The sequence below is a fragment of the Neomicrococcus aestuarii genome, assembly GCF_014201135.1.
Lineage (GTDB): Bacteria > Actinomycetota > Actinomycetes > Actinomycetales > Micrococcaceae > Neomicrococcus > Neomicrococcus aestuarii.
Genome location: NZ_JACHDR010000001.1, coordinates 865,072 through 922,742, shown reverse-complemented (window position 1 = coordinate 922,742; position 57,671 = coordinate 865,072). Strand labels below are relative to the sequence as shown.

Annotated in this window: 50 protein-coding genes, 2 tRNA genes and 1 other RNA gene (2 of these 53 only partly in view); 29 read left to right on the top strand and 24 right to left on the bottom strand. The window is 59.1% G+C overall.

The window, feature by feature from the left end; translation table 11 throughout:
* The 4 genes from HD598_RS04080 to wecB form a co-directional block, all read right to left on the bottom strand.
* Nucleotides 1–2,059, bottom strand: the 5' portion of a protein-coding gene (locus HD598_RS04080) for a glycosyltransferase (protein ID WP_183664001.1). 533 nt of this gene lie to the left of the window's left edge; the window shows 2,059 of its 2,592 coding nt (coding positions 1–2,059); it begins with the start codon at nucleotides 2,057–2,059; its stop codon lies off the left edge, out of view.
* Nucleotides 2,049–4,763 carry a glycosyltransferase gene (locus HD598_RS04075; RefSeq protein ID WP_183663999.1) on the bottom strand — a complete coding sequence of 905 codons (2,715 nt, stop codon included), beginning with the start codon at nucleotides 4,761–4,763 and terminating at the stop codon, nucleotides 2,049–2,051. The genes HD598_RS04080 and HD598_RS04075 overlap by 11 nt, the downstream gene beginning before the upstream one ends.
* 5 nt (nucleotides 4,764–4,768) lie before the next feature.
* Entirely contained in the window at nucleotides 4,769–5,131 is a 363-nt protein-coding gene (locus tag HD598_RS04070) for a hypothetical protein (RefSeq protein WP_183663997.1), read from the bottom strand.
* 64 nt (nucleotides 5,132–5,195) lie between these two features.
* Entirely contained in the window at nucleotides 5,196–6,341 is a 1,146-nt protein-coding gene (gene wecB, locus HD598_RS04065; RefSeq protein ID WP_071893423.1) for a non-hydrolyzing UDP-N-acetylglucosamine 2-epimerase, read from the bottom strand.
* Nucleotides 6,342–6,499: 158 nt separating this feature from the next.
* On the opposite strand from wecB, the gene HD598_RS04060 reads away from it, so the two are divergent.
* The gene (locus HD598_RS04060; protein WP_183663996.1) at nucleotides 6,500–7,393 is read left to right on the top strand and encodes an ABC transporter permease; all 894 of its coding nucleotides are present in this window, start codon (nucleotides 6,500–6,502) and stop codon (nucleotides 7,391–7,393) included.
* A gap of 199 nt (nucleotides 7,394–7,592) precedes the next feature.
* The gene (locus HD598_RS04055; protein WP_409366196.1) at nucleotides 7,593–8,303 is read left to right on the top strand and encodes an ABC transporter ATP-binding protein; all 711 of its coding nucleotides are present in this window, start codon (nucleotides 7,593–7,595) and stop codon (nucleotides 8,301–8,303) included.
* On the opposite strand, the gene HD598_RS04050 is transcribed toward HD598_RS04055, so the two are convergent.
* From HD598_RS04050 to HD598_RS04035, 4 genes are read right to left on the bottom strand one after another with little or no spacing between them, the layout of a single operon-like run.
* Nucleotides 8,281–9,111: a serine hydrolase domain-containing protein gene (locus tag HD598_RS04050; protein ID WP_183663994.1), complete on the bottom strand. Its 831-nt coding sequence runs from the start codon at nucleotides 9,109–9,111 to the stop codon at nucleotides 8,281–8,283. The genes HD598_RS04055 and HD598_RS04050 overlap by 23 nt on opposite strands.
* A gap of 9 nt (nucleotides 9,112–9,120) precedes the next feature.
* Nucleotides 9,121–10,107: an NAD-dependent epimerase/dehydratase family protein gene (locus tag HD598_RS04045; RefSeq protein ID WP_311538947.1), complete on the bottom strand. Its 987-nt coding sequence runs from the start codon at nucleotides 10,105–10,107 to the stop codon at nucleotides 9,121–9,123.
* A complete protein-coding gene (locus HD598_RS04040; protein ID WP_311538946.1) occupies nucleotides 10,104–12,794 on the bottom strand; it encodes an alpha/beta fold hydrolase in 2,691 nt (896 codons plus the stop codon). The genes HD598_RS04045 and HD598_RS04040 overlap by 4 nt, the downstream gene beginning before the upstream one ends.
* Nucleotides 12,788–13,813, bottom strand: coding sequence for a 3-oxoacyl-ACP synthase III (locus HD598_RS04035; RefSeq protein WP_183663990.1), 1,026 nt, complete (start codon nucleotides 13,811–13,813; stop codon nucleotides 12,788–12,790). The genes HD598_RS04040 and HD598_RS04035 overlap by 7 nt, the downstream gene beginning before the upstream one ends.
* A 178-nt stretch (nucleotides 13,814–13,991) precedes the next feature.
* On the opposite strand from HD598_RS04035, the gene smc reads away from it, so the two are divergent.
* Nucleotides 13,992–17,531, top strand: a complete 3,540-nt coding sequence (gene smc / locus HD598_RS04030; RefSeq protein WP_260170484.1) for a chromosome segregation protein SMC — start codon at nucleotides 13,992–13,994, stop codon at nucleotides 17,529–17,531.
* Between the two features lie 40 nt (nucleotides 17,532–17,571).
* Here the strand turns inward: smc and HD598_RS04025 are convergent, their stop codons facing one another.
* Nucleotides 17,572–18,783 carry an MFS transporter gene (locus tag HD598_RS04025; RefSeq protein ID WP_311538945.1) on the bottom strand — a complete coding sequence of 404 codons (1,212 nt, stop codon included), beginning with the start codon at nucleotides 18,781–18,783 and terminating at the stop codon, nucleotides 17,572–17,574.
* Nucleotides 18,784–18,852: 69 nt separating this feature from the next.
* Here HD598_RS04025 and ftsY point away from each other — a divergent pair, with 69 nt between their 5' ends.
* The 4 genes from ftsY (at nucleotide 18,853) to HD598_RS04005 (ending at nucleotide 23,696) form a co-directional block, all read left to right on the top strand.
* Nucleotides 18,853–20,049 carry a signal recognition particle-docking protein FtsY gene (gene ftsY, locus HD598_RS04020; RefSeq protein ID WP_183666571.1) on the top strand — a complete coding sequence of 399 codons (1,197 nt, stop codon included), beginning with the start codon at nucleotides 18,853–18,855 and terminating at the stop codon, nucleotides 20,047–20,049.
* A gap of 176 nt (nucleotides 20,050–20,225) precedes the next feature.
* Nucleotides 20,226–21,530, top strand: a complete 1,305-nt coding sequence (locus HD598_RS04015; RefSeq protein ID WP_071893432.1) for an ammonium transporter — start codon at nucleotides 20,226–20,228, stop codon at nucleotides 21,528–21,530.
* Nucleotides 21,527–21,865, top strand: a complete 339-nt coding sequence (locus HD598_RS04010) for a P-II family nitrogen regulator (RefSeq protein WP_071893433.1) — start codon at nucleotides 21,527–21,529, stop codon at nucleotides 21,863–21,865. The genes HD598_RS04015 and HD598_RS04010 overlap by 4 nt, the downstream gene beginning before the upstream one ends.
* Nucleotides 21,866–22,076: 211 nt before the next feature.
* Nucleotides 22,077–23,696: an FG-GAP-like repeat-containing protein gene (locus HD598_RS04005; RefSeq protein WP_183663986.1), complete on the top strand. Its 1,620-nt coding sequence runs from the start codon at nucleotides 22,077–22,079 to the stop codon at nucleotides 23,694–23,696.
* Between the two features lie 81 nt (nucleotides 23,697–23,777).
* Here HD598_RS04005 and HD598_RS04000 read toward each other — a convergent pair whose 3' ends face one another.
* Complete coding sequence (locus HD598_RS04000) at nucleotides 23,778–25,193, bottom strand: glucose-6-phosphate dehydrogenase (RefSeq protein WP_183663984.1); 1,416 nt, start codon at nucleotides 25,191–25,193, stop codon at nucleotides 23,778–23,780.
* 126 nt (nucleotides 25,194–25,319) lie between these two features.
* Here HD598_RS04000 and ffh point away from each other — a divergent pair, with 126 nt between their 5' ends.
* The 15 genes from ffh (at nucleotide 25,320) to HD598_RS03925 (ending at nucleotide 37,547) form a co-directional block, all read left to right on the top strand.
* A complete protein-coding gene (gene ffh / locus HD598_RS03995) occupies nucleotides 25,320–26,882 on the top strand; it encodes a signal recognition particle protein (RefSeq protein WP_183663982.1) in 1,563 nt (520 codons plus the stop codon).
* Nucleotides 26,883–27,132: 250 nt separating this feature from the next.
* Entirely contained in the window at nucleotides 27,133–27,573 is a 441-nt protein-coding gene (gene rpsP / locus HD598_RS03990; protein ID WP_183666569.1) for a 30S ribosomal protein S16, read from the top strand.
* The gene (locus HD598_RS03985; protein WP_071893436.1) at nucleotides 27,573–27,818 is read left to right on the top strand and encodes an RNA-binding protein; all 246 of its coding nucleotides are present in this window, start codon (nucleotides 27,573–27,575) and stop codon (nucleotides 27,816–27,818) included. The genes rpsP and HD598_RS03985 overlap by 1 nt, the downstream gene beginning before the upstream one ends.
* A gap of 122 nt (nucleotides 27,819–27,940) precedes the next feature.
* Nucleotides 27,941–28,486: a ribosome maturation factor RimM gene (gene rimM, locus HD598_RS03980; protein WP_183663980.1), complete on the top strand. Its 546-nt coding sequence runs from the start codon at nucleotides 27,941–27,943 to the stop codon at nucleotides 28,484–28,486.
* A complete protein-coding gene (gene trmD, locus HD598_RS03975; RefSeq protein ID WP_183663978.1) occupies nucleotides 28,486–29,304 on the top strand; it encodes a tRNA (guanosine(37)-N1)-methyltransferase TrmD in 819 nt (272 codons plus the stop codon). The genes rimM and trmD overlap by 1 nt, the downstream gene beginning before the upstream one ends.
* A gap of 208 nt (nucleotides 29,305–29,512) precedes the next feature.
* Complete coding sequence (rplS, locus tag HD598_RS03970) at nucleotides 29,513–29,875, top strand: 50S ribosomal protein L19 (protein WP_071893439.1); 363 nt, start codon at nucleotides 29,513–29,515, stop codon at nucleotides 29,873–29,875.
* A 15-nt stretch (nucleotides 29,876–29,890) separates the two neighbouring features.
* Nucleotides 29,891–30,583, top strand: a complete 693-nt coding sequence (gene lepB / locus HD598_RS03965) for a signal peptidase I (protein WP_183663976.1) — start codon at nucleotides 29,891–29,893, stop codon at nucleotides 30,581–30,583.
* Complete coding sequence (lepB, locus tag HD598_RS03960) at nucleotides 30,564–31,256, top strand: signal peptidase I (protein ID WP_260170483.1); 693 nt, start codon at nucleotides 30,564–30,566, stop codon at nucleotides 31,254–31,256. Before lepB (HD598_RS03965) ends, lepB (HD598_RS03960) begins: the two co-directional genes overlap by 20 nt.
* A complete protein-coding gene (locus HD598_RS03955) occupies nucleotides 31,253–32,020 on the top strand; it encodes a ribonuclease HII (protein ID WP_183663974.1) in 768 nt (255 codons plus the stop codon). Before lepB (HD598_RS03960) ends, HD598_RS03955 begins: the two co-directional genes overlap by 4 nt.
* Entirely contained in the window at nucleotides 32,017–32,343 is a 327-nt protein-coding gene (locus HD598_RS03950; protein ID WP_071893443.1) for a DUF2469 domain-containing protein, read from the top strand. The genes HD598_RS03955 and HD598_RS03950 overlap by 4 nt, the downstream gene beginning before the upstream one ends.
* A gap of 146 nt (nucleotides 32,344–32,489) precedes the next feature.
* On the top strand, nucleotides 32,490–32,849 hold the full coding sequence (locus HD598_RS03945; protein WP_183663972.1) for a YraN family protein: 360 nt from the start codon (nucleotides 32,490–32,492) through the stop codon (nucleotides 32,847–32,849).
* Entirely contained in the window at nucleotides 32,846–34,414 is a 1,569-nt protein-coding gene (locus HD598_RS03940) for a YifB family Mg chelatase-like AAA ATPase (protein WP_183663970.1), read from the top strand. Before HD598_RS03945 ends, HD598_RS03940 begins: the two co-directional genes overlap by 4 nt.
* Entirely contained in the window at nucleotides 34,411–35,811 is a 1,401-nt protein-coding gene (gene dprA, locus HD598_RS03935) for a DNA-processing protein DprA (RefSeq protein ID WP_183663968.1), read from the top strand. The genes HD598_RS03940 and dprA overlap by 4 nt, the downstream gene beginning before the upstream one ends.
* A gap of 51 nt (nucleotides 35,812–35,862) precedes the next feature.
* Entirely contained in the window at nucleotides 35,863–36,852 is a 990-nt protein-coding gene (locus HD598_RS03930; protein ID WP_183663966.1) for a tyrosine recombinase XerC, read from the top strand.
* Between the two features lie 191 nt (nucleotides 36,853–37,043).
* The gene (locus tag HD598_RS03925) at nucleotides 37,044–37,547 is read left to right on the top strand and encodes a DUF3145 domain-containing protein (protein WP_071893447.1); all 504 of its coding nucleotides are present in this window, start codon (nucleotides 37,044–37,046) and stop codon (nucleotides 37,545–37,547) included.
* A gap of 200 nt (nucleotides 37,548–37,747) precedes the next feature.
* Here HD598_RS03925 and fabF read toward each other — a convergent pair whose 3' ends face one another.
* From fabF to aceE, 6 genes are all read right to left on the bottom strand, one after another.
* A complete protein-coding gene (gene fabF / locus HD598_RS03920; protein ID WP_183663963.1) occupies nucleotides 37,748–38,995 on the bottom strand; it encodes a beta-ketoacyl-ACP synthase II in 1,248 nt (415 codons plus the stop codon).
* Nucleotides 38,996–39,165: 170 nt separating this feature from the next.
* Nucleotides 39,166–39,414, bottom strand: coding sequence for an acyl carrier protein (locus HD598_RS03915; RefSeq protein ID WP_071893449.1), 249 nt, complete (start codon nucleotides 39,412–39,414; stop codon nucleotides 39,166–39,168).
* A gap of 121 nt (nucleotides 39,415–39,535) precedes the next feature.
* Nucleotides 39,536–40,591 (bottom strand): beta-ketoacyl-ACP synthase III, encoded by a 1,056-nt coding sequence (locus HD598_RS03910; protein ID WP_183663961.1) that lies wholly within the window; start codon nucleotides 40,589–40,591, stop codon nucleotides 39,536–39,538.
* Nucleotide 40,592: 1 nt separating this feature from the next.
* Nucleotides 40,593–41,537 carry an ACP S-malonyltransferase gene (locus tag HD598_RS03905; protein WP_183666564.1) on the bottom strand — a complete coding sequence of 315 codons (945 nt, stop codon included), beginning with the start codon at nucleotides 41,535–41,537 and terminating at the stop codon, nucleotides 40,593–40,595.
* Between the two features lie 112 nt (nucleotides 41,538–41,649).
* Nucleotides 41,650–42,864, bottom strand: coding sequence for a PucR family transcriptional regulator (locus HD598_RS03900; RefSeq protein ID WP_183663959.1), 1,215 nt, complete (start codon nucleotides 42,862–42,864; stop codon nucleotides 41,650–41,652).
* Nucleotides 42,865–43,001: 137 nt separating this feature from the next.
* A complete protein-coding gene (gene aceE, locus HD598_RS03895) occupies nucleotides 43,002–45,743 on the bottom strand; it encodes a pyruvate dehydrogenase (acetyl-transferring), homodimeric type (RefSeq protein ID WP_183663956.1) in 2,742 nt (913 codons plus the stop codon).
* Between the two features lie 245 nt (nucleotides 45,744–45,988).
* Between aceE and HD598_RS03890 the strand changes: the two genes are divergently transcribed.
* The gene (locus tag HD598_RS03890) at nucleotides 45,989–46,405 is read left to right on the top strand and encodes a DUF3052 domain-containing protein (RefSeq protein ID WP_071893453.1); all 417 of its coding nucleotides are present in this window, start codon (nucleotides 45,989–45,991) and stop codon (nucleotides 46,403–46,405) included.
* 40 nt (nucleotides 46,406–46,445) lie between these two features.
* On the opposite strand, the gene HD598_RS03885 is transcribed toward HD598_RS03890, so the two are convergent.
* Nucleotides 46,446–46,518 (bottom strand) — tRNA-Val (locus tag HD598_RS03885).
* A gap of 61 nt (nucleotides 46,519–46,579) precedes the next feature.
* Between HD598_RS03885 and gndA the strand changes: the two genes are divergently transcribed.
* Nucleotides 46,580–48,019 (top strand): NADP-dependent phosphogluconate dehydrogenase, encoded by a 1,440-nt coding sequence (gene gndA / locus HD598_RS03880; RefSeq protein WP_183663955.1) that lies wholly within the window; start codon nucleotides 46,580–46,582, stop codon nucleotides 48,017–48,019.
* An 81-nt stretch (nucleotides 48,020–48,100) separates the two neighbouring features.
* Here the strand turns inward: gndA and epsC are convergent, their stop codons facing one another.
* The 3 genes from epsC to msrA all read right to left on the bottom strand — a co-directional run bounded on the left by epsC (nucleotide 48,101) and on the right by msrA (nucleotide 50,377).
* Nucleotides 48,101–48,685, bottom strand: coding sequence for a serine O-acetyltransferase EpsC (epsC, locus tag HD598_RS03875; protein WP_071893455.1), 585 nt, complete (start codon nucleotides 48,683–48,685; stop codon nucleotides 48,101–48,103).
* Nucleotides 48,686–48,706: 21 nt separating this feature from the next.
* On the bottom strand, nucleotides 48,707–49,642 hold the full coding sequence (gene cysK, locus HD598_RS03870) for a cysteine synthase A (protein ID WP_071893456.1): 936 nt from the start codon (nucleotides 49,640–49,642) through the stop codon (nucleotides 48,707–48,709).
* 162 nt (nucleotides 49,643–49,804) lie between these two features.
* Nucleotides 49,805–50,377, bottom strand: coding sequence for a peptide-methionine (S)-S-oxide reductase MsrA (gene msrA / locus HD598_RS03865; RefSeq protein WP_311538942.1), 573 nt, complete (start codon nucleotides 50,375–50,377; stop codon nucleotides 49,805–49,807).
* Nucleotides 50,378–50,437: 60 nt separating this feature from the next.
* Here msrA and HD598_RS03860 point away from each other — a divergent pair, with 60 nt between their 5' ends.
* Both HD598_RS03860 and HD598_RS03855 read left to right on the top strand, forming a co-directional pair.
* Nucleotides 50,438–51,289 (top strand): Nif3-like dinuclear metal center hexameric protein, encoded by an 852-nt coding sequence (locus tag HD598_RS03860; RefSeq protein ID WP_183663953.1) that lies wholly within the window; start codon nucleotides 50,438–50,440, stop codon nucleotides 51,287–51,289.
* A gap of 86 nt (nucleotides 51,290–51,375) precedes the next feature.
* Nucleotides 51,376–52,116: a zinc ribbon domain-containing protein gene (locus HD598_RS03855; protein WP_183663946.1), complete on the top strand. Its 741-nt coding sequence runs from the start codon at nucleotides 51,376–51,378 to the stop codon at nucleotides 52,114–52,116.
* Here the strand turns inward: HD598_RS03855 and HD598_RS03850 are convergent.
* A complete protein-coding gene (locus tag HD598_RS03850) occupies nucleotides 52,113–52,901 on the bottom strand; it encodes a YaaA family protein (RefSeq protein WP_183663944.1) in 789 nt (262 codons plus the stop codon). The genes HD598_RS03855 and HD598_RS03850 overlap by 4 nt on opposite strands.
* Before the next feature lie 43 nt (nucleotides 52,902–52,944).
* Here HD598_RS03850 and rnpB point away from each other — a divergent pair.
* Both rnpB and HD598_RS03840 read left to right on the top strand, forming a co-directional pair.
* Nucleotides 52,945–53,292: RNase P RNA component class A (gene rnpB / locus HD598_RS03845), an RNA gene on the top strand.
* A gap of 195 nt (nucleotides 53,293–53,487) precedes the next feature.
* On the top strand, nucleotides 53,488–54,924 hold the full coding sequence (locus tag HD598_RS03840) for a glyceraldehyde-3-phosphate dehydrogenase (RefSeq protein WP_183663942.1): 1,437 nt from the start codon (nucleotides 53,488–53,490) through the stop codon (nucleotides 54,922–54,924).
* 115 nt (nucleotides 54,925–55,039) lie between these two features.
* Here the strand turns inward: HD598_RS03840 and def are convergent, their stop codons facing one another.
* The 3 genes from def to orn form a co-directional block, all read right to left on the bottom strand.
* Nucleotides 55,040–55,612, bottom strand: a complete 573-nt coding sequence (def, locus tag HD598_RS03835; RefSeq protein WP_183663941.1) for a peptide deformylase — start codon at nucleotides 55,610–55,612, stop codon at nucleotides 55,040–55,042.
* A gap of 88 nt (nucleotides 55,613–55,700) precedes the next feature.
* A tRNA-His gene (locus HD598_RS03830) sits at nucleotides 55,701–55,776 on the bottom strand.
* Nucleotides 55,777–55,943: 167 nt separating this feature from the next.
* On the bottom strand, nucleotides 55,944–56,498 hold the full coding sequence (gene orn / locus HD598_RS03825; RefSeq protein WP_183663939.1) for an oligoribonuclease: 555 nt from the start codon (nucleotides 56,496–56,498) through the stop codon (nucleotides 55,944–55,946).
* 94 nt (nucleotides 56,499–56,592) lie between these two features.
* Between orn and mptB the strand changes: the two genes are divergently transcribed.
* A protein-coding gene (gene mptB / locus HD598_RS03820) for a polyprenol phosphomannose-dependent alpha 1,6 mannosyltransferase MptB (RefSeq protein ID WP_260170482.1) crosses the window boundary here: on the top strand, nucleotides 56,593–57,671 show its 5' portion. 475 nt of this gene lie beyond the right edge of the window; the window shows 1,079 of its 1,554 coding nt (coding positions 1–1,079); the start codon lies at nucleotides 56,593–56,595; its stop codon lies beyond the right edge, outside the window.

The following is a 57,671-nucleotide window of genomic DNA, read 5'->3' as shown; positions in this document are numbered from 1 at the left end:
AATCCACCACAGAACCGATATACCCGAGCGTCGTCTTCTCCGGAACCGCCGGATCAGTGCCCACTGAATCTGTCGCAGCCGAAACTGCAGCCGCAGAATCCGCAGGGTTGCCGGAATCGCTAGCAGGCGTCGTCGTACTTTGGAACTGAGAAATATCTACGGCGTTCGGGGCCAAGCGCATCTTGGAACGATCCCCGCCGCGGCTCTCAAGCACATCCATCATGGAGTAATTCATGGTGATGACCAGATCAGCGAAATCAACCGCAGTCTTTTCAAAGAACGTCGCGAAGTTCGTGCGGCCATTCAGGGCGCCTTCACGTTCGCGGGCCTCATACACGAGTTCCCACAAACCGGAGACTTCATACACCGTTCGTAGCCCCAGCTCGCGCGCTGCAATGATGGCAGGAACGGCAATGAGGAAGGTCGAACGCACGTGCAGAGCAGACGCGTTTGCCTCAACCAGTACCTCTTTGTAGCGCTCGATGCACGCCCGCATGTACTGAGCCTCGCCCAGCTCACGTGGGACAACGGGAGCGAGACGGTGATACGTGATCTCGTCCAGAGTGTCCGCGGGGGGAACCGGCAGATCAGCATCGAGCGTCCGAGCATCCTCTGGGAAACCAGGGCGCGTCACAGGATAAACGTCCTCACCCTGACGCTTGAGCGCCTTGAAGATTCCGTGGGCGCGAATCGCGTAGCCGCCAGACTGCTGCGGCGAGGACGCATGCAAGACGCACACCACGGGGGAGGAGGATCCGTCTCCGGCTGGCTTAGCGGCGTTCTGGGCCACCGTTTTGGACGCGTGAAGCCGCTCGAGAAGCTCAATCGAGGCCACCGACTCGTCACGAATCCACGTGGAGTTCAGATCAAGCGGTTCGGTAGCAAGGCGCTGAACTTCCTCAAAGTAGTTGGCCTGGAACAAGCGACGCAGACGAATCTGGTCTTCAAACTGCCGATGCTGATGGAAACGAGCGCTTTCCAAGACAGGGCCAAGCTCACTATGCGGGTTCTCGCACACATATGACTCGAGCTGAGCCGCAGCCAAGCGCGCACGGAAGCCTCGCGGCGAATGCCACAAGCGTTCCAGAATGGTGGCACAGAGATTCAACGGTTCCTGAGTGCGCTTGATATCGCGTCGGATCCAGTCCGCAATGGGACGTGACGTCTGCGGGAAATCAGGATTGGACTGCGCGTAGATTTCCAGGTCCCTGCCCACCACAGCAGCCGCGCCAAAATGACGCAGAGCTGCCGGGAAATCGGTGAAGCTTTGACGGAAATGCTTACCGCTCACCAGATCTGTCGCTGAGACACGGCGTCCAGCGTCCTCGACAGAGACCAGCGTTGAAGGGAAAAGCTTCCACAGGCTCGAGCCCACGGCGTCTGTCAGGCGATCCGGAGAAACGGCATACGTGGAGCGAGGGTTTGCCACCACATCAAGAAGTAGCGAAGGAAGCCCTAGGGCTCCGGCCAGCCAGAGAGCGTCCGATTCCGTCTGCCCGTCCACCTGAGTAATCACCACAGTGTTGGGCTGAACCTCAACCTGCTTGAGAGCTGCGTCCAACAGCGATTCGCGGTCACTCGACGTGGCGCTGGAGCGGAACTTAACGCTCGCGTGGTCCTGATGCGCCGACTCATTCATGAAGCGGGACAGGACGCTCGGCTGGCCCTGAGGCTCCACCACAAGCCAATGCACGTTCGTGGAGAGCCCAAAGTTATTGGTGCCAGGCTTCCGCTGGGCAAGCTTTCGGGTTTTTTCGAAAGCGGAACGAGTGTCGCTGGGGAGCGAATCCAGACGTACCCGGCTGATCAGGCGAGTTGCCTCGCGGTAATCCTTCAACGACGTGGCCAAATCCGCGAACTCCGGGAACTGGTCATCCTCAGCGATGGCACTGGCTAGCCGCAAGCGTGCAGATTTTTCCGCCAGTGAGACACCGCTGGTGCTGGCGCCGCCGACGGCGACACCGTCCACGAAGGATTCCACAAGGTTGGGATTTTGAAGCGATTCAAAGTTTTCGTGAGCCAGCGAATTGACCAATCCAGCCAGTGATTTAGTGCTCATCGGTTGACTCCTCTCCTTGCTTCTCAGCCTTCTCAGCGGCGTTGATGCGTTCCCAGAACTCAAGAACCGCAGGATCAGTCCACTGGTAATCGCCATACAATCGGCTCAGTTCGGCAATCACTTGCTCGGCCTCTTCGCGATGCTCGGGAGCCACCTTGTTCAGCTTGGCCAAGTACCACTGTGAGAGGAACTGCTCGAGTTTCAGATCGCGGTAGGCGTCCATCAGTCCCACTTCACGCAACCACTCAGAGCGCGCAATTTCCAGCGGCAAGTACTTACGGAAGTACTTCACCGAAACAGCGTTTACGGTAGAGCTTTCCACCGAGCTGTAATACGTGTGAATGGTACGGTCAAGCACCTTGATCTTGGCCGCGTAGAACAGCATCTGCTGGAAGAAGTACGAATCCTGTCCCACAGCGCCCACAGGCTGCTCGAGCTTGAGCCCGCGTAGCCACTCGGTCCGAGCCACCAGAGCCTGAATGCTCATGGCGCGGAATTCGAGGTCCACCAGCGTCTTTTGGGTGGGGTAGTGGAACTCGCCGTCGCTCTTCATGGTGCTCTTGAGGAAGTGCGAGTACCGGGCAATGCGGAAGCCTTCACGCCAAATGGACATGTTGCCGATCGCGAAGTTCGCGTCGTTACCTTGCAGGAGCTTCCAGAGGCGGGCAAAACCGTTCTCTACGGCCTCGTTGTCCGGATCGAGGTAGGTGACGAACGGAGCCGTGGCCAGCTCAAGGCCCTTGTTGCGTGGACGTGAAGCACTGCCGGAGCCGCTAGTGGGGAAGTGGTAAGTACGTACGTTGGGGTACGCGCGCGCCAAATCCTCAATGGTGTTCAAGGTGCCCAGGTCGCTAGAGCCGTCGTCGACCAGAATGATTTCCATGTCCTTGAACATGCTGGATCGTTTGAGGCTTGCGAAACACTTGAAGCGCAAGTGATTTCCGTTGTTGTAAACCGGTACGACGACGGAGAGCTGCGGTTGAGTGCCTTGGCCTGCGGACACGCTGATACTTTCAGCGCCGCGAGGGGCGAAATCGAAAGCGTCAACGCTGTAGACAGAAGTTGGGGTGGCGTTCGATTCGCGACCTGCTGTCTGAGCCACCGTAGTTTCGCTACGGTTCCCAGCGCCAGTCCAGTAAGCAGCGCCGTGCTCTTCACGGACGGCATCGCTGAACAAGTGGCTCGCCTTGTCTTCAATCTCGAGGGAAGCGGGAAGTTTCTGAACCACATCCGCGTCCACATATTTGAAGGCATTGACCAGATCCTTCACGTAGTCATACCCGTAGTCGAAGTTCTTGGAGACTCGCAAGGTGACATCTGCGGCCGAACGATCGTTGGAAGCATCTGCAGAATCGATCACTTCGAGGGCTCCGAAGGACTGCTTGGCGAACTGATCACGAAGGCGATCGTCCGCATCTTCAAGGATTACGCGAGCGCTCAGCGATGGCCGCTGCTCAAAGATGCCGGCCACGTTCAGAATCTTGTCAATGCGGTACAGCGCCAGTTCGGAATCAAACGCCGCACGAATGCCAGCGCTCTGAACGCGACGCAGTTCCTCGAACGTCAAGCCATCGAGCATGCGACGAACATCGCTGGTGGAATTAGCGATGTGAATGTGCGGGAAGTGAGAGTTCAGGCCCTGGTTGTAGTTCGAAATGATGAGCGTTCCGGAAGCCTGCAGCTCGACGGCACGGTTTGCGTACATTGTCTGGCTAGCTGTGACGGAGTTTAGGTTCACCACAACGTCGGTGCTGCGCTGGAGGCCCAGAAGGAAGTCATGGTTGACGGCGTCGTAGAGGTACGGGCTGTAGCGCAGGGGGAAGATGTATTTGGAGCTATCCAAAGTCGAGTTGCGATCGAAGACTACGAGCTCGTAGTCCTTCGAGGCCACGATGCCATCGAGGATGCGAGATCCCCATTTTGCGCGTTCGGAGTACTTCTTCGTGAACCACGAACCCGCGAAGAACGCCGTAGAGCTCGGGAACATGCGCGAACCGATCGGCGAATGGCTCAACGGGTTCACGCCGAAAGGCAACACGTTATAGCTCTTCGCATCGGGGGCGTCGCGCTGATAGCGAGGAATCATTTCCTCGGCACTCGTGAAGATGTGATCACAGTGCTTAGAAATGGTGACGAATCGTTCGTAGTTTGGTGGGTCCTCTTTCGAATAGAAGACCACCGGAATGTCTTTGGCCTTGCACTGGGGAATGATCTCATCCAGCAGGACCCGTCGAGTGGGGGAGTTTCCGCCAAGACCCACCCAAGACACGTTATCGATGCCACGCCAGGAGCTAACCACCAACAGCACATCAAGACTGTCGAGGTGTTCCGCGTAGTTATCCGGGGTGATGGGCACAAAATCGGCCAATCCCACGAAGCTCTTGTAGAGGAAGAGATCGGAAATGATGCCGATGCGCGCGGTGTGCGGCTGATACGCGCGTCCGGCGCTCGTCGGCGGCAACTGGTGGACTCGATCGCGCAAGACGGGGAGGATATCGGCGAGTCCGTCAGACATCACGGATTCGCGATAGAGCTCGTTGGGTTGCAAGAGCTCAGTGGTGACCCGGAATTCCCTCGGCGAATAGGAACCGCCGTTGTCGTAAAACCTTAAGAGAGTGGAATCAGCCTTCTGGGCCTTGGACAACTCGTTGATGCGGCGGCCCAAAAGTTCACGTTCAGCGCTGGTGCTTGGAAGTCGTGGCATTGCGATTAACGAAGCCCCACTTTGCGGGCAACGCGACCAGCAAGTCGCTGTGACTTCTTCACGGCCGCCTTGGACTTGTTGATGGCCGCCTTTGACTTAGAGCGGGCCATGTTCTTCACGGATTTCACGTTGGACTGCACTTCGCCGCCGGGCAAAGCCTTGAGGACTTTGCCCGCGACGAAGGACATCACACCGCGGTGAGCTAGCAAATCTTCGAGCACAAGGATGCGGCTGAGCTGAGCGTCTTGCTTCCGATAGGCTGCCAAGAGCTCCCGACGGAGATCCTGACGCTTCGTCATTTCAACGCGAAGGAGTTTCTCAAACTCTTCACGCTCGGAAGCCGTGGAACTTGTGCTGACCTGATTCACTAATAATCCGTTCTAGTGTTTTCTCGTTATTGCGAGTAGACGCAGGGCAGAACCCTGAAATCTTCTAACGATCGAACTCATCAATTCGTTCGCCCACACCGAGCATCTGGGCGATAGCTGCAACAGTGCGCTCTGCGGCACGACCGTCACCATAAGGGTTGACGGCGTTTGCCATCTTCGCGTAAGCCTGCTCATCGTGGAGTAACAGCGTTACTTCATCGTAGATCCGCTCTTCGTCTGTGCCAATCAGGCGCACGGTTCCGGCGGTAACAGCTTCAGGACGTTCCGTGTTCTCGCGCATCACCAAAACCGGCTTACCCAAGGATGGGGCTTCTTCCTGAACTCCACCGGAGTCCGTGAGCACTACGTTGGCTAGCGAGAGCATGCGGGTGAACTCACCGTAGGCAAGTGGCTCCGTGACAATGACGTTGTCCAAGCCCTCAAGGTGAGGAAGAACGGCCTCGCGGACCACAGGGTTCTTGTGGGCTGGAAGGACGATGGTCAAATCTGGCTCGGCCTTAGCGATGCGAGCTAGCGCGCGGCCGACACCTTGCATGGCATCGCCCTGGTTCTCACGGCGGTGCGTGGTGACCAAGAGAATCTTGCGGCCGCTCTGTGCGAGGTCTTCGAGGACCGAGTCCGTGAACGGAACCTGCTTACCCACGGTGGTGAGCAGGGCGTCGATGACGGTATTTCCCGTGACGACGACGTCTGCTTCCGAGATATTCTCCGTCAACAGGTTGTGCTTGCTGACGCTGGTGGGAGCCAAATGCAGGCTCGAGATCTGGGAGGTGAGCTTGCGGTTGGCCTCTTCAGGGAAAGGAGAGAACAAGTCAAAGCTACGCAGTCCTGCTTCAGCGTGGACTACAGGAATGCCGTGGTAGAACGCTGCAATAGCTCCTGCGGTGGACGTAGTGGTGTCGCCTTGAACAATCACGGCGGCCGGCTTGTTAGCGCGGAAGATCTCGTCGAGACCATCGATGGTGCGCGTCATGACGCCGCTGAGGCCCTGGTTGGGGCGCATGATGGCGAGGTCATGGTCTGGAACGATCTCAAAAAGTTCGTTGACCTGATCCAACATCTCGCGATGCTGGCCGGTGACAACAATGTCAACGTCAAAAAGATCTGATTCTTGCAACGCCTTGATGATGGGAGCCATCTTGATGGCCTCTGGGCGAGTGCCGTAAATAGGCATAATTACTGGGCGCATTAAAAAGACGACCCCTATCGGCAATAAGTGGAAACCTAACTGATACGTTTCAACTATATCCAGCGGGCACGCGGCCGAGCGATAACATGCCGCGGTGGGGCTGGCTATGGACGTATTATTATCAGTCGGCAGGTTTCAGGAGCGGAAAGCGAAGAAATATGGGCAAAGCGGTAGATCCGCCTCCACTAAGGCCAGGCGTTGCACGTACGGTCGAGGCGAACACCCGAGTACTCAAGCGGGTCGGGGCACGTCTTCCGTTCTTCGCATACATCGCTGAAATCTGGAAGTTCCGTCACTTCATCTTTTTTGACGCGCGTTCTCGAGTCCAGTCTGCGAATAACAATGACAAGCTCGGTTCGCTGTGGACGGTACTAAACCCCATCCTGAATGGCCTGTCCTACTACCTGATCTTCGGCCTGCTTTTGCAGACCAGCCGCGGTGTTGAGAACTTCATTGGATTCTTGATTATTGGTGTGTTCACCTACCAATTGACGGCACGCAGCGTGAATTCGGGTGCTCGATCCATCTCACGCAACACCACCATCATTCGCGCCTTCACGTTCCCGCGGGCCACCCTGACAATCGCCACCATCACTCGCGAAACTATGGCTTTTCTCCCTGTGATCATCACCATGTTGGCGATGGTTCTGATCTTCCCGCCCGTGGAAAACATCACATGGATGTGGCTCATGATCATTCCGATTTATGCCCTCCAAGCGCTGTTTAACTTGGGTCTCTCCCTTTTGCTGGCACGCTGGGTCGCGTTTTCGAATGACTTTTCCAACATCATCAACTTCGCGATGCGCATCTGGATGTACATGTCCGGAGTGTTCTATTCCTTCGATCGCTACGTGGATCACCCCACGCTGCTTGCGATCCTGAATCTCAACCCGCTCCACCAAGCCATGACCATGGTCCGAGACAGCGTCCTGTATGAACGCTTACCATCTTGGGAATCCTGGGCCATTCTGGGCGGTTGGGCCGTGGGCCTTCTGATCATCGGTGGACTCGTATTTTGGAAGGCGGAGGAATCCTATGGCCACGACTCCTGAGCTCATTGATGACAATGAAGGTTCGGAAGATCCGGACGAAAGTCCTACGCCGGTCACGCGATCTACTGTTCCGGCAGTGATTCTCGATAACGTGTCGATGACCTATGCGGTCGAGTCGAACTCGGGAGCCTCTGCCGAGTCGCAATCAGGACTGCACGTCGCGGTAGGACGAATGCTGACGCGCAAGAAGCCAAAGGTCATGGTGGAAGCGCTAAAGCCCATGACTTTGGACTTCTACAAGGGCGAATCCGTGGGCATTATTGGCCGAAACGGTTCTGGTAAGAGTACGCTCTCGAAGATCCTCTGTGGTCAGGTTGCACCGACCGGCGGCCAGGTTCTCGCAAAGTCCACGCCCATTATGCTGGGCGTCAACGCTGCTCTCATGGGAGACCTCTCCGGCGACCAGAACATCTACTTGGGTTGCTTGGCCATGGGAATGTCGCTGCAAGAGATCAAAGAGAAGTTCGATTCCATCGTTGAGCTCTCTGGCCTAGAAGATGCCGTGTACTTGCCCATGAAGACGTACTCGTCTGGCATGTCCGCGCGTTTGCGCTTCGCGATTGCCACGGCGATTGACCCAGAGATCATTGTGATCGACGAGGCTTTGAACACCGGCGACGCCCAGTTCAAGGAGCGCACGAAGCACCGCATGGATCAGCTACGCGAAAACGCTGGTCTGGTGTTCTTGGTCAGCCACAATATGAGCACCATCAAATCCATGTGTACCCGCGTCATCTGGTTGGATCGCGGTGAACTGCTCATGGACGGCGATCCGGAAACGGTCTTGGCCGCGTATCGCAAGTACACCTGGAACCTCGCGAGAGACCGCAAGGCCCGCCTCGAGGAACTGCGTGAGATTGCACGTCAGTCCCTCGATGACATCACGGTCAACTTGGTGAATACGCCTTAACGATCTGATCGGAGACTTCGGTCCACACTGGTTGAGCCCAGGGGCCGAAGTCTCTGTCCGTTAACACGACCGCTGCCACGCCAATGGTTGGATCCACCCATACAAAAGTGCCGGACTGGCCGAAGTGACCGAACGTCCGTGGCGAGTTTGTAGTGCCCGTCCAGTGCGGGGACTTGTGGTCGCGGATCTCAAAGCCAAGGCCCCAGTCGTTGGGCTTCTTGGTTCCGTAGCCGGGCAGGAGCCCGTCAAGACCTGGGTACTGCACCGAAGTCACCTCAGCCAGCACTGTGGGATCCAAAAGTCGGGGAGCCAACAGCTCTGAAGCAAAAGCCGCCAGGTCCGCGGCGGAAGAGATGCCACCGGCTCCGGGAGACCCCTCAATCGAGGTAGACGTCATTCCCAACGGCTCAAACACGGCTTCGCGAACGTAGTCGCGCCACGGGATCTCAGTAGCAGTCTCAATAGCCTGAGCAACATACTCAAAGCCTTGATTCGAATACATGCGCCGTTCGGCCAAGCCGTAGCGAACCCTGTCTGAGTCAAAGTCCAGCCCCGCCGCGTGCGCCACCAAATGCCTCACGGTAGCGCCCTCAGGGAAGGGGACGGCGTCGTCGTACTCCAGGGCACCTTCCTGAACCGCCAGCGCCAGTGCATACGCCACCAGCGGCTTCGTCACTGATGCGAGCGCGAAGGTACGATCCTGCTCACCGGAGGTCTCCACAAGTTGCGGGACACCGTCACGGAGCGCGATGACCGCGGCGGCGGAATGGTCTACGGGCCAGGCAGAAAGTGCATCGAGTACAGTCACCCGTCCAGCTTAGCGGCGGTAATGAGCCGCGAGGCGCTCGAAGCCTTCATCGATGCTCACGCTGGGGGTCCACTCGAGCAACCGCTGGGTTTCGCGCTGGTCGAACCAGTGGGAGGTGGAAAGTTGCTCGGCAAGGAACTCCGTCATCGGTGGCTCATCCTGAACCCAACCGCGCTTCAGTCCGGCGAGCCAAGCCTTCTCCACGCCGCGGCCAGCGAGCCGTGCGAGTCTTCCGGGAAGATCCGTCCGTGGTGGCTCAATGCCGGCCGCCGCACAAATTCCGGCGATCATTTCAGAGACCGGCCTCGGCTCACCGTTGGTGATCACGAGCGCGCGCCCGTGAACCACGTCCATGCGTTCAAGACCGCGCACGACGGCCTCGGCGGCGTTATCAACGTACGTGGTATCGATCAGGGCGCGTCCGCCATCGAGCAGCGGGAGTCGGCCGGCAGCGGCGCGATCCATGACACGCTCCACGAGCTGCGTGTCTCCTGGACCCCAGACGATGTGCGGCCGTAGCGCGCACACACGAAGCTCGCCGCCATCAGCGGCCAGCGCCTCGATTTCGGCCTGCGCTTTAGAGCGGGCGTAAAAGCCGCGCGCGTGCACCGGATCCGCCGGATCGGCGCCGACGCCAGCGATGGATGTTCCTAAGTGGGCCACGGACGGCGAGGAGACAAACACAAGGTCCCGCACGCCGTGCTCGCGGCAGGCGGCGATCACATTCCGGGTTCCCTCAATGTTGGTTTGGACGAATTCGTCCCACTCACCCGTGAAGGACACTTTGGCGGCAAGATGCACGACAGCGTCGTGGCCCGCGATAGCCGCCGAGACGGCCGCAGCGTCCCCGACCGAGCCACGCTTGGTCGGCACCTGCGCTGAGGTGGATTTCGTCAGTCCGCGCTGAAAGCTCGTAACCTCATGCCCACGCCCCATCAAGAGATGAGCAACGGCCGCGCCGAGCATTCCACTGGCGCCAGTGACGAGAATCTTCACGAGCGAACCCCTCCGGCGCGTGGCAAACGCGCGGGCAAACGTCCACCCGCTAGTGCTGCTTCGGCCCATCGTGCAACGGCGGCACGGTCGACTTTAGAGTTGTGGCGGATATCCGTGGGGATACGCGTGGTGAGAACGGCGGCAACGGGTACTGCATCTGGAACGGCAGCCTGAATAGCTGCCCGTACGCGGTCGGCAAGCCCGGAGGGCGCCAGCCCGTCCTTGATTCCGTCGACTTCTACCGCCACCACGAGCTGCTGCGTACCCGCCGGTCCTACGCCAACTGCCGCGGCGCGCGCCACCTCTGGCACAGTCTCGGCGGCAAGTTCGTAAGCCACCGGCGTGACCGGCCCCTCCGGGGTAGTGAGCACGTGCTGGAGCCGACCCTCAATCCAGAGCCGCGCTGCGTCGTCGTAATGTCCAACATCGCCGGTGCGGTGCCAACCGGGGATGAGCGCGCTGTGTGCTTGCGTGAGCGCGAGGCGATCGTAGCGTTCCTTGACGTGCGGCGCGCGCACCACTACTTCGCCGCTCACGAAGGCATCCTGGGTCAACGCGGATTCGGTGACCTCATCTTCGGGCGTGCCGAACGGCAAAATCTTCAGCGTGGCGCCGGAGACAGCTTGACCCACGCACACACCGTTAGATTCGGTGCCCGAGGACTGCGCCTCGCTCAAGGTCGGCAGGCTGACATCGGCGATGGGAAGAGCTTCCGTCATGCCGTAAGGCGTGTGCAAGGTGGCGTTCGGGAAGATGGTTTGCACCTTCTCCAACAACGGCACGGGGATGGGGGCGCCAGCGGACAAGACCAGCGAGACCTTCGGTAAGGAGACGTTGTCGGCGGTTGCCACCACGTTCTCAAGTGCTGCGGGGGAGCAGAAGACAGCCGTCGCGTCGATCGCCTCTACGGCGTCCACCAAAGCGCGGGCGGTGAGAGTGCGCGGAGCCGTGACATCCATATCCGGGGTCACCGAGACCGCACCCAAAGCCGGTCCCAGCAGTGCGAACGGCGCGAAGCCAGCCACCAAGCCCGTGCCGGCGCGCAAGTTGTATGTGTTCTGGATGGTATCCCGCAGGGCCGCGAGCTGACGGTGCGTGTACACCACACCCTTCGCTGGTCCTGTGGAACCGGACGTAAAGAGGACGGCGGCGTCAGCGTCAGGATCCAGCGCCGGCGCGGTCCAGCCGTTAGCCAGCGCATCGTGGCCGCGCTGTTCCAACTCGGTGAGATCGCTCTCAACATTCAGGAGTTTTCGCTTGGCGGAGCCGGCGACGGATTCACTGAAGGGGAGCGCCGCAATTTTGCGTCCCGGCCAGTTGTACACCTTCGCGCCGACCAGGGCGCGTTCAATGCCAATCAAGAATTGCGGTTGTGCACCATTGATGGCCCGACTCAGGCCCTTGGTTCCTAGACCAGCGTCGGCCACCACAATGACGGCGCCGATCTTCAAGCACGCGTAGACCACGGAGGTGAGATCGGTGCTAGGAGGAACTAGCAAGCTCACGCGCGAGCCGGGGCCGGCGCCCAGGGTGGAGAGCCCGGCGGCGAGGCGCTCCACGCGGGAAGAAAGTTCGGCCCAGCTGGCCTTCTTGACGGTGCCGTCTGGGAGGATATCGGCGGACGCCACCGTGGTGTCTTCGCGGCGGGCTTCGAGCTCGGCGGAGAGGAAGCGCAACGGTTCGCTAGACGCGGGCTGCGGCGATGCAACGTCGGCTGATGTTGAGGTGCGAGGAAACTGGTCAGCCCATTCCAAGAGCGGCGTGGCGATGTCCCGGTCTTCGGGAAGCAAGTGGCTGGCGCCTTCGTAGCGGTGCACTCGGGCGTGCGGCATGCGCTCGATCAGATCGTTGAGGTACCGGTCAGAGAACACCGGGTCCTTGGGGCCCCACTGGAAGAACGTTGGAACGCTCAGGGATCGCAAGCCCTCGGCCACCTCGATCAGCGTGGCGTGGGAGGGGTGTGCTGGGGTTGCGGGGATGTCTGCAACGAATTGGCGGACAGCACGACGACGCTCGCGGCTTCCGTAGGGTGCCTTGTAGGCGGCCCGAATTTCGGGGGAGAGCTTGGGTTGAGCCAGCGCCATGGTGACGTCGATAAACGCCGAGGTGTCTTGCGTTCCCCAGCGGTGCACGGCGGGGTGCAACGCGAGCTGCAGGGCGGGAGGCAGCGTAAAGCCTGCGGGATGCACGGCGGTGTTCAGGAGTGCGACGCCGCGCAGTTGCGGTTGGTGGCCAAGCGCCCACCCGAGGGAGATGATGCCGCCCCAATCGTGTCCCACAGTGATGACGGGGGACTCGTCAAGACCCAGCGTCCGAGTCAGGTCGCCGAGGTCGTTGATGCGATCCGGCAAGGTTCGGGATTGCCCGGTGTCATCGGAGAAACCCATATCCAGCTGGTCCACGGCGATCACGCGCCAGTTCGGGAAGCGCTCTTGGGCTACCTTCAGGACGGATCGGTAGAGGTAGGACCACGTGGGGTTTCCGTGGACGCACAACAGCGTTGCCTCAACCTGATCCAGCGCACGGTTCGCGTGCGTATCCAGGACATGCCACCGGTAGGTGGACCCTGCGGGATCCACGGATGAGGTGGAGAGGACCTCGACGTACCGATCCCACGAAGGATCTACGCCGGGAAGCGAGGCACCTGGAAGTGCGGCGCTGGGCTGCGAAACGTTCGGGGCTACCACGCGAGCTCCATCATGGTGGTGTTCAGGCCGGAACCTACCCCCATGCAGAGCACGCGATCTCCCTTCTTGAGCGTCGCAGACTCTTGAGCCAAGGTCATTGGTAGGGAAGCCGGGCCCACGTTGCCCCACTTCGGAAACGTGATGGGCACGCGGTTGCGCACCAAGTCAACGGCCTTGATGATGGCGTTGGTGTAGGAATTTGAGACCTGGTGGGTGACGTAACGGTCCATGTCCCGCCAGTTCCAGCCGGACTCTTGGGCTTCGGTCCACGCGTCGACGACCAACTTGAGGCCGTTATCCAGCAGTCCCTTGGTGTCCGTAAACATGCCGTCCGGTCCACCGACGCACAGCTCGTGGAATTCGGTGCCCGCACGGGACACGCCTCCCACAATGCGGTGAGAATCCGGGTGGAGATCGTGGCGTCCAATGACGGCTGCCGCAGCGCCGCTACCCAACGTCAGGGTGGCAAATTCTCGCAAGTAATCCTCGCGCGTGGAGGTTTCGCTGTTGAGGCGGGAGAACGTGAGCTCTTGGGTGGGACGGGAATCTTCGGACGCCACAATGAGGGCGTAGTCGATTTGTCCGGAGTCGATCATGTTCGCGGCCAGCGTCATTCCGTTGACGAATCCCAAGCACGCATTGGCAACATCGAAGTTGATTGCCGAGGACGGCAACCCCACGCCGTGGTGAATACGCACGGCCACGGAGGGTTCAAGATTGCGTCGGGACACGGACGTGTTAATCATCAGCCCGATCTGGTGCGGCTCGATGCCCGCCTTCGCGATCGCATCCTTGCCCGCCTTGATAGCGCCTTCTTCGAAGTCAACGTTCTCGGGCCACCAGCGTCGCTCGGACACACCGGCAACGCGCTCGAGGAGCCGTTTCGAAAGGTGAAGGCGTTTCAGGCTGGGGGCGAGCCGCTCGTCAAACTGTTCTGACGTCATAACAACCGGTGCTTCTACCGCACTGACTGAAACGATCGCCGCGTTGTCGTGCCGAAACGTCGCATTACCTACCAACAGAGCGCCTCAAATCCGTTTTCACCTTGCACAAGAGCTTTAGTCTAATGCTCGTTACGGGCACCGACTCTCTTAACTATGCACTGTTTCCTGTGAACTTAGAGCATCGAAACGACGAACCAGATGTTGGATATCACACGGAATTGCGAGGTATTCCGCAGTGTTCGCGGTATCTTGAATGCCAATACCACCCGTGACGAAAGCCGGAAGATTGCACCTCAAGACCCTGACGATTAGGGGATTCAAATCCTTCGCTTCGGCGACGACCTTTGAATTCGAACCCGGCGTCACCGCAGTCGTAGGTCCCAACGGTTCCGGTAAATCCAACGTGGTGGACGCCCTCGCTTGGGTGATGGGCGAGCAAGGCGCAAAGTCCCTGCGCGGCGGCAAGATGGAAGATGTAATTTTTGCCGGTACGACGGCGCGGTCTCCCCTTGGGCGCGCACACGTTGCGTTGACCATTGATAACTCGGATAACGCGCTACCGATCGAATACTCGGAAGTGACGATCTCCCGCACCCTGTTTAGGACTGGCGGCTCCGAATACTCCATCAATGGCAACCCCTGCCGTCTACTGGATATTCAAGAACTGCTGTCCGACTCCGGCTTGGGCCGTGAGATGCACGTGATCGTGGGGCAAGGCCAGCTCGACCGCGTCCTCCACGCCACCCCTGAAGAGCGCCGTGGCTTCATCGAAGAAGCATCTGGCATTCTCAAGCACCGGCGCCGTCGTGAAAAAGCCGTCCGCAAACTGGACGCCATGCAAACCAACCTGCACCGCGTGGAGGACCTCACCAAGGAAATCCGCCGACAGCTGGGACCGCTGGGCCGCCAAGCAGAAGTGGCCAAGCGCGCTCAGACCGTTCAGTTCGATGTCCGTGATGCCAAGGCTCGCCTCATGGCGGATGACATCGAGACGGCCATCGACCGCCTGATGGATCTTGAGGAACGCAGCGAAGCCGCCGCCGCTACGGCCGCCACCCTCGAAGGTCAGCTTGCAAGCGCCCACGAAGAGCTCCAGAAGGCGCAAGAACACGCCAAAGCCGCTAACCCCGCCGTGAAGTCAGCTCGCGCCACCCACGAAGCGCTCAAAGTACTCGCTGAGCGCTATGCGGCTCTGGTTGCTGTCAGCCAAGAGCGCGCCAATTCACTCCACACTCAAGAGGCGTCCCCGCGCCGCGACGAACTGCCGCAGCTCGAAGCTGCCGTAGAACGCCTTAGTGCCGAGCTCGAGTCGCAACAAGGCGAGCTCGAGGCAGCGCAAGAAGCCCTAGAGCAGCACATTGCCGCTCGCGGCGCAGCCGAACATTTGGCCGCCGAAGAAGAGAAGCGACTCACCAACGCCTTGCGTGCACAGGCCGATCGCCGTGAAGGTCTCGCGAAGATTCGCGGAACCATCGCGGCCCTCGAGGGGCGCCTCGCCGGGATATGTGACGAAGAGGACCGACTCACCGCAGAGCTCGCGGAGAATAACCAACGCCGCGTGACCGCCGAACAGGAATTCCAACTGCTGGAGAACAGCGCTGTCACGGTGGAATCAGGGGAGAACAACCTTGATGAAACCTATGAGGCGGCCGAGGCACAATTCGCCTCCCTCGATGAAGAGCTCTCCGCTCTCCGTGCCGAGCAGGTAGCCAGTGAGAAGAAGCGATCCGCGCTCGTTGCACGCATCGGTGCCCTCGAAGAGAGCCTCGAACGAGCACTGCCGAAAACCCCGCAACACCACGAGGGAGCTCAACAGCTCGCAGCCGCACTCTCAGTGAGCCCAGGCTGGGAACTCGCGATAGAAGTAGCCCTCGGTCCAGCCGCGGGCGCACTCATCGCAGAGGATTCGGCGTCAGCGATCAACCAGGTGCGCCGAGCGCTCGCAGAAGACTCCTCGGCCTTCTGGCTGATTCCGCAAGACGAAACCTCAACTACGACACTGGCCGAAGCGGACGGAATTTCCCGTGCCCTCGATCACGTCAGCATCCCGCCTGAGCTGAGCGGCGTCGTCGTCATCCTGCTTGAGAATACGTACCTCGCGGATTCCGTGGACGCGGCAGCGGACTTCATCGCCGCCAACCCTCAGGCGCGAGTCATCACTCGACAGGGAGCGCTGCTGACGCGAGCCTACGCGGCCACCGGGCTATCTCAGGCGGGTTCTGGCCACGGTGTGCTGGAACTCAAGAACGCCATCGACTCCTCACGTCAGGAATCCGCAGAAGTTACCGCGTCGCACGAACGGCGCGCCTTCGCGCTCGCGTCCCTGAGCGAACGCCACCGCGTAGCCCAAGAACAGCGCGATGAAGCCCTTGCCGCACTCCACGAATCCGATGCCGAGATTCTGGCGCTCGAAGAACGGCTCGCCCAGCTCGGTGCCACGATCCGCCGTTCTATCTCCGACGCCGAACGTGCAACGGGCGCCCTAGAGCGCAACGCGCTGCGCCGAGCCGAAGAAGAAGAGAAACTTCGAGAACTCCAAGATCGGCTCAACCGAGCTGAAGCCGCACCCGCCGAGGAAGCAGAAGAACCCTCGCGGCTCAAGCGAGACGAACTCGCCGCCGCAGCCGCCCATGCAAGGGCCGCCGAAGTCGATGCACGACTAGCCCTGCGCGGGCATGAGGAGATCGTCAAGAACCTCTCGGGTCGCCTCGAATCAGCCAAACGACGAGTATCCGCAGAACGCATAGCGATCTCCGAAGAACAACGCCGCGTCGCCGCCCGCATTCAGCGCGCTCAACGCGCCGCCGACGTCGCCTCCACCGCCGAACTCATCGCCGCTCACGTGCGAGAATCCGTGCTCGAAGCCGAGACAGCGCTCGCGGATGCCGAGCAGCAAGCCGCCGCACAGCAGGCTCACGTGCAACAAGTTCAGAAAACCGTTGACGGACTCCGCACCCAGGTAGCCGAGGCCGCGAACGTGGTGCACCACGGCGAAGTAGAGATCGCCACGTGGCGAGCCCGCACCGAAAGTCTGGCCGAGCGAGCTCTCGAAGAGTTGAGCATGAGTGCCGACTACCTCGTGGAAAATTACGGACCCGATCAGCCTGTTGACGGCGGCATCTATGTTCGGGCGGAACAGGAAGCCCGGCTCAAGCGCGCCGAGAAGGACCTAGCGTCCCTGGGTAAGGTCAACCCCTTGGCCCTCGAGGAATTCGCCGCGTTGGAGGAACGTCACCAGTTCATCTCCACACAGCTCGCGGACCTGCAAGCGAGCCGGCGGGACCTGCTGGAAATGATTCGCGACGTGGATCGGCACGTTGAAGAAGTGTTCGCCGAAGCGTATGCGGACACCGCACGCGAATTCGAGCGCATCTTTGCGCGGCTCTTTCCCGGCGGCGAAGGTTCATTGGCCTTGACCGATCCGGACAATGTGTTGACCTCCGGAATTGAGGTCAACGCGCGACCCGCGGGGAAGAACGTCAAGCGCTTGTCATTGCTCTCCGGTGGCGAACGCTCACTCACAGCGGCAGCGTTGCTGGTGGCCATCTTCAAGGCCCGCCCATCGCCGTTCTACGTCATGGATGAAGTGGAAGCCGCGCTCGATGACGCGAACCTAGGCCGTCTCATCACCATCTTTGAAGAACTGCGCGAGTCCAGCCAGCTCATCATCATCACGCACCAAAAGCGCACCATGGAGATTGCCGATGCGCTCTACGGAGTGTCGATGCGTGGCGACGGCGTTTCAGCTGTGATGAGTCAGCGTCTCTCGCGGGACGAAGACGTCTCCGCGTAGCCTTTCTCCGCCTCGTCTTTCTCAGGCCGTCTTTCGTGGCCTAGTCCTTCGAAGGTGCTTCAGCCTTCGTGGCGAGGGTGGTTCGGCGTACAGGTGTCCACGCGGCGGCGCCGATCAGAGCCAGGATTCCCGTGATCAGGAAGCCCCATGAGTAATTTGAATACTCGGCGATGGCTCCTACCAGCACGGGGCCGATGATGGCTCCGAGGTCTTGAGACATTTGGAAAGTGGCCATGACGCGGCCGCCGTTACGGCCATTTCCGACGGTGTCCGCGACCGAGGCCATGAGGGACGGATTCATGATTCCGGTGCCCACACCTGCGATGGCGCAGAGGACGATGAAGACCACTTCGTTGGTCACGTACCCCATGGCAATCATGGCGAGCGCACCAACACTCAGTCCCCACATGATGGGGAGCTTGCGTCCGTACGTGTCGGAGAGTTTTCCGGACACTGTAAGGGCCAAGGCATTACCGGCTGCGAAGATTGCCAGCGCAAAGCCGGCAATCGCGTCACCGTGGATAAATGCTGTTGCGGCGAAGAGCGGGACGATTGCCACGCGCACGCCAAAGTTGTTCCACCCGTGAGCGAAGCCGGCGACCACCGAAGCGCGGAAGGCAGGTACGGCCCATGCCTCTTCGAGTTTCATGACAGGGCGAGTGTCTGCCGTGCGCTTGACGCGGCGTTTACCGACTCCTTGCAGGAAGACGAAGACGGTCGCCGCTGCGATGATGAGCGCCCCGCCGTAAATGAAGAATGCTAGGCGGTATCCGAAGCCAGCCAGAGCGGCGCCCAATACGGGGCCGGCAATGTTTCCGATGAGGAACGTGGCCGAATACAGGCCAGCGATCCGTCCGCGAATTTCCTCGGGAGAAAGACGCGAGATCAGTGCCATGGCGGAAACCGTGAACATGGTGGAGCCGATGCCACCGAACGCACGGAACACCATCAGGTGCCCGTAGCTCGCGGCAAAGCCGCACAAGATGGTGGAAATGGCAACGATGCTCACGCCCACCACATAGGTTGCGGGTTCGCCCCAGCGCTCCGTCAACCTGCCGCTGACCGGTGCAAAGAGGAGCCGGAACAACGCGAAGATGCTGACAATCGCTGCCGCAGCCGCCGGACCAACGTCGAAAGAGGAAGCGAACTGGGGGAGGATCGGTGCAATGATGCCGAAGCCCAACGCAATCACAAAGGCAGCAACAATGATGACTTTGATCTGAGCCGGAATCGGGGGCTTTGAAACCGGCACATTTTTCACTCTGGAAGTACTCATCGCTACGGAGTGTATCCCGGTTTATGAGAAGCTGGTTTCGTGCCTATGGACCAGTTGATCATCATCATTGTTGTTGCCGCCGTCATACTCATTGGAGGCGTGGGAGCTGCGTTCTTGTTGCGTGGCCGCAAGACCCCTCCGGGTACCTACACGTCCACCCGCGACTCGGACGATCCACCACTGACCTCTGCCGGTGGTTCGGTCGACACCCTCGAGCGCCCCCGTTCCGGCGCCGGATCCACGGGAACCATCACGGATGAAGATACCGAACTCGTCGATGACTTGGGCGGCAAGGTTGATCTCGAGGTTGAGCGGCCGGCTCCCGTTCTTGGCCGTCTGGCCCGACTACGCGAGCGTTTGGCACGCTCCAACAACGCCCTCGGTAAGGGTTTGTTGGCACTACTGTCCCAGGACAAGATTGACGACGACGTCTGGGATGAGATCGAAGAGACGCTCCTGTTGGCGGATCTTGGCACTGAACCCACCCTCGAACTGGTGGAGAACCTCAAACGCCGCGTCAAGGTAGAAGGTAGCCGCGACCCAGAACGCGTCCGCACTTTGCTCAAGGAAGAACTGCTGGCGCTTGTGGATCCCACGATGGACCGTTCGCTCGCAGATGATCGTCACGACAACCGCCCCTCGATCATGATGGTGGTAGGCGTCAACGGTGTGGGCAAGACCACCACGATTGGCAAGATCGCTCGCGTGCTGGTCGCCGAAGATAAGGATGTTCTCCTGGGCGCTGCGGATACGTTCCGTGCAGCCGCTGCCGAACAGCTAGCCACCTGGGGTGCCCGCGTGGGTGTTCCCACCGTCAAGAGCGACATCGACGGGGCAGATCCCGCATCGGTTGCCTTCGAAGCCGTCAAGGCCGGCATCGAGCAAGAAGTAGACGTCGTCATCATCGACACCGCGGGACGCTTGCAAAACAAGGTGGGCCTCATGGACGAGCTTGGAAAGATCAAGCGCGTGGTGGAGAAGCAAGCAGAAGTGGATGAAGTCCTCTTAGTGTTAGATGCCACCACCGGACAGAACGGCTTGAACCAGGCCAAGGTGTTCTCCGAGGTTGTCAACGTCACGGGCATCGTCCTGACGAAATTGGACGGAACGGCCAAGGGTGGCATCGTCGTTGCCATCCAGCGTCAGCTCGGTGTTCCCGTCAAGCTGATCGGATTGGGCGAAGGCCCGGATGACTTGGCACCTTTTGATGCGCAGGGCTTCGTAGACGCCCTCGTGGACTAAAAAAACAACCACGTTACAAGTGCACGAAACACAATAGAAACCTCGCCGGAACACGGTATTTACCTCCCAAGTGCCCTCCGTCACGAAAATGAAACACAACAATCAGGCGGCGGAAACACAACTCGTTGAATCTTGAAGCACGTAATGATCACGTACTTCAAGAGAAAGGCGAGGCGATGGAAATTTCGGCTAGCCACGTATGGATGATGGTCTGTGCGGCCATGGTGTTCCTCATGACACCCGCACTGGCGTTCTTCTATGGCGGTATGACCCGCGCAAAGAGCGTCCTCAACATGATGATGATGAGCTTCATCTCACTCGCAATTGTCAGCGTTATCTGGGTCCTGTGGGGCAACGCGATGGCAGGCGGCGGAACCAGCATCGGAGGCCTCTTCGGATCGCCTTTCGAGCAGTTCGGCCTCTCCGGACAAATCGGAACTGAAGACTTGATCGGAATCGGATATGGCGCAACGTTCGCCATCATCACGGTTGCCCTGATCTCCGGTGCTGTTGCAGACCGTATGTCCTTCGGCGCCTGGAGCGTCTTCGTTCCTGTCTGGGTGACCGTGGTGTACGCACCGATCGCCTTCTGGGTATGGGGCGGCGGATTGCTTAGCGCTGAAGGCGCTATCGGTTCCTGGGCTGGCGAAGCGATTGACTTCGCCGGTGGCACCGTAGTTCACATCAACGCTGGTGTAGCCGGCTTGGTCTTGGCCTTGCTTGTTGGCAAGCGTCGCGGCTTCGGCAAGGACCCTGGACTTCGCCCACACAACATTCCGTTTGTCATGCTCGGCGCAGCACTCTTGTGGTTCGGCTGGTTCGGCTTCAACGGTGGCGCAGCAGGAACGGCCGAGCAGGCTGGCCTGATCTGGATCAACACCCTTGTGGCTCCGGCCGCAGCTGTTCTTGGCTGGGTTGTTACCGAAAAGATCCGCGACGGACACCCCACCTCTTTGGGTGCAGCATCTGGTGTTGTTGCTGGCCTCGTGGCCATCACCCCAGCCTGTGCTGACGTTTCCCCGCTTGGCGCGATCGGTCTGGGCATCGTCTCCGGTATCCTCTCCGCTCTCGCTGTTGGTCTCAAGTACAAGTGGGGCTACGACGATTCGCTTGACGTTGTTGGCGTTCACTTGGTCTCCGGCATCGTCGGAACTCTCGCCTTGGGCTTCATTGCACTTCCTAACGAAGAAGCAGCCGGTGGCTTGTTCTACGGCGGCGGCTTCGGTCAGTTGATTGCGCAGACGGTTGCAGTGGTAGTAGCAGTTATCTACACCGCAGTGGCAACATGGGTCATTGGTGCGATCATCCAGAAGATCATGGGTCTTCGTATCACCGAAGAAGCAGAAATTGCTGGCATCGACTACTACGAGCACGCAGAAACTGCTTACGAATTCGGCGGACTGGGCACCACTGGCCAGTTTGTACCGCACCCAGCAACGTCTGGTCACTTGACCAATCGCTCGGAAGGAGCATCCGCATGAAACTCGTGACGGCCATTGTTCGGCCAGACAAGCTCAATGAGATTCGCAACGCACTTGAGTCCTATGGTGTCCAGGGCCTCACGGTCTCTCAGGCCAACGGTTACGGCCGCCAGCGCGGCCACACCGAGGTCTACCGCGGTGCAGAGTACACAGTCGATTTGTTGCCCAAGGCCCGCCTGGAAATCTTGGTTTCCAACGAATGGGTAGATGACATCGTTGATGTCATCGTCGCTACCGCCAACACCGGCCGCGCCGGTGACGGCAAGGTGTGGGTCACCACGGTGGATGAAGTGGTTCGCGTGCGAACCGGCGAACGCGCCGAAGCTGCAATCTAACGAGGCTACTCACTAGCTTTACGTGAGGAATTAGCTTCACGGAAGCCGATAATTTCATAATTTATATTTGATGCCGGATCGCACCTCCCTGCGATCCGGCATCAAATGTTTTAACGCCCTATTCTTCGAGCCGTTTTGGGCGGACAATGCATGGTAGGTGTTCCTTCGCGACGCAACGACGCGTCGTAGCACTCTCTCAAGGAGAACCGTGATGTCCGCAGTAACAGCCGCCCCGGCGCGTCAGCGTTCGCGGTGGCAAGCAGTTCGGCAACTCTTCGCCACCCTCAGCGCCTCAGCCTTGATAGCAACGCTTCCAGCGGCACCGCCTGCAGCAGCCGAGGACCTCTTCGGCCACGACATCTCATGGCCGCAATGCACGGTGGCGGAAGGTGGGTTTGCGCTACCCATGCCGCCGAGCACCACCCAATTCGTGGTAATCGGCCTGACCAATGGTCTGGGCTTCACCACCAACCCCTGCATCGCTCGGCAGTACCAGTGGACCAAAGACCGCGGAAAACCAGCTCAGGCCTACGGAATGGCCACCTATCCCACGGCGGCACAGCTGACCGCCTACGGAAGCAGCGGGCCGTGGAAGGGCACCGGCCTTCAAGCCCGGCTAGCTAACATGGGATACCGTCAAGCAGTTGAAGCCACCAACACACTTGCTGGGATCGGGTGGAAACCAAGCACGGTTTGGATCGATGTTGAACCGCGGCCTAAGCAACCGTGGCCAGCGGCCACTACACCCGCAGCCTCTGCCAATAACAGGGCCGTGGTGGAAGGGTACATGCGGGCGCTGCGGGATCGCGGCTACAAATACGGTTTCTACTCCTACACCAACGGCTGGAAGGAGATCGTCACCTCGTGGCGCGCTCCGGGCGTCCCCGTGTGGGCTACCGCCGGAACCTTGGACTATCCCACCGAAGCGTTAGACCGGTGCACGCAGGCCAGCTTCTCTGGCGGAAAGGTCCTGCTGTCCCAGTGGTACAACACCACGCGAGACTATGACAGGACATGCCCCGGCTACTCCTTCGGTACGCCGGCTACACCTTCGCACACCGAGCTCTTCGGGGACAAAGACCTCACCGGAAACCGCACCAACGATCTGCTGGCGCGGCACTCAAGCTCCGGCGTTCTCTACGTCTACCCAGGCAACGGCCTCGGCACACTAAATTCCAGAGTAACCGTTGGATCCGGCTGGAACTCCATGAGCTTGATCACCACGGTGGGGGACTGGAATGGAGACGGCAAGGCGGATGTGATCGCGCGGCTGAATTCCACCGGTGATCTTTACCTGTACCGCGGCAAGGGGGTGGGTACGTTCCAGCCCCGGATCAAGATTGGTTCCGCGTGGGGCAACATTAATCGGCTGAGTGGCCAAGGTGATTTCACAGGCGATGGAAACGTTGACCTCGTAGCCAGAACCACCGGCGGAACCCTCTACGTGTATCCCGGAAACAGCGCCGGAGGCTTCAAGTCCCGCATCACGGTGGGAACCGGATGGCAGGTCATGCGCGACATTGTCTCCACCGGCGATTTCACAGGAGACGGCCGAGCTGACCTGATTGCGCTCCAGAGCTCCACCGGACAACTGTGGCTCTACCCGGGCACTGGAACCGGTCGGTTCGGTGCACGAACTCAGATCGGCGCGGGCTGGTCCGTCATGACGGAACTCGTGGGAAGCGGAGACTTCAACCGTGACCGCAAACCGGACCTGCTGGCGAGACGCTCCACGGGCGAGCTTTACCTCTATCCCGGCACTGGAGCGGGCAAGCTCGGAACGCGAACCCTCGTCAGCACCGGTTGGAACGTCATGAATTCACTCGACTGAGCCAAGTCCGGACTGAACCCACTCCGGACTGAACCAACTCCGGACTGAGCCCGCGCTGGGAGGCACGCTGCGTCGTCGTACTTAATTCTGGTGCGACGACGCCCACGCGTCCGGCCCAGAGGAACCCGCCGGGTACTCATCCAAGGGGACCTCGCCGGCTTCCCATGCGGCCAGTACGGGCTCGACGATCCGCCAGCACTCCTCGGCGGCGTCCGCGCGCACAGAGAGCGTAGGATCCCCGTTGAGTACGCCGTAAAGGACTTCGCCGTAGGGGAGCATGCCGGACTTGTTGAGCTCGGCCCCCACCGTGATGCGGTCAAGGTGGAACGGATCGCCGGGACCGTTGACATCCAGATCAATCGCAAGGGTGTCCGGCCCAAACCCGATCCGCAGCATTGTGGGGCTATCGCACCCGGTGAACCCGTCCGGCAAGAAACTCACCGGCTTGAACGTGATGATGGCTTCCTTGCGTACCTCGCCCATGGCTTTGCCGGATCGAAGCGTGAACGGAACGCCGTTCCAACGCACGTTGTTGATGTTCAGATCCACTTCGGCGAGCGTCTCGGTCTGACGAGCGGGATTTACGCCCTCTTCCTCGGCGTACCCAGGAATGGCGCGTCCCATCGAAGTACCGGCGGTGTACCGGGCGCGGCGGCTCGCGACGGCTGGCTCATTCTTGAGGCGCGTGGCGCGCAGGACTTCAGAAATCTTGTCTCGCAAGTCTCGTTCACCGAGCGTGCTCGGCGCGTCAATGGCCAGCAGAGCCATGATCTGCAGCAAATGGGACTGAATCATGTCCCGCAGGGCTCCGGCCTTGTCGTAGTACCCGGCGCGGCCCTCGAGCGCGAGCTCCTCGTTGTAGACGAGCTGCACGCTGGCCACATGCTCCGCGGAGAGCAACGGTTCCAACAGACGATTCGCAAAGCGCAAACCCAAAATGTTGAGCACGGTGGATTTGCCGAGGAAGTGATCCACGCGGTGAATCCGGGATTCGGGCACCAAACGGGTGAGCTTTTGGTTGAGCGCTTTCGCGGACTCCAAGCTGGAACCGAACGGCTTCTCAATCACCAAGGTGGTGCCCTCGGGAAGTTCCTCGGGGGTCGCCGCGACCAGCGCCTTCTCCGAGATCGCTGGCGGAAGCGCGAAGAACACGGCGACCGGGCCGGGGACGGAAGAGATGAGCCGGCCCAATTCTCCGGGGGCGGTGACGTCCGCTACTTCGTACGACGACGCAGCTTGGGTCTCGCTCAGAACCTTGCGTCCCGCTTCGGTGGTGTGGGCGTCCTCGAGCTGCGGAGCGAAGGTCTTGGCTACGCGCTCAGAGAATTCTTCCGCGCTGACGTCCGCCGAACCGACGCCCTTGAGGTTGAGATGCTCAACCTTGCCGGTGGCGAGAAGGCTCGCTAGACCGGGCAGCAGGAGTCGCTGCGTGAGGTCGCCGGAGGCTCCTAGAATCAAGAGAGTTTTGATCGCTGTGGTGCTTGTTGAAGTGCTCACGTGCTTACTCTGCCACGGGAGCGCTCTGTACTTGGTAACCTAGAATGCTGAGTCCTATTGCGGCACGGTTCCTTCAGCGAACCATCTGTGCCGTGTACCGAGAACAACAAGGAAGCACAATTCACTGTGTTTAACTCACTGTCTGATCGCTTGACCGCGACGTTCAAGAACCTTCGTGGCAAGGGTCGTCTCACGGAAGCCGACGTTGACGGCACCGTCCGCGAGATTCGACGCGCGCTTCTTGACGCTGACGTCGCGGTGCCCGTGGTGCGGGAGTTCACTGCCGCCGTGAAGGAACGTGCGCTCGCAGAGACGGTGAGCCAGTCCTTGAACCCGGGCCAGCAAGTGGTCAAGATCGTCAACGAAGAACTCGTCACGATCCTCGGTGGAGAGACCCGCCGCATCACGATGGCCAAGTACGGCCCTACCGTGATCATGCTGGCCGGCCTTCAAGGTGCCGGTAAGACCACCCTCGCAGGAAAGCTTGCAAAGCACTTCAAAGCTCAAGGGCACACCCCTTTGCTGGTGGCCTGTGACTTGCAGCGTCCGAACGCCGTGAAGCAGCTCCAGATCAACGGTGAGCGCGCCGGCGTTCCTGTCTACGCACCGCACCCAGGTGTTTCTTCCGAGTTTGAAGAAGCTACCGGCGATCCAGTAGTCGTCGCCCGCAACGGTGTCTCCGAAGCACGCCAGAAGCAGTTCGACATCGTGATTGTCGATACCGCTGGCCGCCTCGGTGTGGACACCGAGCTGATGAAGCAAGCGCGAGATATCCGCGATGCCATCAAGCCTCAAGAAGTTTTCTTCGTGATCGACGCCATGATTGGTCAGGACGCAGTCAACACGGCGCTGGCCTTCCAAGAGGGCGTGGAATTCACGGGCGTTGTGCTGTCCAAGCTGGACGGCGACGCTCGCGGTGGCGCGGCCCTGTCCGTTGCCTCCGTGACGGGCAAGCCGGTCATGTTCGCCTCCACGGGTGAAAGCCTGGACGACTTCGAGGTGTTCCACCCGGACCGTATGGCCAGCCGCATCCTTGACATGGGTGACATCCTCACGCTCATCGAGCAAGCGGAGCGCTCGTGGGACAAGGGCGAAGCCGAGCGCATGGCGCAGAAGTTTGTGGATCGCGAGGACTTCACTCTCGATGACTTCTTGGCCCAAATGCAGCAGATCAAGAAGATGGGCTCGCTCAAGAAGATGCTGGCCATGATGCCAGGTGCCGCTATTTCTCGGCAGCAGCTTGAGCAGTTCGACGATCGCCAGATGGATCGCATCGAAGCGATGATTCGTTCCATGACCCCTCACGAACGCGTGGCTCCGAAGATCATCAACGGATCCCGTCGTGCCCGTATCGCCAAGGGTTCGGGCGTGTCCGTCTCCGAGCTGAATCAGATGCTGGAGCGTTTCGGTGAAGCGCAAAAGATGATGAAGAAGCTCGCTCAAGGCGGGGGCATGCCAGGTATGCCAGGAGGCGCACGTCGCCCGGCGAAGGGCGCCGCAAAGGGTGGCAACAAGAAGAAGCAGCAGAAGTTCGGAAACCCAGCCAAGGCTGCACAGGCCGCTCAGGAAGCAGCCAACAAGAAGGCGCAGGCTCCTAGCGGTGCAGCTTTTGGTCAGGGAATCCCGAAGGATTTTGATCCGTCAGCATTGAATCTTCCTAAGGGATTCGATAAGTTCCTCGGCAAATAGACCCACTTCTTCCGGACCTCGGAACCGAATTTAGAACGAGTTCGGGACGGGCTTGGAAAAGTGGGGCGAATCGCACGGAGATGATGTACGCGTAGTTGCGAGTTTTCTGGCATAATAGACAGGTACTCGATGACAACGGCCCCTCTCTCCGTGTGATCATCTTGTCCTTAGAACCCCCAAGTATGGCCCGCCCCACGGGAGCAGAACGGCTGGTTCGGCAATTTTTACAGAAACAGGAGTGACCACAACCGTGGCCGTAAAAATCCGTTTGAAGCGCTTCGGCAAGATGCGCGCACCGTACTACCGCATTGTCGTCATGGATTCTCGCGTAAAGCGCGATGGCCGTGCGATCGAAGAAATCGGCAAGTACCACCCAACCGAGGAGCCTTCGTTCATCGAAGTTGACTCCGAGCGTGCTCAGTACTGGCTCGGCGTTGGCGCACAGCCAACCGAGCAGGTTGCAGCGATCCTCAAGATCACTGGTGACTGGCAGAAGTTCAAGGGCATCGAAGGCCAGGAAGGCACCTTGAAGACCAAGGTTGCCAAGGAAGCTTTCGTTGCACCTGAAAAGGGCTCCGTCATTCTTCCAGAAGCCATCACCAAGAAGGCTGACAAGTCTGAGGAAGCAGCTGAAGAAGCTCCTGCCGCTGAAGAAGCAGCACCGGCTGAAGAAGCTGCAGAGGCTAACTAATGTTGGCTGACGCTCTCGATCACTTGGTCCGTGGCATTGTTGACGCTCCTGATGAGGTTGACGTGCGGGTCCGCAACGGTCGCCGCGGTGAAACCCTTGAGGTTCGCGTGCACCCGGAGGATCTTGGCCGTGTGATTGGCCGTCAGGGTCGCACTGCCCGTGCTTTGCGCACGGTGGTAGCTGCACTTGATGGTGGTCGCGGAGTTCGTGTTGACGTAGTTGATACGGATCGTCGTTCGAACTAACAACGAACGGCACCGCGAGAGAGCTTCTCTCAAGTAATGTAGACGGCGGTTTGGTACCTCGATAAGGTGACCAAGCCGCCGTCGTACTTTAACCACTTACCCACTGACCGCAAGGAAGAAAAATGCGCGTTCGCGTTGCCCGACTCGGCAAGCCCCACGGAATCCGCGGCGAAGTGACTGTCGAAGTCATGACAGACGATCCCGGATCCCGCTTCGCTCCCGGTACCGTCCTGGAAGCCGAGAACAGCGCACACCCGCACTTGACGGTTGAAGGCGCCCGCTGGAATAAAGAGATTTTGGTGGTGGCTTTCGAGGAAATCGTCAGCCGTAACGACGCCGAAGCCGCACGCGGAACTTTCCTGTACTTCGATACTGAAGAAGTGGAAGAAGACGACTCCGAAGGCTACTACGAGCACGAGCTTGAGGGCCTTGAAGTTCGCATTGGTGACGCCGTCGTTGGCAAGGTCACTGGACTTCGCACGGGTACCGCGCAGGACCTTCTTGTGGTGGAAGATAACGAAGGCGAAGAGGTCTTCGTTCCGTTCGTAGAGCAGATCGTGCCTGAGGTGGACCTTGAGGGCGGATTTGTGCGCCTCACGCCGCCTGACGGACTCTTCACCGTCAACAAGGGCGACTCCGTTCCGGACGATGGGCTTGAGGAACAGTAATGCGCATTGATGCGATCACGATTTTCCCGGAGATCTTCAACGTCCTCGATGTGTCCTTGCTGGGCAAGGCCCGTGAAGCTGGACTCCTGAACTTCACCGCGCACAACCTGCGTGACTTCACCACTGATGTGCACCGCACCGTGGATGATTCCCCCTACGGCGGCGGCGCCGGCATGGTCATGAAGCCGGAACCGTGGGCTCTCGCTCTCGAGAGCGTGCTGCCAGGTGAAGCAACGGATACCGCGGTCGAGGATCCATCCTTGCCCGTCTTGATCATCCCCACGCCTTCCGGCCACGTCTTCAACCAGCAGCTCGCGCGGGCGTTGTCCCACGAGGAGCAGTTGGTGTTCGCGTGCGGCCGTTACGAAGGAATCGACGAGCGCGTCTACGAATGGGCATCGGATAAGTTCCGTGTCCTCCCCGTGAGCTTGGGCGATTACGTGCTCAACGGGGGAGAAGTGGCTGTGCTGGCGATGATCGAGGCTATCGGCCGACTCATCCCCGGAGTAGTAGGCAACCCAGAGTCGCTCGTTGAGGAATCTCACGAGGACGGACTCTTGGAATACCCCGTCTACACCAAGCCTTCAACGTGGCGGGACCTTGAGGTCCCCGAGGTGCTTTTGTCTGGAAATCACGGAAAGATTGCTCGTTTCCGTCGCGAAGCTCAGCTCACGCGCACGGCCCAGCGCCGTCCCGAGCTGATTCTCGACATTGACCCCGCCACCACCAACCGCAAAGACCGCGATTTGTTGTGGCACGCAGGGTACATGATCGAAGGCGATCGGTTCGTACCGAAGCCCGAAAGTATGGCAGAATAGGAAGCTGTGCTTGGCACGTCGCTTCCTGCCGCGAGGGGAAACGAATCACCTGCTAAGACACTAGAAGATCATTCGATCGACTAGGAACTTCACTTCGGTTCCGCAGCATCCACGTTAAGTGGTCAGCATAATTGCTGGGCTCTGAGCAGCCCTGCGACGAACCGCGATAGCGAAGGTTGACTGGCGGCAGCCTCGTAGGAGTAGCACTATGCATATTCTTGACTCTTTGGACGCAGCTAGCCTGCGCAACGATGTTCCAGACTTCCGCGCTGGTGACACCGTTAAGGTTCACGTAAACATCATCGAAGGCAAGAACACCCGTGTTCAGGTGTTCCAGGGCTTCGTGTTGGGTCGCCAGGGTGGCGGCGTTCGCGAAACGTTCACCGTTCGTAAGGTTTCCTTCGGCGTTGGCGTTGAGCGTACGTTCCCCGTTCACTCCCCAGTGATCGAGAAGATCGAGCTCGTAACCCGTGGTGACGTTCGTCGTGCCAAGCTTTACTACATGCGCGATCGCCACGGTAAGGCTGCTCGCATCCGCGAGAAGCGTGACTTCGGCGCAACCGCCAAGTAAGGAACGCAGTAGTTTATGGCAGAGCAGTTTTCTGCCAGCTCGGGGCGCCGCTCTCTCTTTCGGGGGTGGCGCCTCGGCGTTTTAATCCTCGCCCTCGCCGCCGTGATCGCGATCATTGTGCGGGCGACCATCATTGACTTCGTTTATGTGAGTTCCGGTTCCATGGAACCCACGCTGGGTGTCGATGACAGGATTTCCGTCAACCGGCTGGCCTATCAATCCGAACCCATTCAACGCGGCGACGTGGTGGTCTTCGATGGCCGCGGTTCCATGCTTTCCTACGGAGATTCAAATCTGGTTCTGGACTTTCTTCAATCCGTCCGACTCGCCGGCGATGACACGCTCTTCGTCAAGCGCGTGATTGGTGTGGGTGGGGACCGTGTTAGCTGTTGCGGCACTGACGGAAAACTGACCCTCAACGGTGAGCCGCTGACCGAGGACTATCTTTATCCAGACGATGCGCCCAGTGAGCAGAAGTTTGACGTGATTGTTCCCGAGGGCCGCATCTGGGTCATGGGCGATCACCGCTCTATTTCCGAGGACTCCCGCGCACTCTTGGGACGTCCCGGTGGCGGCATGATTGACGTGGACCGCGTGATTGGCAGAGTGGACCGCATCATTTTGCCGTGGGAACGCGCAGGACATGTTGCCTCGCTTCCGATGTCCGCCACTTCGCGAGAGCTCGTAGATGACCAAGCCCATGGTTGAGAGCGCGGCGCGGGTTCCTGAAGAGAACGCTTCTGCCGAAAAACGAGCCCAACGTCCCGCATGGCAATCAGCGCTGCGTGAGATTCTCATCATTCTGGCGGTTGCCGTGGTGTTGGCGTTCCTCATGAAAACCTTCGTATTCCGCACCTTCTACATTCCAAGCGAATCCATGGAGCCTACACTTCAGGTCAGTGATCGCGTTGCCGTGGCGATTATTGGATTCGATCCGGTGCAACTGAACCGGGGTGACGTCGTCGTATTCCGGGATGATCAACAGTGGTTGCCCGCGATACCGGAGCAGACCGATTCAGCAGTGACGAACGCCCTGCAGTTCGTGGGTCTTGCCTCTGAGGATCCTCATCAATACCTTGTGAAGCGGGTTATTGGGCTGCCCGGAGATCGCGTAAGCCACGACGGCGGCGCCGGTCCCATCATGGTGAACGGCGAGGCGCTCACCGAACCGTATCTACCCGAGGCACTGTGGCCATCACAAGTAGCCTTTGACGTCATTGTTCCCGCAGGAAAACTGTGGGTCATGGGCGATAACCGGTCCGATTCCGCCGACTCACGCTTCCACACGGACGTCAATGGCGGCTTCGTTGACGCTACCTCAGTGGTGGGACGCGCGAACGTCGTGTTCTGGCCGGTCGAGCGCTGGGGAGTACCCGCATGAGCACCGTGAGCAAGCCGTCACTTCGTGTAGAACGCGCGTGGGGACGTGAAGGAATCGACCTCGTCATTGGCTGCGACGAAGTGGGCCGCGGCGCCATTGCGGGCCCGGTCAGCGTTGGGATGGTCGCAATCCACCCGCTGCGGGCCACCGCCCTGACTGGCGTACGTGACAGCAAGCTCATGACGCGACCGCAGCGCGAGGAGATGTACGAGAAGGTGAGGCGCTGGGGCGTTGCCTCCGGCGTCGGTAGCGTGAGCGCCCGCGACGTGGACGAGCTCGGCATCATGGAAGCCCTGCGTCGAGCCGGACTTCAAGCGCTACAGGCGATGAGCGCCGACCTAGAACTTGCAGAACTGATTTCGAGCGGTCGCTTGCGAATTCTGTTGGACGGCAGTTTCAATTGGCTCACCTCAGGTAAGCATCAAGACTCACTTTTTGACGTTTTAGCGGACGACGACGCCGGCTCGCGTCCCGATGCCTGGTTGCGGGAGCTGGGGCTAGCGGTGGAGGACCTCGACGTTCAGGTGCGTCCCAAAGCAGACCGCGACTGTACTTCGGTGGCGGCGGCGAGTGTGCTCGCCAAAGTGGAGCGAGACGCCTACATGCGTGAGCTAGCGACCGCCCATCCGGAGTATGGTTGGGAGTCGAATGTTGGGTACGGAAGTAGCGGGCACTACGCGGGAATCGAAGAATTCGGCGTGACGGAATTTCACCGGGTGACTTGGCTCAAAGGCGTCACGAAAACTCTCAAGGAGGACTCATGAGTGCGGAAGATCTCGAAAACTATGAGACGGATATGGAGCTTCAGCTCTACCGCGAGTACAAAGACGTCGTCAATCTCTTCACCTACGTGGTGGAGACCGAACGTCGGTTTTATCTGGCGAACTCCGTGGATCTCCAGGCGCGGTCAGCGGACGGCGAAGTCTATTTTGACCTGACGTTGCAGGACGCCTGGGTATGGGACGTGTACCGGACCGCGCGATTCGTGAAGAACGTCCGTGTGATCACGTTCAAGGACGTCAACGTGGAAGAAATCTCCAAGAATGATGAATTGACGTTGCCTAAAGATGGAAGCTTGGGGAACTAGGTGAGTTAGACAAAACTCGCACGCGTTTCACCCACAAGGGATCATTGCACTCGGTGCGGCGGTCCCTTTTCCACATTCTGGCTCCATGGCGCTCGTGCCGGTGTGTGAAGCGTGAATCCTGTAGGGGAGACCTTGCAGGAGGGCACATGGGACATAACCAAATTTTGGGGGCGGACGGCGAAGAGCTGGTGCGCGACTTCGTGGAGCAGCGCGGAATGCACGTGCTGGACAGAAACTGGCGTTGCGCTCAGGGGGAGCTGGACCTCGTGGCGGAGGACGTCGGGTATCTGGTGGCAATTGAAGTCAAGACCCGTTCGGGCGTCGGTTACGGGCACCCCGCCGAGGCGGTCAACCGTACCAAAATTGCGCGGCTGAATCGGCTTCTTCGGGCCTGGGCGCTGGAACATTCACGACCCTTTTCTCGTCAGCGTATCGACGTCGCAGCTGTCACCATGAAACCTTCCGCCCCACCCAGCGTGGACTATTACTCCGGAGTGACACTGTGAGCCTCGGGAGGAGTTTGTCGGTGTCTCTGGTGGGGCTCGAAGGCTATGTGATCGAGGTTCAAGCTGACGTCGGCGGGGGATTACCGGCTTTTGTTCTTTTGGGTTTGCCGGATGCTTCGCTGACCGAGAGCCGGGACCGGGTTCGTTCTGCGGCCCGAAACATTGGATTACCGCTGTCGCCTCGGCGACTCACTGTGAATCTCATGCCCGCGGCACTGCCCAAACGCGGCACGGCGTTCGATGTACCGATCCTTTTGAGTGCGCTCATGGCGGATAACGTCTTGACGGTTCCGCCAGACATTGTCTTTCTGGGGGAGCTCACCTTAGACGGTTTTCTCCGTCCTGTTCCAGGCGTTCTCCCTGCCGTCGTAGCAGCACAAGCGTCTGGCATCCGCAAGTTCGCGGTACCCGCCGAAAATCTGGCCGAAGCTCAACTAGCAGGTGACGTTGATGTTCGAGGATTTCAGCACGTGTGCGAGCTCCTCACTGCTTTGGGGGTCGATCCGCAGGGACTGACCTTTCCGAACCTCTCAGTCCGTGAGCATTCTTTGGGCTCTGCAGCGGGAACCGATGGGACGGTGGCGGTCGACGAAAGTTCCGTGGCGCCTGATCTCGCTGATGTTGACGGTCAAGCCCACGCGAAGTTCGCCCTGCAAGTGGCAGCTGCTGGTGCTCATCACTTGATGATGGTAGGGGCACCAGGATCCGGTAAAACCATGATTGCTGAACGACTGCCCACTATCTTGCCGGATCTGGACCTCACAGAATCCCTAGAATCAACGTCCATTCATTCGTTATCCATGGGCGGCAAGCCCATCCAGAAGCTCATCACTCGGCCGCCGTTCGTGAGTCCGCATCATTCGGCAAGCATGGCGGCCATGGTTGGTGGCGGTTCCGGTATCCCGCGGCCGGGCGCTATTTCCAAAGCTCACCGGGGCGTCCTCTTTTTGGATGAGGCCCCAGAGTTTCAGACCAAAACCCTCGATGCGCTGCGGCAACCGCTCGAGCAGGGAAAACTCACCATCCATCGAGCCACCGGAGCGGCCGAGTATCCGGCACGGTTCCAATTGGTTTTGGCGGCCAATCCTTGTCCATGTGGACTCTTCTCTGGAACGGGTTCCGACTGTACGTGTCGTCCAGACGCCAGGCGACGCTACTTTGCTCGGCTCTCCGGTCCGCTGCTGGACCGCATCGACATCCGCGTTGACGTACAACCGCAGACTCGCGCCCAGCAAGTTGTCGGAGCACGTACGGAGCGAATCACCTCGGCGCAAACCCGAGAACGAGTGCAGACCGCACGGCTTGCTCAGGCGGAGCGGTGGGCATCGCTGGGAATCTCGACTAACGCGGAAGTACCCGGAAGTCTGCTTCGCGGAGCATTTGCCGTGGGATCTCGTCAGCGCCGTCCGCTGGACAGGGCCTCCGACCAAGGGAAGATTTCCGGCCGAGGATATGACCGCGTTCTACGAATCGCCTGGACACTGTGCGACCTCGATGGAACCACTTCTCCGGATGAAGACCACATCCACCAAGCCCTCACACTTCGACAAGGAATGACACTATGACCGAATCACGCCCGGAACAGGCTGCCGGCATGGAACACGGCGCTCAACCACGGTTGCCCCTCTCGCTCATGGATCGTGCATCTGTAGAGGTTGAGCAGGCCATTGCTGAACGAGACATAAGCGGATCGTTTATGAGAATCGGCACAGGTCCGCAGATTGAAGTGAGCAGGCACGCGGAGATGATCGCAGCTGCAGGCATGTCTCGACTCGCAGAACCCGGGGATGTGCACGCTCGTGCGCTCATTGAAGTTCTTGGGCTGTGTGATGCCTACGAATTCGTCTCCGGATCACCAGCACTTGTAGACGCGAATCTGCAACAGGCGGTGAGTGAACTGCTGGAATCATGGAGAATCAAACCTGGCAAACGCCATCTCGCGGATGCAGTGTCTGGGTGGCGGGCCCGAGTTAACCATGACGCTGTCCTTGATTCCGTGCGCCAGATCAACCGATTGGGAGGCGGGGTGCTCACTTCCCATCATCAAGGGTGGCCCACCCAACTCAGTGATCTGGGGATGATGGCGCCCTTCTGTTTGTGGTGGAGAGGCTCTTTAGAACCACATGAATGGCCTCTTCGAAAATCCATGGTGAGCGTTGTCGGATCGCGTGACGCCTCAGCCTACGGGAACTCCGTGGCCATTGATCTGGGAAGCGGAATCGCGGACAAAGGACTGACCGTGATCTCCGGTGGAGCCTACGGAATTGACGCCATGGCGCATCGCGGCGCACTGACCGTCGATGACCAGAACTTTCGGATGCCCACCATGGCCGTTATGGCTGGCGGTCTCGACAGGTTCTATCCGGTGGGCAACAGCGATCTGCTCCAAGAGATTTGTGCGCGAGGTGTTCTTCTCTCAGAGACTCCGCCGGGAACTGCGCCAACGCGTTGGCGCTTTTTGCAACGGAACCGGATCATTGCAGCCTTGAGTGAATCCACTGTGGTGGTGGAAGCTCGATGGCGGTCCGGGGCGCTCTCCACCGCCCACCATGCAGTTGAACTGGGACGTTCGCTTGGAGCAGTCCCTGGGCCCGTTACTGCAGCCACTTCCCAAGGAACGCTCAAGCTGATTAAAGAAGGTGCCGAGCTGATAAGGGATGCTCAGGATGTGGCGCTGCTGATGGGACACCATGACGGCTATTTGCCTACCGAGACGGACCTGCCGTTCATGAAGAGCGAGTCGCGTGCTCACGATCAGCTCAGCGCAAACGATCTCATGCTTCTAGACGCACTGCCAGTTCGCGGTTGGGCCGACGTCGATAGCTTGAGCGTTGCCTCCGGTCTTAACGTTGGCGCGGTGCTGTCCGGGCTCTCGCGCTTCAACGGACAGGGCCTGGCGGAATCCAAGAACGGACTGTGGCGCAAAAGGGCATCCCCAAGCAACCGAACCCCAAGTGCCTGAAAGTGCACTCCTTGAACCGGAACCACGAGGAATGGCCACTAGAGTGAAAACGTGAGTGCAGTCAACCAGCAGTGGCGAGATGGATTTGAGCGATTCCTAGCGCTGGAGCGCAACGTGAGTCCCAATACCGTGCGCGCCTATCTGGGTGACGTGCGGAATCTCCAAACTTTCTTGACCTCAATGGGTGTCGAGGACTTCGGCGAAACCACTCTTTCGCACCTGAGGACTTGGTTGGCAGCTCAGCAAAGTTCCGGCGTTTCCCGAACCACACTGGCACGACGTCAATCCTCCATTCGCCGACTCTTTGCATGGGCAAAACGAGAAGGTTTCATTTCTCTGGATCCATCCTTGCGACTGCAGTCTCCGAAGCTGGAGAAGAAACTTCCGCCAGTCCTTCGCAATGATCAAATGTCGCGGCTCATCCAACCAACCCAGAACTCCTCTGGTGACGCATCGGAAGGACAACCGAAGGTAGGTGAGTCGGCGGAGTCCCAATTGGAACAGTCCGTCCACTCACGGGATCAGGCCATGATCGAGTTGCTCTATGCCACCGGCATTCGTGTGGGGGAGCTGGTAGGCATTGATGTGGATGACTTGGACCTCGAACGGTGCGTCGTGCGAGTTACCGGCAAGGGAGACAAGCAACGCACGGTTCCCTTCGGCCTTCCGGCACGGGATGCCCTCGGCGAGTGGCTGGACCGCGGTCGACGAAATATTCGTGCCAATGCCCAAGACTCTGCGCCGGCGACCACAAGTGATGCAAGAGCTGCGCTGTTCTTGGGAAAACGCGGCGCCCGAATCAACCAGCGGCAAGTCAGAGACGTTGTATCGCAACGCCTCGAAAAACTCGGCGACACTTCGGCACGCGGACCGCACGTTCTTCGACACACGGCAGCCACGCACCTCCTCGACGGAGGTGCAGATTTGCGCGCCGTTCAAGAAATTCTGGGACATAGCTCGCTGGCAACTACTCAGCTGTATACCCACGTGTCTATTGATCGCCTCCGGGAGAGCTTCGCTCGGGCCCATCCGCGCTCCTAACCCTTGGAACTGCAACCGGAAGTTACCGACTAATTGACATCAACTACCGCTTGGAGAGAAAGAGATTCATCAATCGAAAAGTCGGTTGGTGATTTTTCTCATCTTCAGGCACAATGATTGTTAGGTCATTCAGACTTTTCTTAGAACAGTGGTCGTAGGGGAAGACGCACCACCGGTTCACAGGAGGAAAGATGAGTGACGTCAAGACTAGGGGAGTGCTGTTTATTCACTCTGCCCCTACTGCGCTATGTCCACATATTGAATGGGCCATTGGCTCGATCACTGAGCAGCGCACACAATTGTCTTGGTCCCCACAACCAGCCGAGCCCGGCTCTTTCCGTGCCGAAGTGGGGTGGACCGGTCCTCAAGGAACAGGCGCCGTACTGGCATCCACGCTGCGCGGCTGGGCACAGCTTCGCTATGAAGTGACCGAAGAGCCAAGCCTCGGCGTAGACGGTAGCCGATGGTCGCACACCCCTGAGTTGGGAATCTTCCACGGCACCACGGACGCGGCCGGAAACATCATGGTGAGCGAAGATCGCATCCGTTATGCCTACGAATCAGGCGCCGGACAACCAGCCGTGGTGTATCAAGAGCTTTCACTGGCATTGGGCGAGGCCTGGGACGAAGAACTCGAGCCGTTCCGCCATGCAGCAGACGGCGCTCCCGTCCGTTGGCTCCACCGCGTCGGCTAGTAGCTCCATCTCTTAGTGGCATTTACTCTCGGTGTAATGCCCACTGGTCGATCAGCCAATCAGGACTGTGAACCCCTAGTTGGCTGATCACCTAGGTGTCTGGGTGCGCGAAAGCGTTTGAGGAAGGCCCAGACCAACAGCAAAGGGAGGGTTTCTCATCCATTTCTGGACGAGAAACCCTCCCTTTGAGGTTTCTAGATTTACTTCGTGTAGCTGCGAATGGCGACGACGGCGTTGTGGCCGCCGAAGCCGAACGAGTTGTTCAGCGCAACGATCTCACCTTCTGGCAAATCCGTGGGGCTAGTCACGACCTTGAGGGGGATCTTTGGATCCTGGTTCTCAAGGTTGATGGTCAGAGGCGCCTTGCGGTGGTACACGGCCAGCGTGGTGAGGACAGATTCAACCGCGCCCGAGGCTCCCAAGAGGTGGCCCATCTGCGACTTTGTTGCCGACACCCAAACATCCTCGAGGTGATCGCCAAGAGCGGTCTTCAAAGCGGTGTATTCCGGAACGTCACCCACTGGGGTGGAGGTAGCGTGGGCGTTGACGTGGACGACGTCCGTCGGAACAATTCCGCCGTCTTCCATTGCTGCACGAAGCGCACGCGTTGCACCAAGGCCTTCTGGGTCAGGCGCGGTGATGTGGTGAGCGTCGGAGGTGATTCCTGCACCGGCGAGCTCCGCGTAAATGCGGGCGCCACGGGCAAGAGCGTGCTCTTCGGATTCAAGAACAATGGCGCCAGCGCCTTCGCCCATGACAAAGCCATCGCGGTCGATGTCATAAGGGCGTGAAGCGCGTTCGGGTTCGTCATTGCGCTTGGACAGTGCTTGCATGGCAGCAAAAGAAGCCATCGGCATAGGGTGAATAGCAGCTTCAGCGCCACCAACCACCACAACATCAGCCTTACCTTGACGGATAAGTTCAAGGCCCTGAGCCATTGCTTCCGTACCGGAGGCGCAAGCTGACACTGGTGTGCGTGCGGATCCGCGAGCTCCCAGGTCAAGGCTCACAGCAGCGGCCGGGCCGTTAGGCATCAACATGGGAACGGTCATTGGCATCACGCGTCGCGGACCGCGTTCCCGCAGGGTGTCCCACCCATCGAGCAAGGTCCACACGCCACCAATGCCAGTGGCGAAGGATACCGCGAATCGGTCGTGATCAATGGCGTCCGTATCGATGCCGGAGTCCTTCCACGCTTCACGGGCTGCGATGACCGCGAATTGGGTGGACGGGTCCATACGTTTCATTTCAACGCGGGACAAGAAGTCTGCTGCAGGAGCGGCTGCCTTAGCCGCGATGCTGACAGGAAGCTCGTACTTTTCAACCCACTCGTCCGTGAGCTTGCGGACACCCGACGTACCTTTGAGCGAGTTTTCCCACGTGGTGGGTGCGTCGCTTCCAATGGGCGTGAAGGCCCCGAGTCCGGTAATGACCACCTTGCGTGTCATGGATAAGTCTCCGTTGTGTGGATTGGCTGCTCGAACCAGCGCTCAAGCGTCTTTGGGGAGTGGGGTAGAAGTCTAGGTAGTGAACGTGTGGTGTGGAGCAACGGGCAGTCGCTTCCACACCACACGATCTAGCGGCGAACGTAGTGGTTCGCTACAAACTCAGAGAAGACTTAGGCGTCCTGTGCCTTCGAGATGAAGTCAACAGCGTCGCCAACGGTCTTGAGGTTCTTGACTTCCTCGTCCGGGATCTTCACGCCGAACTTGTCTTCTGCGTTCACGACGATGGTCATCATGGAGATGGAGTCGATGTCAAGGTCCTCGGTGAAGGACTTCTCGAGCTGAACGTCCGAGGTCTCAAGACCGGTTTCTTCGTTGACGATCTCTGCGAGGCCGGCCAAGATTTCTTCGTTGCTTGCCATGTGTGCTCCTTTTCTGGTGCCGGTTACCCGGCTTTCGTGGGCCGGAAAACCGGCACGTTCTCCAACCGCTTTTTGCGGAGTGGACAGTGTTGGTGGACTTAGCTCAGTACTGCGAGCAGTACTAGGGCAAGACCACCACTTGAGCGCCAAAAACGAGTCCGGCGCCAAAACCAATTTGAAGTGCGAGTTCTCCTGAAAGCTCAGGGTTCTCCTTCAACACTCGGTGCATCGCCAATGGAATCGACGCTGCGGAGGTATTACCAGACTCGGCGATATCGCGAGCAACTACAACCGTTTCTGGGATCTTGAGCTGCTTGACCATTTCGTCGATGATGCGCATGTTGGCCTGGTGAGGCAAGAAAGCGGCGAGATCGTCGGAGGTGATGCCGGCGTCGTCGAGGGCCTTCTTAGCCACCTTCGCCATTTCCCAGACTGCCCAGCGGAAGACGGAAGGTCCGTCCTGGCGCAGGGTTGGCCAGAGCTTCTCGGTACCTTCGGCAGCAATAGCCTTTTCGCCTGGGTTGGCTTCCGCAGCCAGGGCCAAAGTGCGCAGATCCAACAATGAGTTGGTCATGCTGATGGTGTCCCACTTTTCGCCTTCGGAGCCCCACACCGACGGGGAAATGCCGGGGACCTCTGACTTGCCGATGACTACAGCGCCGGCGCCGTCGCCGAGCAAGAAGGAGATGGTGCGTTCGGTGGAGTCGATGAAATCACTGAGCTTCTCAACCCCCACAACGAGGACGTATTCAGCCATGCCGGAGCGAACCAAAGCATCTGCCTGAGCCACGCCGTAACAGTAACCGGCACACGCAGCTGAGATATCAAACGCTGGGGCTGGGGAAGCGCCAATGCGTCCTGAGAGTGCAGCTGCTGCGGAGGGGGTAGCAAACGGGAACGTCACAGTGGAAACAATGACTGCACCCAGCTGGGAAGCCTCAATTCCAGCATTCGCGAGAGCTTCGCGAGCGGCACCCTCAGCCATATCAAGAACCGAAGTTTCCGCATCCGCACGCTGACGGGTGATGATGCCCGTGCGTTGGCGGATCCACTCGTCAGAAGAGTCGATAGCCTCTACGAGATCGTCGTTGGTGACGAGGTTGCTGGGCCGGAAAGCACCCACGGAGAGGATCCGTGCATGCTTGTTAGGGGTCAGCTGATTAAGAGTTGCGGTCACTCTAAACTTCTTTCTCTGATGGTGCGGTGTGTTCCGCCGCAAAGGCCCGTGCGGCCTCTAAGTCTTCAGGGCTCTTTACGGCGAGGGAGGCAACACCCTTCATGCCGCGCTTCGCGAGTCCTACGAGCGTTCCTGCAGGAGGAAGCTCAATAATTCCGGTCACTCCCTGAGCAAGCAGCGTCTCCATGCACGCGTCCCAGCGGACCGGGCGGGAGACCTGAGCGACGAGGGACGCAAGGTTAGCGCTGCCGCTCGCAACGGGTTGTCCGTCAAAGTTGCTCAGCAACACTGAACGGGGATCGGCGGGGGAGAGCGATGCCGAAAGGTCTTCCAAGACCGTCACGGCCGGAGCCATGTGCGAGGTGTGGAACGCGCCAGCAACCTTCAGCGGGATCACTCGGGCTCGCTCCGGTGGCTCATCGGTGAGTCGTTCAAGCTGTTCCAACGTTCCGGCGGCAACAATCTGCCCGCCACCATTGGCATTAGCGGGGGTTAGCCGCAAGGAATCGAGGCGCGCACGCACTGCGGCTTCGTCGCCACCCAAGACGGCGCTCATTCCCGTGGGGACGGCGGCGGCGGCTTTAGCCATGGCGTTGGCCCGTTCACGCACAAATACGACGGCGTCTGCTTCCGTGAGTGCCCCGGAGATGGCTGAGGCGGTAATTTCGCCAACGCTGTGTCCTGCGAAAATCGCGGAATCGAGGACCGAGGAATCTTCGCCAAAGAGGGCGCGGGCGGCGACCAGACCGGCAGCGACAATGAGTGGCTGAGCAACGGCGGTGTCCTTGATGGTCTCTTCATCGGCTTCAGTGCCGAGGTGAATGAGATCCTTGCCCACCACTTCTGAGAGGGCTTCAAGGTGTTCCCGTACGCCGGGTACCTCGAGCCATGGCTGGAGAAAACCGGGAACCTGAGACCCCTGTCCGGGGCAAACAATCGCGAGCACCATTTCACCTTCTCAAAAGATTGAGCCAACACACGTGTCCTGCGGACACCAAGCTCTCAAATACAGTTTGTAGCTTACCTACAATTTCAGTCTATTCCCGATACGCCAGTTCTCATTCTTTCAAGACGGCTAATCGGCCTGCCGTGAGAGCGCAATGAAGGACAAAGGCGTCACGCGGAATGAGGGGGTCCCAGCTTGTGATATCCAGCACGCGCTTGAGTCGGTACCGGACGGTGTTGGTGTGAATGAACAGTTCGCGTGAAGTTGCTTCGAGGGAATGCCCCAGCTCCAGGTACGCGGCTAGGGTTTCGATGAGTCCATTTCCGGCCTTCTGGAGCGGCTGATACACGGCTTCAACCAGTGCGGTACGTGCCGTGGCATCCCCGTTCATGAGTCGTTCTGGCCACAAATCGGTGGAGGACACCGGTCGCGGAGCTTCTGGCCACGCGTGGGCAGCCGCGAGGGCCGCAAGTGCGCCCTGGGCGGACTTGGTCGCGTCCTGTAAAGACTGAGCAATAGTGCTGTGCACCACCGGGCCCGGGCCAAAGTAGGCGGCCAAGCGAACGTAAGCTGCGGCGTCGTTCACTCCGCCAAGAAGTAAAATGAGCCGGTCCCCTTGAATGCCCACCAAGCAATCTTTGACGTGGCGAGTGGCCGCGCGGCGCACCTCGCTCACGAAGCTTGCCCCCGGATTCTCCGGCGTATTGCCGATCATCACCAAAATATTTGACTGTGATTTCCAGCCAATGGCGGAGATGCGTGAGCGCAGAGAATCCGGATCTTCACCCCGCATGATCGCGTCCACCACAAGGGCTTCCAAGCGAGAATCCCAGGCGCCACGGGACTCGGCGGCGCGAGCGTACACGTCAGCGGTGGCGAAGGCGACCTCGCGAGAGTAAATCAAGACCGCTTCTCGCAAGAGCGGCTGCTCTGCGTTGGGGGCCAAGTGCGGAACTTGCCGTTCCACGACGTCCACGATGGCGCGGATCAGCTGAAGCGCCATCTGCAGACTAATCGAGCGAGTGAGTTCGGTGGGGGCAGCACCGAAGACGTCGTTGACCACCCACTGCGGAGCGCTGGGGGACTCTAGCCAGGAGACAAAACTGGAGATACCTTGCTGCGCCACGAGCCCCAGGGCCGAACGCTCCTCGGGACGCAAACCGCGGTACCACGGGAGCGACTGATCCATTTGCTTCAACGCCACGGTGGATAGCTGTCCCAGATTGGCGCGGACACGAGCGATCGTTTCGCGGCTGGCGTTAGGGGCTGGATTCACAGCCGAGCCTGCTCTCTCAGAGGTGCGAGCAGGTGGCCGGGTGGAAGTCATACTTCCCAAGGATACGGACGCGAGCGCCCGATACAAATTTGTGGGAAGTCTACAAAGAAGGGGCGGAACCAACCGAAGTTGATTCCGCCCCTTTCAGGTGCCTTACTGGGCTATCCCCGGACCAAGCATTGTGCGAATTAAGCGTCGCCGCCAGCGTTTCCGCTGGTGCCAGCGTTGACGTTGTTCAAGTCGTACTTTTCGAACGCCCTCTGTGCAAGGCTCGCATCGACTTCGCCGCGACGGCCCAGCATCTGGAGCGTCTTGACGACCATCGAGTGTGCGTCGATCTTGTAGTAGCGACGAGCTGCGGCACGGGTATCGGCGAAACCGAACTCGTCAGCACCCAAGGTTGCCCACTCGTTCGGAACGAACTGGCGAACAGAGTCCGGAAGCGCGGTGACGTAGTCGGTGGAGGCGACGATCGGTCCTGTTGCTCCAGCGAGCTGCTGAGCGATGAACGGAACGCGCGGTTCCTGACCAAGGTTGGTCAGTGCCTCGCGTTCGGCTTCAACACCGTCGCGGCGCAATTCAGTCCAGCTGGTCACGGACCAAACGTCAGCGGAGACACCCCACTCATCGGCGAGGATCTGCTGTGCTTCCATGGCCCAAGGAACAGCAACGCCGGAAGCCAGAAGCTGGGCGCGCGGTCCATCGATCTTCGCTGGTGCCAAGAGGTAAATACCCTTGAGCAAGCCCTCGACGTCAAGCTCTTCAGGCTGTGCAGGCTGCAGAATCGGCTCGTTGTACACGGTGATGTAGTACATGACGTTCGGATCAGGGTGGTTTCCACCGTACATACGCTCGAGGCCGTCACGCATGATGTGACCGATCTCGTAACCGTAGGCAGGGTCATAGGTGACCACGGCAGGGTTCGTGAGCGCGAGCAATGGAGAGTGTCCGTCGGCGTGCTGCAAACCTTCACCCGTCAACGTGGTGCGGCCGGCGGTAGCGCCCACCAAGAAACCACGAGCCATCTGGTCACCGGCAGCCCAAATGGAATCGCCGGTGCGCTGGAAGCCGAACATCGAGTAGAAGATGTAGATCGGGATCAACGGTTCGCCGTGCGTCGAGTAGCTCGTCGCAGCGGCAATGAAAGCGGCCATAGAGCCAGCTTCGTTGATGCCAGCGTGAAGGATCTGGCCCTGTGGGGATTCCTTGTAAGCAAGAACCAACTCACGGTCAACCGAGGTGTAGTTCTGGCCCTTCGGGTTGTAGATCTTCGCGGTCGGGAAGAAGGAGTCCATACCGAAAGTACGGGCCTCATCCGGGATGACCGGAACAATACGCTTGCCGAATTCCTTGTCGCGCATCAGATCCTTGAGCAAACGCACAAAGGCCATGGTGGTAGCGGCCTGCTGCTTGCCAGAACCGCGCTTCGCGACCTCGTACGCCTTGTCACCAGACAACGCGAGCTGCGTGTGGCGATCGCGTCGCTCAGGGACGAATCCACCAAGAGCGTGGCGGCGGGTCATCATGTATTGAATCTCCGGTGCGTCCATGCCTGGGTGGTAGTACGGCGGCAAGTATGGGTTCGCTTCGAGCTGCTCATCCGTGATGGGGATACGCAAGTGATCGCGGAACTGCTTGAGGTCGTTGAGGGTCAACTTCTTCATCTGGTGGGTCGCGTTGCGGCCCTCGAAGTGCGCGCCTAGGCCGTAGCCCTTGACCGTGTGGGCCAAGATCACCGTGGGCTGACCCTTGTGCTCCGTAGCCTGCTTGTAAGCGGCGTAAACCTTCTTGTAGTCGTGGCCACCACGCTTGAGGTTCCAGATCTCTTCATCCGTCATATCCGCGACCATTTCCTTGGTCTTTGGATTCTTGCCGAAGAAGTGCTCGCGCACGAAAGCGCCGGATTCAGCCTTGTAGGTCTGGTAGTCGCCATCCGGGGTCTGGTTCATGATGTCAACGAGCGCGCCGTCTTCATCCTTCTCCAGAAGGGCATCCCACTCGCGGCCCCAGACAACCTTGATGACGTTCCAGCCGGCACCGCGGAAGAACGCTTCAAGTTCCTGCATGATCTTGCCATTGCCACGCACCGGGCCATCAAGGCGCTGGAGGTTGCAGTTGATCACGAAGTTGAGGTTGTCCAGCTTTTCGTTTGCAGCGAGCTGGAGCAGACCGCGAGATTCTGGCTCATCCATTTCGCCGTCACCCAAGAACGCCCAGACCTGCTGGTCAGAGGTGTCCTTAATTCCGCGGTTCTGCAGGTAGCGGTTGTTCTGCGCCTGGTAGATGGCGTCCATCGGGCCAAGACCCATGGAAACGGTGGGGAACTGCCAGAACTCCGGCATGGCACGTGGGTGCGGGTAGGACGGCATGCCGTTCTTCTTGGACTTTTCCTGACGGAAAGCGTCCAAGTCATCTTCGCCCAAACGGCCTTCGAGGAAAGCGCGAGCGTACATACCGGGGGAGGCGTGGCCCTGGAAGAAGATCTGGTCGCCGCCACCTGGGTGGTCCTGACCGCGGAAGAAGTGGTTGAAGCCAACTTCGTACAGGGTTGCTGCACCTGCATAGGTAGAAATGTGACCGCCCACGGAGATCTCCGGGCGCTGCGCACGGTGCACCATGACGGCAGCGTTCCAGCGAATGAAAGCGCGGTAGCGTCGCTCAAACTGCTCATTACCCGGGAAGGAAGGCTCTTGATCAACCGGGATGGTGTTGACGTAGTCAGTGGTAGTCACCATTGGTACGCCGACGCTCTTGGCGCCAGCACGCTGGAGCAGCGAGCGGATGATGTACTGAGCACGTTCGGTGCCCTGCGTCTCGACGAGCGAGTCGAATGACTCAACCCATTCTGACGTCTCTTCCGGATCGACGTCCTTGAACTGGGCTGTCAATCCGCTTCGGATGTCAGAGATCTGTGGTTCTTCGTTAGCCACGCTGAATTCTCCTTGGTACGGGTAATCGTGGAGGTCACGTTATTTGCTACCTATGGGCGCAAAGATGCGTTGGTTTCATACTCTAGTCTCACGGACGAACTATCGTTGAGGAAATGCTTCCTTATCTTGTGAAATAGGACACTGATCATTACTTGAAGTTGTCCACTATGACCGCGTTTCGCTTGATAAGGGAAGAAAATGGGTATTGGCTTGGTACTAATACTCACGAAAGCTAAGGAGATGTTGTGGGCGACGCCGAGAGCGCGCAGGAAAACGTTGCGTCAAAGTTGGGCTTTAAGTCCGGGGACTTGGTGCAAGAACTGGGTTATGACGACGACGTAGATTTTGACCTGCGCGACGATGTTGAAGACATCATCGAATCGGAGCTTCTCACGGAAGAAGATCACGAAGTCGCCGACGCTGTCATCTTGTGGTGGCGTGCCGAGGATGGAGACCTCATTGACGGTCTTGTTGACTCGCAAACGTCCTTGGATGAAGGCGGCGCTATCTGGTTGCTGACTCCTAAGCCAGGACGCGAGGGACATGTTCCGCCCGCGGACATCTTGGAAGCGGCACCCACGTCAGGCCTTCACGTTACGAAGACTGAGGGCGTTTCCCGCGAATGGGCGGCAACTCGCTTGGTATCTCGCAGGAAGAACTAGCTGGGAACGAAAAAGGAGCCACCGAAGTGGCTCCTCATCGTGGGTCCTACCGGGATCGAACCGATGACATCCACGGTGTAAACGTGGCGCTCTACCAGCTGAGCTAAAGACCCGTCTCGCACATTTCTTAGCGCGACGAGTCACAACTATACAAACAAAAAAGGAAAATCGCGAATGCTTGCAAACATCGGTGTCACAGGTCTTGCTGTGATGGGTGCCAACTTGGCTCGAAATTTCGCTCGAAGTGGCTACACCGTTGCTATTCACAATCGTTCGGTTGAAAAGACTGACGCCCTTCTTGAAGCACATGGCGATGAGGGTAATTTTGTTCGCACGGAGAGCCTGGAACAGCTAGTTTCCAGCCTAGAAAAGCCTCGCCGCGTGCTGATCATGGTCAAGGCAGGTGCACCTGTTGACTCTGTGATTGACCAGTTGGTCCCGCTTTTGGATGAAGGCGACATCGTTATCGACGCCGGAAATTCCCACTTCGATGACACCCGCCGACGTGAGGCATCTCTCGCTGAAAAGGGTCTTCACTTTGTGGGTGTAGGCGTGTCGGGCGGTGAAGAGGGCGCCCTTTTGGGCCCCTCGATCATGCCGGGCGGCTCCCGTGAGTCCTATGACGCGCTGGGCCCGATGCTCGAGAAGATTTCTGCGAAGTACGACGGCGAACCGTGCTGCCGTTGGGTGGGCACCGATGGCGCTGGACACTTTGTCAAGATGGTGCACAACGGTATTGAGTACGCGGACATGCAGGTGATCGGCGAAGCGTTCGACCTGCTTCGTCACGCCGCTGGAATTGAACCAGGCGAACAGGCCGCCATTTTCGAAGAGTGGAACAAGACGGAGCTGTCCTCTTACCTCATTGAAATCACCGCTGAAGTTCTGGCCCAGGTGGATAGCAAGACTGGTAAGCCACTTGTTGATGTCATTGTTGACTCCGCTGGACAGAAGGGTACGGGTCGCTGGACCGTTATTTCAGCGCTTGAACTTGGTTCACCCGTTTCTGGCATCGCTGAGTCTGTTTTTGCTCGCGGCTTGTCCTCGCAGCGTGACCAGCGTCCAGTAGCCCAGGGCGTTCTGGCTGCCGGCACCGAGGAACTGGGACAGTTGCCAGCGGACTTAGTGGAGGACGTTCGCCAGGCACTGTTCGCTTCTAAGCTCGTGGGCTATGCGCAGGGACTGGACATGCTCAGCTCCGCAGCGGGCCACTACAACTGGGATCTCAAGTTGGACGAGATCGCTTCTTTGTGGCGTGCCGGTTGCATCATCCGTGCTCGACTCTTGGACGAGATCATGAAGGCCTACGACGGGGGAGAAGCACCAAAGAACCTCCTGTTCGCACCCACCTTCTCTCGGGTCATTGCTGACGCCGTGCCAGCGTGGCGCCGCGTCGTATCCACCGCGGTACGTTTGGGAATCCCCGTACCGGTGTTTGCGTCGTCGTTGTCCTACTACGACGGACTGCGCCGTGACCGCCTGCCAGCAGCGCTCACGCAGGGCTTGCGTGACTACTTCGGTGCTCACACCTACCAGCGCGTGGACATCGAGGGTACATTCCACACCTTGTGGAGCGGCGACAAGACCGAAATCGAAGCCGTAGACACGCACTAAGCGTCTCAGCTCGGTTAAACAAAAGATCCGGGTGGTCAGCACATTTAGTGCTTGACCACCCGGATCTTTGTCGTAAGAACCTTAGATCCACATTGCAGGATCGATGTACTCGGCCGGATCAACAGCAGGCTTGCGTTCGTTCTCAAGCCGTGGACGGTTGACCGCAGGAATACCGGTCACGATCGAGTTCTGAGGAGCGTCCTTCACCACTACGGCGTTAGCGCCCACAGCGGAGTCAGCGCCGATGGTGATGGGCCCCAAAATCTTCGCTCCAGCACCTACCACCACGCGATCTTCCAAGGTGGGGTGTCGCTTGGTTTTAGCCAAAGAGCGCCCGCCCAAAGTGACACCGTGATACAGCATGACGTCATCGCCAATCTCAGCAGTCTCGCCAATGACCACGCCCATGCCGTGATCAATAAAGAAACGTTTGCCAATGGTGGCGCCGGGGTGGATCTCGATGCCGGTCAAGAACCGTGCGAACTGCGAGATCAAGCGCGCCGGGAACTTGAGCTCTTCGCGTTGCCACATGGCGTGGGTGACGCGGTGAGCCCAGATGGCGTGCAAACCGGAATAGGCGAGGAAGTTCTCAAGGTCGCCGCGAGCAGCGGGATCGTGCGCTCGGGCGGCTTCGAGATCTTCTTTGAGACGAGTAATGAAAGACATTGCTTCCTTGCGAGGTAGTGATTAGCCGCGGATGTCGTCGTACAGAACCGTGGAGATGTAGCGTTCGCCGAAGTCAGGAACCACAGCAACAATCAGCTTGTCACGGTTCTCTTCGCGCTTAGCCACTTCCAGGGCGGCCCATACGGCAGCACCCGAAGAGATGCCGCCGAGGATACCTTCCTGAACACCCAGCTGACGAGCAACTGCTACGGAGTCCTCAAGGGTAGCGTCCAGCACTTCGTCGTAGATGTTCTGGTCAAGGATTTCAGGGATGAAGTTTGCACCCAAGCCCTGAATCTTGTGTGGGCCTGGCTTGCCGCCGTTGAGGATGGGGGAATCCTTTGGCTCAACTGCGATGACCTGAACGCTTGGCTTGAGTTCCTTCAAGAGGCTGCCGGCGCCCGTGATGGTTCCGCCGGTGCCGATTCCAGCTACCAGGATGTCAACTTCACCGTCGGTGTCGTCCCAGATTTCCTGGCCCGTGGTGGCGCGGTGAATGGCTGGGTTTGCCTCGTTGGCGAACTGACGTGCCCAGATGGCGTTGTCGGTGGTGGCGACGATTTCCTTCGCGCGCTCAACGGCGCCACGCATGCCGTCAGCACCCGGGGTCAAGACAATCTCGGCGCCGAAAGCGCGAAGCATGACGCGACGCTCGGTGGACATGGTCTCTGGCATGGTCAAGATGACCTTGTAACCGCGAGCTGCGCCCACCATGGCCAAGGCAATGCCGGTGTTGCCGGAGGTACCTTCAACGATGGTTCCGCCGGGCTTGAGTTCGCCGGACTTCTCAGCGGCGTCAACAATGGCAACGCCGATGCGGTCCTTGACCGAGTTTGCTGGGTTGTAGAACTCGAGCTTCACGGCGATGTTGCCGGGAAGGCCTTCGGAAATGCGGTTGAGTCGCACCAACGGTGTGCGGCCCACAACCTCAGCGATGTTGTTGTAAATCTTGCCCATAGGGACATCCTCCAATGTTCTGAATCAACTGGCCAGCAGGAAAACTAGGTGGAAAGCAAGCGTGCACGACCTAAGACGGCACGAGGGAACACTTCTTAGCTCATAGCCTATCTGCGTCCGCTCTGCTCCATGCGAGCTCGCGCCACGTAAAGTAACGTCGCGCTAGCTAGTGACGACGCGCTCTTGAATCCACGGTGCGAATTGCTGGCGTGCCTTGGCGAGCTTGGGATCAATAATGACCTGGCAATAGCCTTGCCCGGGCTGCTTAGCGTAGAAGTCTTGATGCACAGACTCTGCCACGTAGAAGGGCGCCACGGCTTCGATGGTGGTGACGATCGGATCTGACCACAGCTCTTGCGTGCGAGCAATGGCGCGCTCAAAATCCGCCTTCTGGACATCATCAAGTGGGAACATCGCGGAACGATACTGCGTGCCCACGTCATAGCCCTGACGATTCAACGTGGTGGGGTTATGCATCGTGAAAAACATGTCCAGAATGACGTCGCGCGGGACTACGCCCGGGTCAAATTGCACCGCGACAGCCTCAGCGTGACCGGTAGTTCCGGTGCAGACGGCACGATAATCCGGGTTGTCGAAGTGCCCGCCGGTGTAGCCGGAAACTACCTCGGTTACTCCGCGAACCTTTCGGTACAACGCGTCTAGGCACCAAAAACAGCCGCCTGCCAATAGATAGGTCTCTAGTTCAGGGGTTTTTGTTTCTTCTTCTGTAGCCACAATCAGTACAAGTCAAAGTCGCGCCAAAAGATTCCTGAAACTCTGGACTACCTTAAACGTATGACTTCCCCAGCCAACATCACGCCCAATTTGCAGCAGATCATGGATGGCATTGAGCAGTTGTGGCCTGCGTCTTTGGCAGAGTCCTGGGATGCGGTGGGATTGGTGGCCGGACGGCCAGATCAGGAAATCCGAAAGATCATCTGGGTGGTGGATCCTTCGCTTCCGGTGGTGGAGGACGCGGTGCAGCGCGGAGCGGATCTGATCATTTCCCACCATCCGCTCATGCTGAAACCGGTCAACGGTGTCTCGGCGCTGACCCCGAAGGGCCGTGTCATTCATACGTTGATCGAGAATCAGTGCGCGCTGTTGACCGCCCATACGAATGGCGACTCCGCGGTGGGTGGCGTGAGCGATGTCCTCGCGGACATTCTGGGGCTTGAGGAGTGCGTTCCTCTCACGCAGGCTACCGGCGGGCTGCCGGAGGAGGGAATTGGTCGGGTGGGGTATCTGGTCAGTCCGACGACACTGGGTGACTTCGCGGGGAAAGTTTACGGAATACTCCCGAAAGTTGCCGGAGGAGTCCGAGTGTCAGGCCCTCGGGACGCGATCGTCAGCCGCGTAGCGATCTGCGGCGGCGCTGGCGATTCATTGTTCGACGCCGTGCGCTCCGCTAACGCCGATGTCTATGTGACCGCTGATTTGCGTCATCATCCAGCGCTTGAGGCCAAAGAAGCCACTCTTGACGGGCGTCCCTACCTCGTGGATGTTTCACACTTCGCCAGTGAGTGGATGTGGTTGCCCGCAGCAGCGCAATCTCTCATCAACTACGCCGAGGACTCCGGATGGGATGTGGAGATCATGGTCAGCAACGTGAACTCCGATCCGTGGGATTTCTGCCTGAACGGCTAGAGGTCACTGTTGGGTGGACATCCAAGTCTTCTGCCGGGGTAGTGAACCGGACTAGTGTGGAGAAAGATCCTTGTGAAGGGGGCACCATGGGTACAGCACCCGTTGAAGACCAGTTCAAACTTCTAGAGCTCCAGCAGTTGGACACCGTTTTGGATGTTTCGAAGCGAACGTTCGAACAGACGGTGAAGCACCCGGACTTGGCCGCCGCCCGGAACGCTGTGAAAGGTGCAACGCAGCGCCACGAAGAAGCCCTGGCCCGCGCCGAAGAGATTCGCACACAAGAAGAGTCCATTGAGCGCGAGATATCCACGGTCCAACAGCGGATCGAGAAGGACCAGCGAGCTTTAGATTCGGGCAAGGGAAGTGCATCGACACTCACCAACCTTCAGCATGAGATTCAGACGTTGCACGCCAAGAAGGCTGATCTCGAAAGCCAAGAGATCGAGATCATGGGCACCTCCGAAGAACACCAAAGTGAGCTCGAGGCTGCGCAGCAAGAGGTGGATTCCGCGCAAGCGAAGTTGCAAGATACGGAAACGAGCCTTCGCGCAGTGCTGGCCGAAGTACAGTCCAAGGCGCGCGTAGCCCAAGAGGAACGTCAACGTCTGGCAGCCAGCATCGCGCCAGCGCTCGTGGCGCAGTATGACAAGATTCGTGCTCGCAACGGGGGAGTTGGCGTGGCTCGGCTTGTGAAGGGAATGTCCGAAGGTAGCGGCATGAAACTCGCTGCCGGAGACCTTGCTGAGATCAAGGCCGCCCGCCCAGAGGAGGTTGTTTTGTGCCCTGATTCCGGCGTTATTTTGGTGCGCTCGGAGGAGTGGAACTAACTCTTGTTCTCTGTCGAGGCGGCCGGCAACACAATGTGAATTTTGTGTTCACTGGTGGCGGTTGCAGGTTCCAACATGGAATCGGGCCACACGGTTTTGACGAGCGAGAGAAGCTCGGCCGGGGTGGACGGCTCCTTTCTGCGCGTGGTCGCTAGGTGCCGTACAAGTTCTCCTCGGGTGAGTTTGGCGGCGTGCGTGATGACCTTCAGTGCACCGTTGTGCCACTGTTTGACGTGGATGCTGACGGTGTTCTCGAGTGGCGCTTTCCACGCTGCGGCGTAGGTGCTGGAACGGCAATCGATGATCAATTCGCCCTTCGCGCGCTCGTTGAGTGGTTCCAGCAAGGCGGCTCGCCAATAGCGCGAGAGGGTGCCTAAGCTGCCCAAATTGGTCCCCATGGAGAGCCGGTAGGCGGGGATGCGGTCGCCGAAACCCACAGCACCCCACAGCGCGGATATGACGACGACGGAGCTCACCACCCGTTCTTTGGCTTTGGGTCCCAGCGTGCTGACGCCCAGCGCGTCATATAAGACGCCGTCGTAAATGTTGTAGGCCGGGGCGGCGGGAGCGGTATGCAGCTCCAGGTTGCGGCTCACTTCTTCTGAAAGGGAAGCGCCCACTCCAAGGAGCTTGAGAGCTTCTGGGTGGGATGAAACTTCGTGCAGTTCTTCAAGTACCCGATGCCTTGCTTCTGCCAGAACAGGGAATGACAGCTCGTTCATCTCGAACGGTTCACCGGTTTGGGCGGGCTTTTTGGTTTCGGAGGGAGGAATCAGAATCAGCACTGAGCTAGCTTAAGGGTGAACTGCCGTAAACTGGATGGTCGGATGGGTTGAGTGGACGGTCGCGTGTCGGAAACGACCCGAGGAACGTCCGGGCTCCACAGGACAGGGTGGTGGGTAACGCCCACTCGAGGTAACTCGCAGGAAAGTGCCACAGAAAACAAACCGCCGTTTCGGTAAGGGTGAAAAGGTGGTGTAAGAGACCACCAGCAGTTTGGGTGACCAGATTGGCTAGGTAAACCCCACTTGGAGCAAGGTCAGAAAGGTTGCATTCGAGGGCTGTCCGCCCGAGTAACCAGGTAGACCGCTTGAGGTTGTCGGCAACGGCAATCCTAGATGGATGATCGTCACGGCTTCGGCCGTACAGAACCCGGCGTACAGCTCAACCCATCCACACACCGTGCCCAGGAGTCCCTGCCGCGCGAGTGTGACTAATCATGCAGTGACTTCTTTATCACGCACGCCTTCCAGTTGCCTATGATGAAGGTGGGCAATCAACCGGTATCCATCGGCTTGAGCCCACCGTATGTGCAAAGGTGCTTTCACGGTGCCAACCGGGTTACCCCCGGCTGAAATGGAAGGATTGCCAATGACAGAGCAGTCTGCAGCTGCCCTCGCTGAGTGGAGCGGGCGCGAGCAAAGCGCCGAAGAGATGATTCCAGTAATCGGACGTCTCTACCGCAATAACAATGTCGTGACCTCGCTGTATGGTCGCAAGCTCATCAACAAATCCGCGATCGACATCTTGAAGGCGCACCGCGCCGCTCGTCGCGTGGACAACGTGGAGCTTCCCATCGCTGACACGCTGGCCTTGCTTGAAGGCATTGAAAAGTTGGACGTGGGAGCGGCTTCGGTCGACTTGGCACGTTTGAACAAGAAGTTCAAGGAGTCGGGTCAGGCTGACCTCGACGCTTTCTTGGCTACCGAATTTGCTGACGTAGCCGGCAAGCACGGTGCTCACGAAGCTGAGCCTGCTGACGTGGTTCTTTACGGCTTTGGTCGCATCGGCCGCCTGTTGGCCCGCATCCTGATTGAACGCGGCGGCTACGGATTGCGTTTGCGCGCTGTTGTAGTGCGCAAGGGATCCGATGATGACCTAGTCAAGCGCGCTTCCTTGCTGCGCCGCGACTCGATCCACGGACCTTTCGAAGGCTCCATCACGGTGGACACCGAGAACAACACCATCTTGGCCAACGGCACGCTGATCCAGTTCATCTACTCGAACGATCCAGCCTCCGTTGATTACACCGAGTACGGCATCAAGGACGCGATCGTCGTTGATAATACGGGTAAGTGGCGCGACGCCGAAGGTCTCGGCCAGCACCTCAAGGCCAAGGGCGTCTCTCGCGTTCTCTTGACCGCACCTGGCAAGGGCGACGTCAAGAACATCGTTCACGGTGTCAACGACTCTGACATCACCGACGCTGACACCATCCTCTCCGCAGCATCCTGCACCACCAACGCCATCACTCCAGTTCTGAAGGTTCTGAACGATGAGTTTGGCGTGCAGCACGGACACGTTGAGACGGTTCACTCGTTCACGAACGACCAGAACTTGATTGACAACTTCCACAAGGGCAGCCGTCGTGGCCGCTCCGCAGCGCTGAACATGGTGATCACGGAGACCGGCGCAGCCAAGGCTGTCGCAAAGGCTCTCCCCGAGTTCGCTGGCAAGCTCACGGGTAACGCGATCCGCGTACCAACCCCGGACGTCTCGATGGCGATCTTGAACTTGAACTTGGAGAAGGACGTCACCAAGGAAGAGCTCAACGAGTACCTTCGCACTTCTTCGTTGACCAGCAACTTGCACCGCCAGATCGACTACATCGATTCACCTGAAGTGGTTTCCACTGACTTCGTTGGATCACGTCGCGCAGGCATTGTGGATGGTCTAGCAACCATCGCAAGCGGCAAGAACGCCGTGGTTTACGTGTGGTACGACAACGAGTTTGGCTACTCTTGCCAGGTTGTTCGTGTTGTCGAGACGATGGCCGGAACAAACGCTCCAAGCTACCCTAAGGCCTAGTAGCTAGTTCTAAGCCCGGTTTAGCATCGGGGGGAGCGCCCAGCGCCACCCTAACGAAGAAGTCCTCCCCCAGCCTGAACGGCTGGGGGAGGACTTCTTCTTGTTTACGCGGGAATTAGTGCCCGAAAGGATCTGGGTCCACTCCTGGCATCCAGGTGTTACCGGGAACGCCCCATTCAAGCTTTTTCTTGGCCTTCGTCCAGCGGCGGTTCCACGGACTCACCAAACGGTCCACGTAGAGCGTGCTGTTGAGGTGGTCGAATTCGTGCTGCATCACGCGAGCAAACCAGCCGGTAGCCTCGAAATCGATCTCGTTACCGTCGCCGTCAAAGCCTTGCACGCGAGCGTACTCAGCACGCTTGAGGGGGAAACCTAGGCCGGGAACGGAGAGGCAGCCTTCTTCCTCGTCCTCTGGATCTGGCGCGGCCCCGGAAACCTTTGAGAGCGTCAATACCGGGTTCACCAGAACGCCACGAGGGGGCACTCCGTCCTCGTTGTCAAAGAGGTAGGTAAAGATGCGCAGTCCCACGCCAATCTGAGGAGCGGCAAGACCCACGCCATTAGAGGCGTCCATGGTTTCGTGCATATCGGCGATCAGGGAACGCAGCTCATCATCGAAGTGCGTTACTTCCTGAGCGCGCGTGTGCAACACGGGTTCACCATAAATACAGATGGGGCGAATACTCATGAAAAAGATCCTATCGACGCTTCCGTGACATGCCACTGACTCTGGGGAAACACAAAAGGTGGGAGGCTATTGCCTCCCACCTTCATACTGGGGTGAGTAACGGGGGTTGAACCCGCGACCTCCTGGACCACAACCAGGCGCTCTGCCAACTGAGCTATACCCACCATGGCTCATTTTGAGCCGTTTCTCAGCGTGAATTTTTACCTTCATCTGCGTGAGCAACAGAGAATATCTTACACAGAATTTTCCGAAAATTCTAAACGAGGGTCCTCCGTGGCTGAGATCTCCGTCACCAACCCAAGCTGCGTCGTCGTACTAGCAGCAAAAATTGCTACTGAGCCGGCACCATCACGGCGCTACGGTAGTACGCCAATTCGGCAATGGAATCCTGAATATCGCCCAGCGCACGGTGACCACCAGTCTTCTCCGGGGAAGCCGCGTACTGCGCTGGGTACCAGCGGCGGGCGAGTTCCTTGATGGTGGAGACGTCAACAATTCGGTAGTGCAAGTGATCGGTCACGGCTGGCATATCGCGCGTCAAGAACAACTTGTCCTGACCCACCGAGTTACCAGCAAGGGGAGCGGTGCGCGGTTCCGGAACCCATTCCTTGATGTACGCCAGAACCTGCTCCGTTGCGGCCTCCATGGTGATGCCGTTCTCCAGCTCGTCCAAGAGCCCAGACGTGGTGTGCATAGTGCGCACGAAGTCATCCATACCCTCGAGAGCTTCAGGGGCAGGCTTGATCACCACGTCGACGCCCTCACCCATCACATTCAATTCTGAATCCGTGACCAAGACGGCCACCTCAATCAGTGCATCGCGCTCGGCACTCAAGCCGGTCATTTCGCAATCGATCCATACAAGCATTTCTGAAGAATTGGCCATGCTGACAATTTACAGGCACCAAGAGCGGCGCCGCGTTCCGTGTAAGTCCCGGTGCTAGCATTTGTAAAGTATTTTTTGGTCGTGAGGAGGCGGTTTGGGGAACACCGGTGGCTCCGCGGCGCGTTCCTTGACTGCGCCAGTGGCAGGTTTGCGCTGGAACCTCCTCGAGGGCTTTATAGGCTCCGTCCTCGTTCTGTTGGGTTCGTGCGGCGTGGGCTGGCTAGCCATTGTTTCGCCGCTCAACCGCAATTCCTGGCTCATCACGCTGCGCACGGAAACGTGGGGCGTGGCTCTTTCCACCGTCTTGCTCACGCTGGGCTGTTGGGTGCTGTTTCGCGCCTGGTTGCGCTTGCGACAACTGCTCTCCGGTTGGCCCGAAGGAAGCCTCAAAGCGGTAACGCTCGCGGGCGGCATCTGGACCATACCCATGATGTTCTGCGTCCCTATTTTCAGCCGAGACGTGTTCGCGTACATCGGCCAAGGACGCCTCGTTGCCTCCGGGCAGGATCCCTACGTGGATGGCATTTCCACGCTGTCCAACTGGTTCCAGCTCGGCGCTGACCCGCGCTGGGCACAATCCGAAACTCCCTACGGGCCGCTGTTTCTGTGGATTGAGTACCTCGTCAACCAGATGGGGGGAACCTCGCCTGATCTCTCCGTCTTCCTTTACCGAGTGGCTGCGCTGTTGGGCGTGGTGCTCTTGGCGATCTACGTGCCGAAGCTTGCCGCGCTGCACGGGGTGGAAGAGGCCAAGGCGCAATGGCTCACGGTTGCCAACCCGTTCTTGCTTATCAATTTTGTAGCCTCGGCACACAACGACGCCCTCATGGTGGGACTCGCCGTGGCGGCCACCTACTTTGCGGCCACTAAGCGCGGAGTGCTCGCCGTAGTGCTCATCACGGCATCCATCGGCGTCAAACTCATCACCATTGTCTTGTTGCCGTTCATCGGCCTGTTGTGGGCGGGCGCTGGCGCCAGCTGGTTCAAGAAGATTCGCTACTGGGCGTACACCGGGCTCATTGTCCTAGCGCTCATGACGCTTACCGGCCTGCTCAACGGCTATGGTTTCGGCTGGCTCAAAGTCATGCTCGTGACCGGAACCGGGTATAGCGTCTTCGCGCCCTTGGGCATGCTGGTGATGTTCTTCGAGGGCATCTTCAACGCGTGGGGAAT

Coding starts and splice junctions, on each gene's coding strand:
- dprA (WP_183663968.1), top strand. CDS start 34,411: ATGACCGAATCACGCCCGGAACAGGCTGCCGGCATGGAACACGGCGCT.
- lepB (WP_183663976.1), top strand. CDS start 29,891: ATGGCAGAGCAGTTTTCTGCCAGCTCGGGGCGCCGCTCTCTCTTTCGG.
- HD598_RS04055 (WP_409366196.1), top strand. CDS start 7,593: ATGGTGGAAGCGCTAAAGCCCATGACTTTGGACTTCTACAAGGGCGAA.
- HD598_RS03840 (WP_183663942.1), top strand. CDS start 53,488: ATGACAGAGCAGTCTGCAGCTGCCCTCGCTGAGTGGAGCGGGCGCGAG.
- HD598_RS03985 (WP_071893436.1), top strand. CDS start 27,573: ATGTTGGCTGACGCTCTCGATCACTTGGTCCGTGGCATTGTTGACGCT.
- epsC (WP_071893455.1), bottom strand. CDS start 48,685: ATGTCTTTCATTACTCGTCTCAAAGAAGATCTCGAAGCCGCCCGAGCG.
- lepB (WP_260170483.1), top strand. CDS start 30,564: ATGACCAAGCCCATGGTTGAGAGCGCGGCGCGGGTTCCTGAAGAGAAC.
- HD598_RS03860 (WP_183663953.1), top strand. CDS start 50,438: ATGACTTCCCCAGCCAACATCACGCCCAATTTGCAGCAGATCATGGAT.
- HD598_RS04015 (WP_071893432.1), top strand. CDS start 20,226: ATGGAAATTTCGGCTAGCCACGTATGGATGATGGTCTGTGCGGCCATG.
- gndA (WP_183663955.1), top strand. CDS start 46,580: ATGCTTGCAAACATCGGTGTCACAGGTCTTGCTGTGATGGGTGCCAAC.
- orn (WP_183663939.1), bottom strand. CDS start 56,498: ATGGCCAATTCTTCAGAAATGCTTGTATGGATCGATTGCGAAATGACC.
- HD598_RS04005 (WP_183663986.1), top strand. CDS start 22,077: ATGTCCGCAGTAACAGCCGCCCCGGCGCGTCAGCGTTCGCGGTGGCAA.
- HD598_RS03955 (WP_183663974.1), top strand. CDS start 31,253: ATGAGCACCGTGAGCAAGCCGTCACTTCGTGTAGAACGCGCGTGGGGA.
- HD598_RS03900 (WP_183663959.1), bottom strand. CDS start 42,864: ATGACTTCCACCCGGCCACCTGCTCGCACCTCTGAGAGAGCAGGCTCG.
- trmD (WP_183663978.1), top strand. CDS start 28,486: ATGCGCATTGATGCGATCACGATTTTCCCGGAGATCTTCAACGTCCTC.
- fabF (WP_183663963.1), bottom strand. CDS start 38,995: ATGACACGCAAGGTGGTCATTACCGGACTCGGGGCCTTCACGCCCATT.
- cysK (WP_071893456.1), bottom strand. CDS start 49,642: ATGGGCAAGATTTACAACAACATCGCTGAGGTTGTGGGCCGCACACCG.
- smc (WP_260170484.1), top strand. CDS start 13,992: ATGCCAATACCACCCGTGACGAAAGCCGGAAGATTGCACCTCAAGACC.
- wecB (WP_071893423.1), bottom strand. CDS start 6,341: ATGCGCCCAGTAATTATGCCTATTTACGGCACTCGCCCAGAGGCCATC.
- rplS (WP_071893439.1), top strand. CDS start 29,513: ATGCATATTCTTGACTCTTTGGACGCAGCTAGCCTGCGCAACGATGTT.
- ftsY (WP_183666571.1), top strand. CDS start 18,853: ATGGACCAGTTGATCATCATCATTGTTGTTGCCGCCGTCATACTCATT.
- HD598_RS04010 (WP_071893433.1), top strand. CDS start 21,527: ATGAAACTCGTGACGGCCATTGTTCGGCCAGACAAGCTCAATGAGATT.
- HD598_RS03915 (WP_071893449.1), bottom strand. CDS start 39,414: ATGGCAAGCAACGAAGAAATCTTGGCCGGCCTCGCAGAGATCGTCAAC.
- HD598_RS04060 (WP_183663996.1), top strand. CDS start 6,500: ATGGGCAAAGCGGTAGATCCGCCTCCACTAAGGCCAGGCGTTGCACGT.
- HD598_RS03855 (WP_183663946.1), top strand. CDS start 51,376: ATGGGTACAGCACCCGTTGAAGACCAGTTCAAACTTCTAGAGCTCCAG.
- rimM (WP_183663980.1), top strand. CDS start 27,941: ATGCGCGTTCGCGTTGCCCGACTCGGCAAGCCCCACGGAATCCGCGGC.
- HD598_RS04075 (WP_183663999.1), bottom strand. CDS start 4,763: ATGCCACGACTTCCAAGCACCAGCGCTGAACGTGAACTTTTGGGCCGC.
- HD598_RS03925 (WP_071893447.1), top strand. CDS start 37,044: ATGAGTGACGTCAAGACTAGGGGAGTGCTGTTTATTCACTCTGCCCCT.
- HD598_RS03945 (WP_183663972.1), top strand. CDS start 32,490: ATGGGACATAACCAAATTTTGGGGGCGGACGGCGAAGAGCTGGTGCGC.
- def (WP_183663941.1), bottom strand. CDS start 55,612: ATGAGTATTCGCCCCATCTGTATTTATGGTGAACCCGTGTTGCACACG.
- HD598_RS03950 (WP_071893443.1), top strand. CDS start 32,017: ATGAGTGCGGAAGATCTCGAAAACTATGAGACGGATATGGAGCTTCAG.